Origin of the sequence: Streptomyces sp. NPDC057137 (assembly GCF_042670825.1) — a bacterium.
GTDB lineage: Bacteria > Actinomycetota > Actinomycetes > Streptomycetales > Streptomycetaceae > Streptomyces.
This window is the reverse complement of sequence record NZ_JBHUUW010000003.1, coordinates 167,997-224,593: the sequence shown is the minus strand read 5'-3', so window position 1 is coordinate 224,593 and position 56,597 is coordinate 167,997. Positions and strand designations below refer to the sequence as shown.

The window sequence follows — 56,597 nt, the reverse complement described above, 5'->3', positions numbered from 1 at the left end:
GCCCCACGTCCTCGGGCTGCAGCGCCTCGCGACGGGTGCGGAGGAAGTCGGCGAGCTGGCCGCGGTCCATGCTCAGCGCGCCGCGGGGACCGCTGGGAAGCCGACGTCGGCCAGCCGCTCGGCCTCGGCCCAGATCCGGCTCGCCGAGTCACGGTCCTCGGCGGTGCGGTAGAGCTTCTGCTCGGCGGGCCCGCCGGTGAGGTGGGCGAAGCCGTCGGGACCGTAGAAGACGCCGCCCCGCGCGTCGGGGCTGGTCGCCGCGTACAGCGTCGGCAGCACCCCGGTCTCGGGCCACTGCACGAGGAACGGGAGGATCTTCGGTGCCTGCCGGAAGGTCTTCGTACGCATGCTGATCTTGTCGCTGCCCAGGTTCCACCCCGAGGTCTGCAGGTTGGTCACCGTCAGGCCCGGGTGCGCCGTGTTGGACACGATGCCCCAGCCTGCCGCGCGGCTGCGCCGGTCCAGTTCGAGCGCGAACAGCATCTGGGCCAGCTTGGACTGGCCGTACGCCTTCATGGCCTCGTACTTGCCCCGGTACTGCAGGTCGTCCCACCGGAAGGACCCCGAGCGGGCGGCGAGGGCGGACAGCGACGTCACCCGCGCGGATGCCTCGCGCAGCAGCGGGAAGATACGGGCGGTCAGCGCGAAGTGGCCCAGGAAGTTGGTGCCGAATTGCAGCTCGAACCCGTCCTGGGTCTCGTGGCGGGTCGGCGGAGTCATCACCGCGGCGTTGTTGATCAGGATGTCGACCGGTCGGCCGTCCGCGAGGAGTCTGTCGCCCAGCGCGCGGACCGACTCCAGCGACGCGAGGTCGAGATCCGTCGTGGTGACCCTGGCTCGCGGCGCGGCGGCGCGGATGCGCTCGACCGCGGCCGCGCCCTTGCGCGGGTTACGGACCGGCAGCACCAGCTCGGCCCCCGCCGAGGCGAGCCGGACGGCGATCTGCAGCCCCAGCCCGTCGCTCGCACCGGTGACGACGGCCAGCTTCCCGGCCTGGTCGGGGATCTCGTACGTGGTCCTGGTCATCTCTGTCGGCTCCTTCGCGCAGCCTGCTGCGGTAATTCCTGGGCTGCTTCCAGCGTGCCGGATCGCCGCGGCCGGATTCAGGGACGGTTTGTCCGTGGATACCGGGGACCAGTCTTCTCCGGGCCGGGCGACCGCGCACCCCGCCGTCATTGCGAGAGCGCTCTCAAGCGGGTCACAATCGCGGCATGGCCTTCATACGTTCGTATCGTCCCGGCGACCGCCCCGCGGTGTTCGACATCTGTGTGCGGACCGCTGACGCCGGCGGGGACTCGCGGCATCTGTACCCGGACAGTGAGCTGGTGCCCAGCATCTTCGCCGCGCCGTATGTGGAGTTGGAGCCGGAGTTGGCCTTCGTGCTGGACGACGGGGAGGGGCGGGCCGTCGGGTATGTGCTGGGGGTCGAGGACACTCCGCGGTTCGTGAAGGCCTTCCGGCGGGACTGGCTGCCCGTCGTGGGGGAGCGTTTTCCGGCGCCGGGTCAGGACGTGGGGACGCCTACTCCGAGCGACGTCATGGCGGGCCTGCTGCACGATCCCGAGCGGATGGTGCTGCCCGAACTCGTCGATCATCCGGCGCACCTGCACATCGACCTGCTGCCGGAGTGGCAGGGGCAGGGGCACGGCAGGGCGCTGATTCTCGCGCTCCTCGACGCGCTGCGTGGCAAGGGTGTGGGCGCCGTGCATCTGTCGATGCTGACCGCGAACACCGGGGCGCGGGCCTTCTACGACCGGGTGGGGTTCTACGAGATCGACGTGCCGGGGGCGGACGCGGGCGAGGTGACGTATCTGGGACGCAGTACTGAGGCGTAGTACTGAGGCGTAGTACTGGGGCGTAGTGCGACGCCCTGAGGACTTATCCGGCGGCTGCCTCCCACGCGCGGGCGGGGAACGCGCACGTCGCCTTGGCGTGGTCGGCGGGCAGCAGTCGGACCTGGGCCGCGGGGACCTTGAAGGCCGCTTCGGTGTCCTGGTGCCACAGGGCCGCCTCCCCGTCGGTGACGCCGAACGACAGGAGGGGGCGGGCCGGGTCGAGTTCGCCGTCCTGGACGTTCAACTCGGCCTTGGGGACGGTCGGTTCGACGCACATCCAGGTCGGCTCGACACCGAAGTAGGCCGGCGGCCGGGTCCGGTGTTCCGCCGCCGACCTCACCGTGTCGACGGCGGCGCCGGCGGAGTCCAGCGCCAGCAGGAGGACCTGGGCGACCACCAGGATCTGCGCGACCACGTACAGCGGGGCGTTGAGCTGCTCGCCGGGGCGCAGGTAGGTGACGTGGAGGTGCTTGGCCATGCCCCAGAGGGCGGGCACGACCAGCGCCACGCTCAGGAAGCTCAGCACCTTCAGCGCGGAGATGGCCTGCCAGATGCCCGGTACGTCCAAGTCCCCTGGTGACAGGCCCAGTTCGGTCGCGTAGATCGCGTGCAGCACCGATCCCGACGCCACGACGAACGACGCGAGCACGGTGAACGCCACGGGCGCCGCCCATGCCAGCCACTCGCCCCAGGTCCACTGCCGCACGAGCAGCCAGATGCCGGTGACGGTGGTCAGCGCCGCCGCGAGCGTCAGCACCTGCGAGGGGGGCCACCCGCCCTCCGGCGCCCCGGGGCCGATCGCGAGGAAGAGAAGGAAGCCCGACACCACGGATGTGACGAAGACGCTGAGCGCACGGCCGCCGGAGAGAAACATCCGGCTGCCGACGCGCAGGGCCGCGGCGAAGCACGCCGCGGCGAACAGCGACCACAGCCAGACTCGGAAGCCGGACTGCTGTCTGGCGACCACCGCGCAGAACGACATCGCCGCGAGCCAGGCGAAGAGCCGGTACATCCACCGCTGGCGGTCCTCCTCACGGCGGGCGACGATATGGGCGCGTTCCTTCCCGTACAGCGGGCGGACGTCGGTGCCGGTGCCGGCCGGGGCGCCGCCGCCCGGCAGGGTCATCCGGGACAGGCGTCTGGCCTCCGACGCCGTGCCGGTGACGAGCATCCCCGTGTCGTGACGTCCCCGCCGTTCCGTGTACCGGGCGCGTTCCAGGGCCAGTTGGCGGCGCAGTCGTCCGGCGACGGTGAGCGGGCGGGGCGGGGGGCCGCCCGCGGGCCGGTGGGCCGGGCGACGGGCGGGGCGGTGGGCGACTGTGTGGACCAGCCACTCCGTCAGCAACTCGCGGTCCCGCTCGACCAGTTCGCAGCGGCGTACGTGCATCTCCAGCCGTGCGGCCTTCGCCAGCCGCTCCACCCGCCAGACCGCCGCGCGCTCGGTCCTGCGGTTGCGCGCGCCGAACAGGCGGACCTCCACGACGTAGAGCCGCGAGGCCGGGTCCGGGCGCAGTACGCCGGCGGATATCCCCTCACCGCGTACGGAACCGTCGACGAGCGGCCAGCCGCGTTGCTCGAACTCCCGCTCCGCCTGCTCCCAGTCGCGTTCCCGTCCCCTGACCTCGACCAGAGCCAGCACCCTCTGGTCGTACCGCACACCCTGCACACGAGCCCCCTTCTCCGTCCTGTGGCCGCGCTGGCACCGTAGGGCATGACAGGTACCGGGCGGCGATGAGTTTTGGTGATCGAGCGGGTCTACCGTGCATGGACACCCATACGGATACGCAACTTCCCGACCACGGACCCGCCTGTCGCAGCCTGGCCGGGCTGCTCGACGCCATCGACGACAAGCAGCTCGGGGCGCCCACGCCGTGCCCGGACTACACCGTGCGGGAGCTGCTCGCGCATCTTGTCGGGCTGACCGTCGCCTTTCGGGACGCCGGGAAGAAGGCCCTGGGGCCGACGACCGACACGCCGCCGACCGAAGGTCTGCCGCAGTTGGAGGACGGATGGCGGGCGGCGCTGCCGGCGCAGCTGGACGGGCTGGTCGAGGTCTGGCGTTCGCCCGACGCCTGGCAGGGCTTCACCCGGGCCGGTGGCGTGGATCTGCCGGCCCAGGTGGCGGGGATCGTCGCGCTGAACGAGTTGGTCGTGCACGGCTGGGACCTGGCGCGCAGCACCGGGCAGGCGTACGAGGTCGACCGGGCGAGCCTGGAGGCGACGCTGGCGTTCCTCGAACCTGCGGCGGCGAGCGCGGAGGCGGGCGACGCACCGGAGGGGCTGTTCGGCCCGCCCGTCCACGTACCGGCCGACGCGCCGCTGCTCGACCGGGTCATCGGGCTGAGCGGGCGCCGGCCGGACTGGCGGCCCGGGGAGTAACGCGTCCTACGCCCCGTTCTCCACCGTACGCAGCAGTGCTCGCGCCTCTTCGCGGAAGCGGGCGTCCGCGCGGACCGCGTCGTTGGAGAAGCCGGGTATGAAGACGTGCGCGTCGCGCTCCGCCAAGTCGGTCAGTCGGCGGAGCTGATCCGCCGTCAAGTTCCTTGCCCCGAAGGCCCGTAGGAAGTCCAGGGCCGATTGCGGGTCCGCGTTGGTCTCGGCGGATGTCAGGGCCGCGTCCGCCAGGCGGGCGCGGTCCTGGCCCGTCGGGTCGACGGTGAGGAGGGCGAGCGCCGCTGCCGCCGCGTGGTCGGGGTGGGCCAGTTTGCGCTCCAGGAGCGGGGCGAGGGGGCGGCCCGGCTCTCCGAGCGCGCCCGCCGCACCGGCCGCGCGGACGTTCTGCCAGCGTGTCCAGTCCCCGTCGGCCTCCTCCAGCACTCCGGCGATGATCGCCACGGCTTCGTCCGTGCTGCCCGTGAGCCGCCACAGCGCGCGGGCGATCTCCGTGTCGCCGTCGAGGCGGGGGTTCGTGCGCCCCTCCTCCGAGGAGGCACCCTGCTTGCGAGCGGTGTCGCTCAGCGCGGCACGCAGGTACGGCAGCAGCGCCGACGCCTCCGAACCGTCCAGCTCTCCCGCGAGTTTCGCCGCGTCGGCCACGTCCCGGTCGCCGGAGACCAGCGCGTCGGTGACGGCCCGTACCAGCGGTCCGGTCTCCCCCGTGAGCCGGTGCAGCGCCGATCCCACGTCGAGCGGGCTCTGCTCGGTGAGGTCCGCCGCGTGCAGCGCCGCCGCCACGCGGTCGCGTTCCTCCGGCGGACAGACGGCGGGCAGGGCGCGCAGTACGACGAAGGGGTACCGGTCCAGCGCCGCCAGCAGGTCCGGCACGGCCGGTGCCGCGCGTTGCCCCCAGCCGGCCAGGACCAGGCCGAGGTGGATCGACTCGTTCCACGCGATGTCGCTGTCCGCCAGCCGGGCCCGGACGGCGTCCAGCAGTTCCGGCACATACGGGAACGGGTCCGGGCCCCCTTCGCGGGCGGCCCCGTCCCATCCCCCGGGACGCGTCTTCGCCGCCGCGTCGAGCGCCTTCGGCCGGCGCGGCAGGTCGGCGGCCAGCAGCGGGGCCGCCGTCTCCGGGGCCACCCCGACCAGCGCCGCCAACGCGCGGTCGGCCAGCTCTCCACCCTCGGTGGCGAGGGCCGTGAGCGCGGGGACGGCGGGTGCCGCGTACTCACCGAGTTGCGTGACGACCGAGAGGGCGGGGCCCGCCGACGACGGATCGACCAGCAGCGCGGCCAACGGCCCGGCGAGGCGGGCCGGTGCGGCGCGGGAGACGTCGCAGGCGTGCTCGGCCGCCGCGATCGCCTCGCCGCGCGCGTCGGCGTCCGGATGCCGCAGCCCGGCCTCGGTCAGCGAGAACGCGGCCTCCCGCGCCTCGTCGGTGTCCCGGTCCAGCAGTCCCTCAACCACGTACCGCAGCGGCTCGTTCTGCTCCATGTCGAACCGGCCCGCGACCAGCGGCTCAAGCGGCAGCAGGGAGATGAGCGTGTCGTGATGGACCGCCGTCCACGGCAGCTCCGCGTCCACACAGGCCAGCAGCGCGGCCAGTCGCACCGGCGCGGCCTCCGCACCGCCTCCGTCACCGCCGCCTCCGTCACCGCCGTCCCCGTCGCCGTCCGCGTCACCCCGCGAGGCCCCGAGCACGGCCGTCTCGAACTCCCCCGCACCCGCCGGGTCGAGCCACACCGTCCCCGCGAGCACCTCCGCCCGCACCAGCGGATCCAGCTCGCCCTCCCAGCACCGTCGCAGCACCGGGAGCACCTGCTCCGCCGCGCCCGTCCTGGCCGCCGCCCAGACCGCCGCCTGCCGGACAGAGGTGTCGGCGGACTCGATCAGCGGGAGTATCAGGGGCAGTTGGGCGGTCACCGCCTCCCGGCACGCGCCGGTCGTGTCACTCCGCTCGTCCTCGCTCTCGGCGATGCAGCCGAGCAGCAGAAGCATGTCGGCCGGTCTGACTCCTGCGGCGGCCAGCCGGGCGGGATACGGCACGGCATGGGCCGTGGCCTCGTACACCGACCCCTGGTGGACGATGTTTCCGTAGAGCTCGTACAGCGCCTCTTCCGCCTCCTCGGCGTCGTCGCTCGCCAACGCCCGCAGCTGGTCGGGGACATCGTCGGCGCTTCCATAGGCGTGCTCCCGTTCCGCCCATGGCTGTGCGTCGAGATTGGCGAAAATCTGTGCGAGATCCATGGAGAGAATCCTGGCACGAGCCTCTGACAACGCCGCCCGCCCGGCCGCCGCGGGCGGACCGCCTGTGCGTCCGTGGCAGCGGGGCTGTTGACTGGGGCCGTGACCCGGGCCGGGCCGAACCGGACCCCGGGCCGTGAGGAAAGGCCGCTCCATGCCGTACGCGCTCCGCCGTCTCCTGCTCGCACCGCTGCTGGCGCTCGCCACCCTGTGCGTGGGCACGGCGTGCACCGCCGCCGCAGGCGAGGACACGGCCACGGCACTGGACGACCCGGCGAAGAAGGAGATCGCGATGCGGCTGGTCTCCAGCGCCGAGAACTCCTCGCTCGACTGGAAGGCCCAGTACCGCTACGTCGAGGACATCGGCGACGGCCGCGGCTACACCGCCGGCATCGTCGGCTTCTGCACCGGCTGCGGCGATCTGCTCAAGGTGGTCGAGCGTTACGTGGCGGCCCGGCCGGACGGCAATGTGCTGAAGCCCTTCCTCCCGGCGCTCCGCGAAGTCAAGGGCAGCGAATCGCACGACGGGCTCGGCAGCGCGTTCGTCACCGCGTGGCGCGAGGCGGCCGACGATCCGGCGTTCAGGAAGACGCAGGACGACGAGCGCGACCGGATCTACTTCGACCCCGCCGTGGCCGCGGGGAAGGGCGACGGGCTGGGCGCGCTGGGGCAGTTCATCTACTACGACGCGTACGTGATGCACGGCTTCCGCGACGCACGCGGCTCGGTCGGCTTCCGTACGATGCGCCAACAGGCCCTGAAGAAGGCCGAGTCACCGGCGAAGGGCGGGGACGAGGCCGCGTACCTGAACGCGTTCCTCGACGCCCGCGTCGACGCGATGCGCCGCGAACCGTCGCACTCGGACACCAGCCGCGTCGAGACCGCGCAGCGCGTCTTCCTCGACGCGGGCAATCTGGACCTCGAACCGCCGCTCAAGTGGAAGGTGTACGGGGACAGTTATCGCATCGACGCGAGCTGAGCCCGGCCGGTCGAAGCAACCCGCCCCTGGCCCCTCTCACTCGATCAGCGTCCGCTTCGGACGCACCACACAGAACTCGTTGCCCTCGGGGTCGGCCAGCACCGTCCACGACTCGTCGCCCGTCTGTCCGACATCGACGCGCCGCGCGCCGAGCGCGATCAGGCGGTCGATCTCGGCGTCGCGGTCCTCCGCGACCGTCGTCAGGTCGAGGTGGAGACGGTTCTTGACGGTCTTGCGCTCCGTCGCGGGCACCGGCATGAAGCACATGCCGACCGGTGCGGACTCGTCCGGGCCGATGACCACCTCCCGTTCGCGCTCGGACAGCACGCGCCAGTCCAGCGCCGCCGCCCAGAAGCGGGCGAGGCCGGGCAGATCGTGCGCGTCGACGACGATGTGATGCAGGCTCACGGGCATGGCGGCAGTATGCGCCCGGCCCGCTCCCCCGCGCACCCTGGATTTCTTTGACGCGCCATGGGTGTACGTGACCGTCAACCTTCGGTAGGAAAGCTTCCTAACAGAAACCGAACCGATCGGTTTCGGTCATCCCCCATGGAGGTCCGGTGCCAACCCCCCACAACCGCACCCGCACATTCGGGCTCGTTCCCCGCGTCCTGCTCGGTCTCGTCCTCGTCGCGGGACCCGTCACGGCCGTCGCGCACGCGTCGCCCGGAGCGGACAGGGCCGCCGACGTCACAGCGGCGGCAGGCACGGCAGCAGCAGCCGTCGCCGCCCCCGGCCTGGACGACCCGGCGAAGAAGGAGATCGCGATGCAGCTGGTCTCCAGCGCCGAGAACTCCTCACTCGACTGGAAAGGCCAGTACGACTACATAGAGGACATCGGCGACGGCCGCGGCTACACCGCCGGCATCATCGGCTTCTGCTCCGGCACCAGCGACATGCTGGACCTGGTCGAGCTCTACACCGAGCGCGAGCCGGACAACCCCCTCGCCCGCTACCTGCCCGCGCTGCGTGCCGTCGACGGCACGGACTCGCACGAAGGGCTCGACCCCGGCTACACCGACGCCTGGAAGGAGGCGGCCCAGGACCCCGCGTTCCAGACCGCGCAGAACGACGAGCGCGACCGCGTGTACTTCAACCCGGCGGTGAACCGCGGTAAGGAGGACGGCATCGGCACGCTGGGGCAGTTCGCGTACTACGACGCCATCGTCATGCACGGCGACGGGGACTCCGACGTCAGCTTCAGCGGTATCCGCCAGCGGGCGTTGAACGAGGCCCGGCCGCCGTCGGAGGGCGGCGACGAGACCGCGTACCTGAACGCCTTCCTCGACGCCCGGGTCTGGGCGATGAAGCAGGAGGAGGCGCACGAGGACACCAGCCGGGTGGACACCGCACAGCGGGTGTTCCTCGACGCGGGCAATCTGAACCTGGACCCGCCGCTCGACTGGAAGGTGTACGAGGAGGACTTCCACATCGGCTGATCCAGCGCGCGTGGGACCGTCGGCGCCGGGGCAGCCCGGCGCCGACCGGCGCTCAGTGCTGTGCCGCGGGGGCCGGCGCCTTGCCGGCCTCGGCGGAGGCCGCGGAAGCGGCGACGGCCTCCGCCGGCTCCGAAGTCCCTTTGCCACCCCAGTGGTTGAAGGCCAGGTTCAGCACGATCGCCACCACACACCCCGTACTGATCCCGGAGTCGAGCACCACCAGCAGATCCTTCGGGAACGCGTGGTAGAACTCCGGCGCCGCGATCGGTATCAGGCCGATGCCGACGGCGGCGGCCACTATCAGCGCGTTCTCGCCCTTCTCCAGCGCGGCGGTCGCCAGCGTCTGGATGCCGCTCGCCGCGACCGAGCCGAAGAGCACGATGCCCGCGCCGCCGAGGACCGGCAGCGGGACGAGCGCGATCACCGAGGCCAGCACGGGGCACAGGCCCAGCAGAATGAGGATGCCGCCGCCCGCGGCGACGACGAAGCGGCTGCGGACCTTGGTCATGGCGACCAGTCCGATGTTCTGCGCGAAGGCGCTGCACATGAAGCCGTTGAAGAGCGGGCTGATGGCGCTGCCCAGCGTGTCGGCGCGCAGTCCGCCCTCGATGACGCGCTCGTCCGCCGGCCGGTCCACGATCTTGCCGAGCGCCAGCATGTCGGCGGTCGACTCCGTCATGCAGACGAGCATCACGATGCACATGGAGATGATCGCCGCGATCTCGAACTGCGGCGCCCCGAAGTGGAACGGCGTCGGGAAGCCGACGAGATCCGCGTCCTTGATCGCGTCGAAATTCGTCATGTTCATCGGGATCGCCACGAGGGTGCCGACGACCAGGCCGAGCAGGATGGCGATCTGCTGCAGGAAGCCGCGCAGCAGCTTCCGCAGGACCAGCACGATCAGCAGGGTGAGGCCGGCCATCCCGATGTTCTTCATGGAGCCGTAGCCGTCGGCCGTGGCATCGCCGCCCTGCGACCAGTTGAAGGCCACCGGGAGGAGGGAGACACCGATCAGGGTGATGACGGTGCCGGTGACGACGGGTGGGAAGAAGCGGACCAGTTTGGAGAAGTAGGGCGTGAGGATGAATCCCAGCACGCTGGCGACGATGATCGCGCCGAAGATGACGGTGATGCCCTCGGCGCCGCGCTCCCGCCCGATGGCGACCATCGGTGTCACACCGGCGAACGAGACGCCGTTGACGAACGGCAGACGCGCGCCGACCTTCCAGAAGCCGAGGGTCTGGAGCAGCGTGGCGATGCCGGCGGTGAAGAGGCTGGCGCCCATGAGGAACGCGGTGTCCCGGGCGTTCAGGCCCACGGCGGGCCCGACGATCATCGGCGGGGCCACCACACCCGCGTACATGGCGGCCACGTGCTGCAGGCCGCTGGTGAACATCTTGAAGGGCGGCAGCGTCTCGTCGACCGGATGCTTGCGATCCGGGTCGGGGATCTCGCCGGATATTTCGCTGGGTATCTCGTCGCGGGCGGGTACGTCTTTGCGAAGCCTGGGCTTGGCGGCCACGGGTGTTCCTCCGGTCGGTTACGCGTCGGCGGCGACGCGGGTATCAGGGAGGTGCTGGGGATGGCGAAACGTGGGGCGTGGGGACGTGCGAGGGCGTGCGAGGGCGTGCGAGGGCGTGCGGATCATGCGGGTGGCATGCAAAGTAACGAGACCGTGTTACGTACACGAGTCACCGTCCCGGGTGGTGGCGCACCGTTGTGCGGTACGCCACCACCCGGACGCGGCTGCCAGGAACCCCGCTCGGGCCCCGTGGCCGCCGGTCGAGGGCCGTCCCCCTCGACCGGACATCCGGGAAGATCAGACGGGAAGATCGGGCGGGAAGATCGGGCGGGCTCGGTCAGCCCGCCGCCGCGATCCGCGCGAGGCGCTGCGCCTCGATCCGCGTGGAGCGGGCGATGGCGTCCTCGTCCACCGTGGTCAGGTGGTTGTCCTCGACGACGGTCCGGCCGTTGACGAGGGAGAGCGTGACGGGCGCCGCGGCCCCGAAGACCAGGGCGATGACCGGGTCGGCGATGGAGGAGTGAGCCAGGGTGTCCAGCTTCCACAGCACCAGGTCGGCGAGCTTCCCGGTCTCGATCGAGCCGATCTGGTCGGCGCGGCCGAGGACTTGGGCGCCACCGTACGTGCCGAGCCGTAGTGCCTGACGAGCCGTCAGGGCGGACTCCCGGTGGGCGCCGAGGCGGTTGATGAGCAGCGCGTTGCGCAACTCGGTGTGCAGCTCGCCCGATTCGTTGGACGCGGTGCCGTCCACGCCGAGGCCGACGGGAACGCCCGCCCTCAGCATGTCGGGTACGCGCGCGATACCGGCCGCGAGACGGGCGTTGGAGGACGGGCAGTGCGCGACGCCCGTGCCGGTGCGGGCGAAGGCGGCGATGTCCGAGTCGTTCATATGGACGCAGTGGGCCATCCATACGTCGGAGCCCAGCCAGCCCGTCGACTCGAAGTAGTCGGTCGGGCCCATCCCGAACAGCTCCTTGCAGAACTGCTCCTCCTCGACCGTCTCGCTGCCGTGGGTGTGCAGCCGTACGCCCTTGCGGCGCGCCAACTCGGCTCCCTGACGCATCAGTTCGGTGGAGACGGAGAACGGCGAGCACGGCGCGACGGCGATCTGGGTCATCGCGTCGAACGAGGCGTCGTGGTACTGGTCGACGGTCGCCTCGGTGGCGGCGAGCGCGCCCTCCAGCGACTCGACGGCGAAGTCCGGCGGCAGGCCGCCGTCCGACTGGCCGCGGTCCATGGAGCCACGGGCGAGCGTGAACCGTACGCCCGTCTCCGACGCGGCCCCGATGATGGCGCCGGACAGATCGCCGGAGCCGCGCGGGTACACGTAGTGGTGGTCCATCGCGGTGGTGACGCCGCCGCGCGCCATCATCGCGAGAGAGCCCTGGGCGGCGGCGCGCGCCATGGACTCGTCGATGCGCGCCCAGGTCGGGTAGAGCGCCACCAGCCAGTTGAACAGGTTGTGGTCGGTGGCCAGACCGCGGGTGATCCACTGGTAGAAGTGGTGGTGGGTGTTGACCAGGCCGGGGGTGACGAGATGGCCGGTGCCGTCGACACGCCGTACGACGTTCTCCAGCCCGGCGGGGGCGCGGCCGGCCCCCACGGATTCGATGAGGTTGTCCGCGACGACGACGTGACCCGAGGCGTACTCGGTGTCGTTCGCGTCCACTGTCGCGATGGCACAGTTCTCGATGACGATGCGCGAAGCCGCCATGGCGGGTCCTCGTTCTTCCCATTGGGTGGGCGGATCCGGGGGTCGAGCGGGGTGACGACCGGGTCCGCGGTTCTGTCGGTGCGCAGATGCCCCCGCTCTTCCCCCATGTCGCCCCCTTCTGAAGGGACTTGACGCCGGCGCGCGCGTCGGGGGTACGGCGAGGTGGTGCTAGGGGGTGTCTTGTCGATCAGGCCGGATCAGGGAGCGGGGTCTGGTGCCGTGGATCGCAAGGCGGAGGAGGGAGGCATGGCGGAGCCATGCCGACCGACGACAACGGAGGGGGCACCTCCCGTGCCCCCTCGGGGGCTACGGGGGAGAGGCGCGGTGCCAGGGACCACGAGCCCGGCAAGATCGGCAAGACGCCCCCTAGAGGTTGGTCATGTCGAGCGGGATCCGCGGTTCGACGCCGTCGCGCAGCACGGTGGCCTCGATGAGGCCGTACGGGCGGTCGGCGGCGAAGTAGACCTCGTTGTCGTTCTTCAGTCCGAACGGTTCGAGGTCCACCAGGAAGTGGTGGTTGTTGGGGAGCGAGAACCGGATCTCGTCGATCTCGCTGCGGCTGTTGATGATCCGCGAGCCCATTTGGTAGAGCGTCTGCTGGAGCGAGAGGGAGTACGTCTCGGCGAAGGCCTGGAGCATGTGCTTGCGCGCCTGCTCGTAGGACTTCTCCCAGTTGGGCATCCGCTCCGCGTCGTCGGTCCAGTTGTAGCGCCACCTGGCGGACACGTCGGTGGCGAGTATGCGGTCGTACGCCTCGCGGAGCGTCGTGTACTTGTCCTTGACGTAGCCCCAGAACTCGGAGTTGGTCGAGTTCAGCACCGTCAGATCCTTGAGGCCGGAGATGATCTCCCACTTCTCGCCGTCGAAGGTGATCTGCGAGACGCGGGTCTCCTGGCCCTTGCGGACGAAGGAGTGTTTCACCTCGTCGGCGCCGATGAACTTGGAGTTGGCGTCGGAGGTCGCGATGCGCTCCCAGGCGTACTCCTCGATCCGGATACGTGCCCGGTGGATCGGGTCCTGGCTGGTGACGAAGTGCCGGGCGAGATGGATGCCGAACTGCTCGGCGGACTCGATGCCGTGCTCCTTGGCGAACGCGTACACCGTGTTCTTGGTGGTGTCGGTCGGCAGGACGTTGGCGTTGGAGCCGGAGTAGTGGACCTCCTCCATGTCGCCGGAGAGGGCGACGGAGACGTTCAGGTCCTTGATGTGGTGGGTGTCGCCGTCCCGGGTGATCTTGACGACGCGGTTCTCCGCTTTGCCGTACTGGTTCTGGCCGAGAATGGTCGGCATCTGCTAGCTCCCTCGGTATACGGAGTAGCCGAACGGGTTGAGCAGCAGCGGTACATGGAAGTGCTCGCCGGGAGTGACGGCGAAGGTGATCGCCACTTCCGGGAAGAACGCACCGCTGTCCCGTAGCGCGGGGGCATCCTGCTGTGCCTCGGCTTGCTTCTGGCTGTCGGTCCGGCCGTGGATCCGGCCGTGGATCCGGCCGTGGATCCGGCCGTGGAAGTACGCCTCGGTCTCGAAGTCGAGACGTACATGGGTCGTTCCTTCCGGCAGCGCCGGCAGGTCCTTGCAGCGCCCGTCCGCGTCGGTCGCCGACCGGCCCAGGACCACCCACTGCTCGCGGCCACCGCTGCGGGCGGAGAGCGATACGGCGACGGACTCGGCCGGGCGGCCGACACTGGTGTCCAGGATGTGCGTGGACACCGAGGCGGTGGTTCGCGTGCTCAAGGGGATCACTCTCCTACTTCTGCGCGTCTTCTTGTACGAGGCGGGTCAGCCGGATGCGGTTGATCTTGCCCAGCTCGGTGCGGACGACGGCCCGCTCCTGTCCGGGCGAGTTGCCGATCCGTATGCGGACCGCGTCCCGCATCTGCTCGCCGGTCCTGCCGGTGGCGCAGATCAGGAAGACGTGTCCGAACCTGTCCTGGTAGGCCAGGTTCAAGTCGAGCAGTTCCGCCTTGAGTTCGTCGGACGCCCCGGCCATGCCCCGCTGTTCGCGGGCCGAGGTCGGGTCGCCCGGCTTCGGCCGGCCGATGGGCGGGTGCCCGGCCATCGCCTCCGCCAGATCGTCGGCGGTCAGTTCGGCCGTCGCGGTGTCACTGGCGGCGAAGAGGGCGTCGGCGGTGGCGTACGGCCGGTGGGCGAGCAGTTCGCTCCCCCATGCCGTACTGGCGCACACCTCGTGCAGTGCGGCGAGCGCCGCGCTGTCGGAGGAAGTGTTGAACCGGGTGAGGCCCGGTGGCGGGTCGGTCGTCACGGGAGCCTCCGTGGCTGTGCTTGACGGGCTGCGGGATAGCTAACGCCTTCACGAACATCACGTCAACACTTTGTTGAATTCTTTCGAGCGGAGCGACTTGAGCCCGTCAGCTCGTCTCGGACCGGTTCAGATAGTTGTAGACGGTGAACCGGCTGACCCCGAGCGCGCCGGCCACGGTCTCCACACCGTGCCGTACGGAGAAGGCCCCGCGCGCCTCCAGCGAGCGGACCACCGACTGCTTGGCCTTGCGGTCGAGTTCCGACAGGGGCATGCCGTGCCGGCGCTCCAGCGCGACGAGGATGTGGTCGAGCGATTCGGAGAGCTGCGGGAGGCGTACGGCGACGACGTCCTCGCCCTCCCAGCTCAGGACGACATCGTCGGGCCGGGCCTGGTCGGGCCGTACGGTCTCCGCGCCCATCGCGTCGACGAGCGGCTTCACCGCCGCGAGCAGCGGATGGTCGGGCACACTCGACGACTCGGCCACACCCGACGGTTCGGTCACACCCGCCGACTCGGGCAGACCCGACGGCCCGGCCGCACCCGCCGACTCGGTCACTTCCCGTCCTCCGCGATCACGTTCACCTGGAGCGAGACACGGGTGGCGCCGGCCTCCAGGGAGCGGCGGAGCAGGGCGTCGACGGCCGCGATGACGGCGTCGGCGCCGCCCTCGGCGGTGTTGCCGAACGGTCCGACGTCCACGGCGTCCAGTTCGGCCGCCTGGATGACCTCGCGGGCCACCACGGCATGGCCGGGGGCCTCGTCCAGGTCGAACGGCTCGGTCGTGAATTCCACTCTCAGTCGCACGCGCACAACCTACTGCGGGAAAGGCCGGGCCTTGCCCGAAATCGGGGCCGCCCTCTTGACAGCCCTCCCGAATCCCAGGCAATCTTCCATTAAGCAGAAACTAACTTCCGCGATACGGAAGGAGCGCAGAACCCCTCATGGCCCCCTTCACGAACAAGCCCGGCTCCGAGCAGCGCTTCAATGTGAACCTGTCGATCCTCTTCACCGAACTCCCGCTCCTGGAGCGCCCCGCGGCAGCCGCCGCGGCGGGCTTCACCGCGGTCGAGCTGTGGTGGCCCTGGATCGAGACCCCCACCCCGCCGCAGACCGAGCTGGACGCACTGAAGAAGGCCCTCGACGACGCGGGCACCCAGCTCGTGGGGCTGAACTTCTACGCCGGCCAACTGCCCGGCCCCGACCGCGGCGCGCTCTCGCTGCCCGGCGAGGAGTCGGACCGCTTCCGCGCGAACATCGACGTGGCGGCCGACTTCGCCGCCTCGGTGGGCTGCAAGGCGCTCAACGCGCTGTACGGGAACCGCGTCGAGGGCGTCGACCCGCAGACGCAGGACAAGCTCGCCCTGGAGAATCTGGTCCTCGCCGCCCGCGCGGCCGACCGGGTCGGGGCGATCCTGCTGATCGAGGCCCTCAACAGGCCGGAGTCCCCGCACTACCCGCTGGTGAGCGCCGAGGCCGCGATCGATGTCGTGGACCGGGTCAACGCCGCCACGGGGCTCGGCAACGCCGCGTTCCTCCTCGACATCTACCACCTGTCGATGAACGGCCTGGACGCCGAGGCGCTGGCCGAGGTCATCGACACGTACGCCGACAGGACCGGTCACGTACAGATCGCCGACAACCCCGGCCGCGGCGCGCCCGGCACCGGCACGCTCCCGCTGCGGGACCTGCTCGACCGGCTCCGCAAGGCCGGTTACGAGGGCTGGGTCGGCCTTGAGTACAAGCCCGGCGACCGCCCGAGCGCCGAGTCCTTCGCGTGGCTGCCGGACGACGCGCGCGCCGCACGCTGAACCCGGACACCCGGTGTCCGGGCGCCCCGACCTGAACAGGACGCACACACGTATGCGAGAGAGGCACCCCCGATGAGCACACTTCCCAAGGTGGCATGGATCGGCCTCGGCATCATGGGGTCCCCCATGGCCGAGAATCTGATCAAGGCCGGATACTCCGTGACCGGCTTCACGCTGGAGCGGGAGAAGCTGGACCGGCTGGCGGCCAACGGCGGCTCGGTGGCGCCCTCGATCGGCGAGGCCGTCGAGGGGGCGGATGTCATCATCACGATGGTGCCCGCCTCTCCCCAGGTCGAGGCCATCGCCTACGGCGAGGACGGCATCCTGGCGAACGCCAAGGAGGGCGCCCTGCTGATCGACATGTCGTCGATCACCCCGCAGACGTCGATCGACCTGGCCGAGGCCGGCCGGGCGAAGGGCGTCCGCGTCCTCGACGCGCCGGTGTCCGGCGGTGAGGCGGGGGCCGTCGAGGCGGTTCTGTCGATCATGGTCGGCGGCGAGCAGGCCGACTTCGACCAGGCCAAGCCGGTCTTCGACGTACTGGGCAGGACCATCGTCCTGTGCGGTCCGCACGGCGCCGGTCAGACGGTGAAGGCGGCCAACCAGCTGATCGTCGCCGTCAACATCCAGGCGTGCGCCGAGGCCGTGGTCTTCCTGGAGAAGTCCGGCGTGGACCTGAACGCCGCGCTGGATGTCCTGGGTGGTGGTCTGGCCAGCTCGACCGTCCTGACCCGTAAGAAGGACAACTTCATCAACCGCGACTTCGCGCCCGGCTTCCGGATCGACCTGCACCACAAGGACATGGGCATCGTCACCGACGCCGCCCGCAACGTCGGCGCCGCGCTGCCGGTCGGCGCGGTCGTCGCGCAACTGGTCGCCTCGCTGCGCGCGCAGGGTGACGGCGGTCTCGACCACTCGGCGCTGCTGCGTGCCGTCGAGCGGCTGTCCGGCAACCAGGTCTGACCTGACCTGACCCGGCCCACAGACTCCGGGTTGCGGCGGCGCTGACACCTGTCCTGTCGCGCCCAGGTGCCGCCGCAGCCCGGGAACCACTCCCCGCTCCCGCACCACTTTCAGCGAACAGCTCTCCCGTACGGAAGGTCCCACCCGCCACCATGACGCAGCGTGTGCTTACGACCGAGTCAGGCGCCCCGGTCGCCGACAACCAGAACTCCGCCACCGCCGGTGCCGGCGGCCCCCTTCTCCTCCAGGACCAGCACCTGCTGGAGAAGCTCGCCCGGTTCAACCGGGAGCGCATCCCGGAGCGTGTCGTGCACGCCCGAGGCTCCGGCGCGTACGGGTACTTCGAGGTGACCGACGATGTCACCGGCTTCACCAGCGCCGACTTCCTGGCCCAGGTGGGCCGGCGCACCGAGACGTTCCTGCGCTTCTCGACCGTCGCCGACTCGCTCGGCGGCGCGGACGCAGTCCGTGACCCGCGCGGCTTCGCGGTGAAGTTCTATACGGCGGACGGCAATTACGACCTCGTCGGCAACAACACGCCGGTCTTCTTCATCAAGGACCCGCTGAAGTTCCCCGACTTCATCCACTCGCAGAAGCGCGACCCGTTCACGGGCCGGCAGGAGCCGGACAACGTCTGGGACTTCTGGGCGCACTCCCCCGAGGCGACGCACCAGGTGACGTGGCTGATGGGCGACCGCGGCATCCCCGCCTCGTACCGGCACATGAACGGCTACGGCTCGCACACCTACCAGTGGACGAACGCCGAGGGCGCGGCCTTCTTCGTCAAGTACCACTTCAAGACCAACCAGGGTGTGCGCTGCCTGAGCAGCGATCAGGCGGCCGAACTCGCGGGCAGGGACGCGGGCTCGCACCAGACGGATCTGCTCCAGGCCATCGAGCGCGGTGTGAACCCGTCCTGGACGCTGCACGTCCAGGTGATGCCGGCGGCCGACGCCGCCGAGTACCGCTTCAACCCGTTCGACCTCACGAAGGTGTGGCCGCACAGCGACTACCCGCTGCGCCGGGTGGGCCGGCTGGTCCTCGACCGGAACCCGGACAACGTCTTCGCGGAGGTCGAGCAGGCGGCGTTCTCGCCGAACAACTTCGTTCCCGGTATCGGCCCTTCGCCGGACAAGATGCTCCAGGGCCGGCTCTTCGCGTACGCCGACGCGCACCGCTACCGGCTGGGCGTCAACCACACCCTGCTGCCGGTGAACGCGCCCAGGGCGACCGCTGCCGTGAACTACGGCCGGGACGGGCTCATGGCCACCCGCAACGGCTCGCGCCACGACAAGAACTACGAGCCCAACTCGTACGACGGCCCGGCGCAGAGCGGCGCCGCGCACTCCGCGCCGCTCGCGATCCACGGCTGGACCGGCACCCACGAGGCGCCGGCCCACACCAAGGACGACGACTTCTTCCAGGCCGGTGAGCTGTACCGGCTGATGTCGGAGGAGGAGAGGTCCCGGCTCGTCACGAACATCGCGGGTGGTCTCTCCCAGGTGACGCGCGACGACGTGATCGAGAAGAACATCGCCCACTTCCACGCCGCCGACACCGAGTACGGCACCCGCGTCCAGGCGGCGGTCCGCGCGCTGCGCGAGGACTGAGCGACGACACCGAGCAACAGGGACCGGGCGACGACAGCCGCGTGCAGCGGCCAACAGCCGTCCCTCCCGTCGGCCCTCGTGAGGGGTGGCCGGCGGGAGGGACATCCCCGGGACCGCGGCGGCGCGCGAGCCAGTGCGGTGGTGAGGGGAGCGTGGGTCACCTTCCTGACCTGAAGGAAGGTGGGCCCGCACTCCCCATCGCCGTCGCCGCGGTCCCACAGCCTCTCCTGAGGCTCCGTCACACGCCGTCCGGCGGTGCGAATGTCCCGTCGCGCCGGCCTCGCACCGTCGGACGGTCTTCAACGCCGCATGCCCGAGACAAGAGCCCGGCCGATTCCCCGGCCGGGCTCTTGTGCGACCTCACCAGGTCTGCACACTGAGGGGATGCGTCTTCTCGCGTTCCTCGCCCTGACCGCCGCGGCGATCGCCCTCGCGATCGTCCAGAAGGACTACTCCTGGCTGCTCGCGCCGGGCTCCGTGTTCCTGTTCCTGGGGCTCTCTCCGTTCGCGACGAGCAAGGCCCCGAAGGCGGCGGTACGGCGGCCGGTCACCGGCGCCGCGGCGGGAACCGCCGTCGGTGCCACCGGGGCTGTCACGGCCGCCAGTTGGTGGGCCGACGGGCACGCGCCCGGCGGCGACAAGGCGGACGCCCGCGGTGCGGAGGAGGACACCGGGTGCGGGGGCTGTGGAGGCTGCGAGGCCTGACGTGCGCGCATGGCGGCGCCCCCGTCCGGAGTTCCGGACGGGGGCATCCTGCCCCGACGGCCCTGACGGCCGGTCAGCTGCCGTCAGACGAGCGGCCTGACCTCCGTCGGCGCGTGACCTGGCTCGGTGGCGAGCTCCTCCCACTCGTTCACCTTGTCGATCTGCACGCCCATCGAGATGTTGGTGACCCGCTCCAGGATGGCCTCGACCACCACCGGCACCCGGTACTCCGCCGCGAGCTTCTTCGCCTGCTCGAAGGCCGGCAGCAGCTGGTCGGGCTCGGTGACCCGGATCGCCTTGCAGCCCAGGCCCTCGACGACCTTGACATGGTCGACCCCGTAGACGCCCAGCTCCGGTGAGTTGAGGTTCTCGAACTCCAGGTTGACCTGGAAGTTGATGTCGAGATTGCGCTGCGCCTGCCGGATGAGCCCCAAGTAGGCGTTGTTCACGAGCACATGCACGTACGGAATCTTGTGCTGCGCGCCGACGGCCAGCTCTTCGAGCATGAACTGGAAGTCGTAGTCGCCGGAGAGCGCGACCACCGTCGTGTCCGGGTCGGCCTTCGCGACACCGAGCGCGGCCGGGATCGTCCAGCCGAGCGGTCCCGCCTGGCCGCAGTTGATCCAGTGGCGCGGCTTGTAGACGTGCAGCATCTGCGCGCCGGCGATCTGCGAGAGACCGATGGTGGTGACGTACCGGGTGTCGGGACCGAAGGCGCGGTTCATCTCCTCGTACACGCGCTGCGGCTTCAGCGGCACGTTGTCGAAGTGCGTCTTGCGGTGCAGGGTGCCCTTGCGCTCCAGCACCGACTCGATCCACTCGGTGCGGTCGGGCAGCCGGCCCGCCGCCTTCAGCTCCTTCGCCACCTCCACGAAGAGCTTCAGCGCGTCCTTGGCGTCCGAGGCGATCCCGTAGTCCGGCGCGAAGATCTTGCCGATCTGGGTGGGCTCGATGTCGACGTGGACGAATGTGCGGCCCGCCGTGTAGACGTCGAGCGCGCCGGTGTGCCGGTTGGCCCAGCGGTTGCCGATGCCGAGGACGAAGTCCGAGGCCAGGAACGTCTCGTTGCCGTAGCGGTGCGAGGTCTGGATGCCGACCATGCCCGCGTTGAGGTCGTGGTCGTCGGCGATGGTGCCCCAGCCCATCAGGGTCGGGACGACCGGCGTTCCGGTCAACTCGGCGAATTCCACGAGCAGTTCGGACGCGTCGGCGTTGATGACACCGCCGCCGGCGACGATCAGCGGGCGCTCGGAGGCGGTCAGCATGGTGAGCGCCTTGGCGATCTGCGCGCGGGTCGCGGACGGCTTGTAGACCGGCAGCGGCTCGTACGTCTCGATGTCGAACTCGATCTCGGTCAGCTGCACGTCGATCGGCAGGTCGATGAGGACCGGGCCGGGACGGCCGGAGCGCATCAGATGGAAGGCCTGCTGGAAGACACCGGGGACCTGTGCGGCCTCCAGGACGGTGGTGGCCGCCTTCGTGACGGGCTTGGCGATGGACGCGATGTCGACGGCCTGGAAGTCCTCCTTGTGGATCACCGCGACCGGGGCCTGGCCGGTGATGCACAGGATCGGGATGGAGTCACCGATCGCGGAGTACAGGCCGGTGATCATGTCGGTGCCGGCCGGACCCGACGTGCCGATGCAGACACCGATGTTGCCCGCGTTCGTACGGGTGTAGCCCTCGGCCATGTGGGAGGCGCCCTCCACATGGCGGGCGAGCGTGTGGTCGATGCCGCCGGCCTGTTCGAGGGCCTTGTAGAAGGGATTGATCGCCGCGCCCGGCACACCGAACGCGTCGGTGACGCCTTCGCGCTTGAGGATCTCAACTGCCGCTCGGGCAGCGGTCATACGAGGCATGGGGTGCTCCTGCTTCAGCCTGGTGGACTCGGGCTCTGTCGCGCCACCTGAGAGCGTCGATTCCGTCGATTCCTTCATTTCCACGATGCGGAATTCATGTTCTGCTATGTGGAATCAATCTAAAGTGCCTTCCTGACGGCGTCAAGGGATGGCCCAAGACCCTCCCCAACGCGGGTCCGGTGTTGGACGATGGGCAGCAAAGGGGGGGTGCCGAAGGTGGGAAAGAGCGTCACTGTCCGCTGTCCCGACTGCGGACACGGCCATCAGTTCACGGCGCCGGCCTATCCCTGCCCCTGCGGCTCGGCCGTCTCGGCGCCCCTGGTCATAGGCGCGCCGGCCACCCGTGTGGTGCGCCGGTCCTGGGACGACGAGTGGGTGACCGTCGGCTGCTCCGAGTGCGGACGGCGCGACCAGTGGCCCCAGCCGGAGCTGGGCTGCCAGTGCGGGGCCCTGCTGCGGGTGCCGGTCAGGCCCGTGACGGTCGGCACGAAGCACGACGCCGTGCACGCCGCCGCGCTCTATCTGCGCGGGCTCGGCTTCCGGGACGTCGTCCGGTGCGAGGGGGAGCCGGAGGCCGGTGTCGATCTGCGCGGCCCCGGACTCGTCGCCCAGGTGGAGCCGGGCGCGCGCCCCGCCGATCTGCGCGCCGTGGAGTGCCTGTGGCTCAACGCGCTGAGCGAGTCGGCGGTGAGCGTCTTCTTCTCCCTGGCCGGTTACGCGGACGAGGCGCGCGACCGCGCCGACGACCTCGGGGTGCCGCTCTTCGTCCTGGACCCGACGGGCGCCCCGCAACCGGTCAACGGCCCGGCGGACGAACTGGATCGCTCACACGCCTGACGGATTCCCGGACCGCGCGCGGACCCGCGCGGGCATACTTTCTCCATGCGAATCCGCCCCGCGGTCCCCGCCGACCTCCCCCTTCTCCAGAACATCGAGAGGGCCGCCGGTGAACCCTTCCGCGCCGTCGGCATGGCCGCGATCGCCGACGACGAACCCCCGGGCATCGATCTCCTCGACCGCTATCTGCGCGCGGGCCACGCCTGGGTGACCGACGACGACACGGGCCACCCGGTCGCGTATCTGATCTACGACGAGATCGACGGCGCCGCCCATATCGAGCAGGTCTCCGTCCACCCCACGGCCTCGGGGCGCGGGGTGGGCCGTGCCCTCATCGAGCATCTGGCAGGACGCGCGGCGAGCGCGGGGCTGGCGGGACTGACCCTGACCACCTTCGCGGACGTGCCGTGGAACGCGCCGTACTACACCCGGCTCGGCTTCCGCACCCTCGCGGAGGACGAACTCACCGACGGCCTACGGGAGATCAGACGCGCCGAGGCCGCACACGGTCTCGACCACTGGCCCCGGGTCTGTATGCGCCGCGCCACGACGGCGAGTTGAGGTCCGGGCGGGCCGGACGGCGCTCAACTCAGGTCGCCTTCCTCGTACTCCGCCGCCGAGCCCTCGGCCGTGCGCTCGCGCAGTTCGATGCGGCGGATCTTGCCGGAGACCGTCTTGGGCAGTTCGGCGAACTCGATACGGCGCACCCGCTTGTACGGGGAGAGCACCGCGCGCGAGTGGGCGAAGAGCAGCTTCGCCGTGTCCGGGCCCGGCTCCCAGCCGGCCGCCAGGACGACGTAGGCCTTCGGCACGTTGAGCCTCAGCGGGTCCGGCGCCGGGACGACGGCGGCCTCGGCCACCGCCGCGTGTTCCAGCAGCGCGCTCTCCAGTTCGAACGGCGAGATCTTGTAGTCGGACGCCTTGAAGACCTCGTCCCGCCTGCCGCTGAAGGTGACGTAGCCGTCGGCGTCGCGCGAGCCGATGTCGCCGGTGCGGTAGTAGCCGTCAGCCATGGACTCGGCCGTACGCTCCGGGTCGCCGTGGTAGCCGGTCATCAGCCCGACGGGGGCGTTGGCGAGGTCCAGCGCGATCTCGCCCTCGGTGGCGCCCGGCGCTCCGGTGACCGGGTCGAGCAGCTCCACGACATAGCCGGGGGTCGGCCGGCCCATCGAGCCCGCCTTGAGCAGTTGTCCAGGCGAGTTGGCGACCTGGACGGCCGTCTCGGTCTGGCCGAAGCCGTCCCTGATCGTCACGCCCCACTCCCTGCGTACGGTCTCGATGACCTCGGGGTTGAGCGGCTCGCCCGCGGCGACGACCTCGCGCGGGCGGTTGCGCAGCTGGGTGAGGTCGGCCTGGATGAGCATCCGCCACACGGTGGGCGGCGCGCAGAAGCTGGTCACCCTGGCGCGGTCCATCTCGGCCATGAGTCTGGCGGCGTCGAAGCGGGTGTAGTTGTGGATGAAGACGGTCGCCTCGGCGTTCCAGGGGGCGAAGAGGTTGGACCAGGCGTGCTTGGCCCAGCCTGGTGAGGAGATGTTCAGATGCACGTCGCCGGGCTTGAGCCCGATCCAGTACATCGTCGCGAGATGGCCGATCGGGTACGAGACATGGGTGTGTTCGACGAGCTTGGGGTGGGCGGTGGTGCCGGAGGTGAAGTAGAGCATCAGGGTGTCGTCGGCGCGGGTGACCCCGTCCGGCTCGAAGTCCGTGGACGACCGGTGGGACGCCTCGTACGCCCGCCAGCCGTCCTCGTCAACATCGGCGCCTTCGCCACCGACCACGATCCGGGTGTACTCCCCCGGCGCCTCGGCGAACTTCGCGGTGTCACCGGCCCGGACGACGATGTGCCGCACCTGACCGCGCTCGATCCGGTCGCGCAGGTCCGCCGGCCCGAGCAGCGGTGTCGCCGGGATGACGACGGCCCGGAGTTTCATGGCGGCGAGCGCCGTCTCCCACAGCTCCGTCTGGTTGCCGAGCATGACGAGAACGCGGTCCCCGGCCTCGACTCCCTGGGCCCGCAGCCAGTTGGCCACCTGGTCGGAGCGGGTCGCCATCGCCGCGAAGGAGGTGACGCTCTCGGTGCCGTCCTCCTCGACGATGTGCAGCGCGGGCCGGTCGTTTCCTTCGGCGATGACGTCGAACCAGTCGAGCGCCCAGTTGAACAGCGCGGGCCGGGGCCAGACGAAGCCTTCGTACGCCGCGGTGTAGTCCTCACGGTGCCGCAGCAGGAAATCCCTGGCGGCGCGGAACTGCTCGGTCGCGTCGACTGCTCTCATGTGCCCTCCTCATCACTCGCCCGTTCACTAGCATCGTGTAACCGGTGACGTACGTCTCACCACCCCCTGACGGGGGTAAATCGACGACGTCCCGCCGGCGGAGAGACCCGAGAGAAGGAAGTCGCTGTGATTGAGGCGATCGAGGCGGTCGAGATGCGCACGGCGCTGCTGACGCTGCGCCGAGCCACCGGGCTGCCGGTCGCGTTCGGCGGGATGCTGCACGACACGCGCCAGGTGCGCATCGCGGAGCTGAACGGCACGGCGACGAACGCGCTGCGGGGCCTCGCGATCTGCGTCGGGAACGGGCTGGGCGGCAAGTCGATCGCCCTCCAGCGGCCGTGCGCGGTCACCGACTACCGGCAGGCGCGGCACATCAGCCACGAGTACGACGCGGCGGTCGCCGCCGAGGGGCTGCGCTCCGTGGTCGCCGTTCCCGTGATCGTGCGGCGCAGGGTCCGGGGCGTGCTGTACGGCGCGCTGCGCGATCCGCTGCCGATGGGCGAACGTGCGTTCGATGCCGCCGTCGCCGCGGCCCGCGACGTGGAGCAGGCGCTGGTCGTCCGGGACGAGGTGCAGCGGCTGCTCGCCGTGACCCGTGAGCCGGTGTACGGGCGGCCCGAGGCGTGGGAGGAGGTCCGCGAGGCGCACAGCGAACTGCGGGCGCTCGCGCCGCGCATCGTCGACGCCGGGCTGCGCGGCGAACTGCACGCCGTCTGCGGCCGGTTGGAGGGCGCGGGCGGTGCCGGGCACGGCCGGCGCGACCACCGTGAGCGGCGCGCCGTGACGCTGACGCCGCGCGAGGTGGACGTGCTGGCGTGTGTGGCGGCGGGCTCGACGAACGCGGCGGCGGCGGAGCGGCTGGGGCTGCGGCCGGAGACGGTGAAGGGGTACTTGCGGGCCGCGATGCGGAAGCTGGGCGCCCACACCCGCCTGGAGGCGGTGGTGGCGGCGCGCCGGGCCGGGCTGCTGCCGTAGGCACGGGGGGCACGGGAGCCGGTCCACGGGCGGCGCCGTAAGGGAGCCGTCAAATAACCGGGCCTGCTGATCAACGCCGCGTCATGACGTGCCCGAACGGGCGCCGGCCGGGCATAGCTTCCTGGTGTCAGACAGCGACGACTCCTCTGTGGAGGACACCATGGTGAGCACCACTCTCGAAGACGCGGACCCCGAAGAACGCAAGCCGGCGGGGCCGCTGTACGTACCCGTACGGCTCGGCTCCGCCGGGGGGCAGCAACTGCGCTTCATGCGCACACCGCTCGGCGCGCGGACCGCCGTCGGCTTCACCAGCGCCCGGCGGCTGACCGCCGCGTTCGGCGCGCGGCAGCCGTACATCAGACTCGCCGAGACCTGTCTGCGGGCGCTCTCGGAACCGCTCGGCGTCGTCCTCGTGACGGTCGACCCGCAGCTCGCGGCCCCGCCGGTCGTCCACGGGACACCCGCGCCCACGCCCACGCACACTCCCGCGCTCACCCACGCGCCCACCCGCACGACGGTCAGGCCGTGTCTGCGCCACACGGGCGAGCCGGCGGTGAGCGCGTGACCACCGAACCGCTGCTCGTCGTCAACGAGTTGAGCACCCCGTCGGTCTGGCCCGCGTCGGCCGTCTCCGCGCCCGGCGGCGACCTCTCCGTCGCGGGCGTCTCCCTCTTGGAGCTGGCCGAGCGCTACGGCACTCCCACCTACGTACTCGACGAGGGCGAGGTACGGTCCCGCGCCCGGGCCTGGCTGCACGCGCTGCCCGAGGCGGAGATCGTCTACGCGGCGAAGGCGTTCCTGTGCCGCGCGGTCGTGGACTGGATGGAGGAGGAGGGCCTGGGCCTCGACGTCTGTTCGGCGGGCGAGCTGGAGCTGGCGGCCACGCGGGGCTTCCCGACCGAGCGCATCGTGCTGCACGGCAACGCCAAGTCGCCGCAGGATCTGGGGACGGCGCTGCGGCTCGGCGTCGGCAGGATCGTCATCGACTCGGGGTGCGAGATAGCGCGGCTCGCCGCGCAGGTGCCGGCGCACGACGCGCAGCAGGTGATGGTCCGCGTCCTGCCGGGGATCGAGGCGGGCGCCCATCCGAAGATCCGGACCGGGGCCGAGGGCCAGAAGTTCGGGCTGTCGATCGCGAACGGGGACGCGGAGGACGCCGTGGCCCGGATCCTGGGCCAGCCGCAGCTCGAACTGGCCGGTCTGCACTGCCACTTGGGCTCGCAGATCACCTCGCCGGAGCCGTACGAGAGGGCCGTACGCGAGCTGGTCTCCTTCTTCGTACGGATCCGCGACCGGTTCGGTGTCGTCCTGCCCGAACTGGACCTGGGCGGCGGCTTCGCCGCGGCGTATCTGCCGGGCGACGCGGCCCCGGCGCCCGCGGTGTACGGACGGCGGATCAGGCAGGCGCTGATCGGCGCCTGCGCCGATGCGGGCCTGCCGGTCCCGCGGCTGACCGTGGAGCCCGGCCGCTCGATCATGGCGCCCGCCGGGATCGCGCTGTACCGCGTGCTCGCGGTGAAGCGCTCGGGCGGCCGGGTCTTCGTCGCCGTGGACGGCGGCATGAGCGACAACCCGCGCCCCGCGCTGTACGGCGCCCGCTACACGGTCCGCCGGGTCGGGCGCGCCTCGACGGCGCCGATGCGGGCGGCCACGGTCGTCGGCCGGCACTGCGAGGCGGGCGACGTGCTCGCCGACGGGGTGGAGCTGCCGGAGGACGTACGCCCCGGCGACGTACTCGCGGTGCCCGCGTCGGGGGCGTACCAGGTGTCGATGGCGTCGGGCTACAACATGACCGGCCGCCCGCCGGTGGTGGCGGTCGCCGACGGCCGGTCGCGCCTGCTGGTACGACGCGAGACGTTCGACGACCAACGGCGGCGCGACGTCGGGCTCTGAGTGCGGGGTCGGGGCGGCGGCCCACCAACCGGGCGACCCGGCCACCGCGCTCGCTCCCGAACAGGGCCTACGTGTCCGCGAATCGGGCGAAGTCCGCGAAGCGCACGGCGTACGTGGGGGCGGTGGCCGAGGACAGGGAAGCGAGCATCCGCTCGCCCTCCTCGGCCACCGCGTCGCGCTGTGCGCGCGTGAGCGTGTCGAAGGTCTGCACCGTCAGCGTCCCGTGCTCGTCGCCCTCCGTGCCGTCCTCCAACCGCCAGATTCCGGCGAGGAATCCGTCGACGAGGAGCGTGCGGTGCCCCTGGTTGCCGTTCCAGGCGCGCTTGCGGTACGCGAGGGGGACGACGCGGGTGCGGTCGGCGTGCGAGAGCAGCAGGTTGTCGAACTCGGGGAGGAAACGGGGCGGGGCCGGGGTGTCCGCGTCCGGCCTCGGCGCGTCGGGGAGGTCGAACAGCTCGACGCCGTTCTCGTCCTGGAACGCGACGAGTCGGTCGCGCAGCCGCTCGAAGACCGGGGCGAGCCGGGTCAGTCGGCACCATGTCTGCATGTCCTGGACGGAGGCGGGTCCGAAGGCCGCGAGGTAACGCAGGACGGCGTCGTCCGGTGCGATGCCCGCCGCCCCCTCGGCGGCGCCGACGACCCCGAACCACTTCCGCGCCGTCGTGAGCGTGACCTGACCGCTGCGGCCCCACAGCCCGCGCGGTGTGACCTGTACGAGCGGCAGCAGGCACCGCGCGGCGGCGGAGAGGGCGAGCGGGTCGGCGGCCGGCCACCGCTCGGCCAGGGCCGCCTTCAACTCCTTGAGCGGGAGGGGCCGTTCCTCGACCAGTTCCTTGGTGTGGGCGGCGAGCCGGTCCAGGTCCACCCCGACGAGACCGTCGCGGAAGTTGCGCAGTTCGCGCTCGATCGGGGCCTGGGCGAACGGGCGCAGCGCGAGGCAGTCCTCGGCGGTGTGGGTGTGGATGGTGGAGCGGAGCGTGACCATCCGGCCGACCTCGCGGGAGGCCATCAGCCCGGACAGCGCCTCGGGGCCGAACCCGTCGAGCCTGGCGGCGAGTTGGACGTACGGCGGCTTCACGTTCTGCGCCTGGAGCCCGACCAGATGTGTCACGGCGTCCTTGGCGGACATGGCCGCGCGCCGCAGCAGGAGCTGCCGCGCCAGGGTGGCACGGTTGAGCGCGCGGGTGGTGAGCACGGGGTGGTGCCGGACACGGTCCGCCGTCTTCGAGGCCATGCTCCGCACCGTACTCGGGCTTGCGGACATCCTCTGTCCGCAAGCCCGAGCCCTGCTACGTCATGTCACGTCGCGGCGGTGACCGTGAACAGCGCCCCGTCCGGGTCCCGCAGCGTCGCCTCGTCCACCTCGGCCGACGCGTCCGACCGCAGGACGAGTGAGCCGCCGGCGGCCAGCGCCGTCCCGACCGCCGCCGCCACGTCCTTCACGTTGAAGTGCACGTGCCAGCGCGGCCGGATCTGCGGGTCGGGCGCCGCCTGTACGGCGCCGCCCTTGATCCGTGCCAGCGGCTCGTCGCCGTCGAGGAGCACCGACTGGTCCGCCTCGTGCGCCAGGCGCAGCTTCCCCTCGCCCTCCGGCTCCCAGCCGAGCGTGAGCGAGTAGAAGCGCCCGGCCGTGGCCGCTTCCCTGGTCCGCAGCTCCAGCGAGGCCGAGCCTGCGCCGCGCCCCATCGACCAGTCGGAGCGCACGGCGCCTTCCCAGATGCCGAAGACCGCGCCGTCCGGGTCGACGGCGAGCGCGGCGCGGCCGGTGTGGAAGGCGATCGGGCCGACACCGACCGTGCCACCGCGCTCCCTGATCCGGGCCGCCGCCTCGTCCACGTCCGTGACGTTGAAGTACGGGGTCCAGGAGACGGCGACCTGGAGCGAGGAGGCGAGTGCTCCGATGCCGGCGACGGGCAGACCGTCGATGAGCGCCACGGAGAAGTCGTCACCGAGTCCCGCGCGCCGGTAGGTCCAGCCGAGGACCTTGGCGTAGAAGTCCTGGGCGCCCGGCAGTTCGCGTGCCAGCAAGCTCACCCAGCATGGCGCTCCGGCGACTCCCTGTGCTTTCGGCATCCCGCTCCGTTCCATTGAGAATCACTGCCTTCCCGTACGACCGCACCGGAAGGCTAGTGCCCTTACGTACACGACAGACACCTTTGAATGTATTTGAAGGTAATGCAGCACGGCGGCCCGAGGCTGTCCGCGATATGATCAACCACTTATTGTGGGAGCGCTCCCAGTGGTTGGATGACGGTCCCCCCGACGGAGCCCCGATGGAGGTCGCACGATGGTGGCAAGGGGACGTACGAGCCGGCCCAGCCAGCCCACGCTCGAAGAAGTGGCCGCTCACGCGGGCGTGGGGCGGGGCACCGTCTCCCGCGTCATCAACAACTCGCCCCGGGTACGTGACTCCACCAGACAGCTCGTCCAGCAGGCCATCACCGAGCTGGGCTACATACCCAACCGGGCGGCCCGCGCCCTGGCCGGGAGCCGTACCGACGCGGTGGCGCTGGTGATCCCGGAGACCGAGAAGCGGTTCTTCGCGGAGCCGTACTTCTCGGACGTGCTCCACGGTGTCGGCACGGGACTTGCCGACACCGAGATGCAGTTGCTGCTCACGCTCGTACGGACCGAGAAGGAGCGCGCGCGCTTCCTCCAGTACGCGCGGGCCGGCCGGGTCGACGGCGTGCTGCTGGTGTCCGTGCACGGCAGCGACCCGCTGCCGGATCTGCTCGCCGAGATGGGCCTGCCGACCGTACTGAGCGGCCGCCGCTCGGCCGACGAGTCCGTGAGCTACGTCGACTCCGACAACGTCGGCGGCGCGCGCTCCGCCGTGCGGCACCTCGCGGAGACCGGGCGGCGGCGGATCGCCACCGTCACCGGACCGCTGGACATGTACGTGGCGCAGTGCCGGCTCCGCGGGTATCAGGAGGCCGTGGCGGGCGCCGGGGGTGACGCGGATCTGTCGTGGACGGCGCACGGGGACTTCACCGAGGAGAGCGGGCGGCGGGCGATGACGGAGTTGCTGGCGCGCCACCCGGATCTGGACGCGGTGTTCGCCGCGTCCGACGTGATGGCGGCGGGCGCGCTGCACTCGCTGCGGGCGGCGGGGCGGCGGGTACCCGAGGACGTGGCCGTCGTCGGCTTCGACGACTCCCCCATCGCGGTGCACACCGATCCCGGTCTCACCTCGGTGCGGCAGCCGGTGGAGGAGATGGGGCGGGCGATGGCGCGGGTGCTGCTGGAGGGGATCAACGACCCCGGGGCGCCGCACCAACACGTCGTGCTGCCGACGGAGTTGGTGCGTCGCGCGTCGTCCTGAGCGCGCGCGTGTCGTCCTGAGCGCGCGTGTCGCCGTTCGGCGTCAGCGTGAAGTCAGGTCCGGGGCGGTCGACTTGAGGTAGGTCGCGACCCAGACCAGCGGCGCGTTCCAGTTGATGGTGTTCTCCTTCGAGCCCCAGGCGCTCGGTGCCGTACCGGGCCCGGCGTAGGACTTGGCGGCGGGGCGGCCGGTGGGGGTGACCGGGTCGTTGATGTCGGCGCTGTTCGGTCCGCCGGAGAGCCAGCCCTTGGGGTACGGGGTCTTGGGGTACTGGCCCCAGGCGAGCCGGTCGTGCAGGTCGGTCTCCCGGTGCGGGCCGTAGCCGGTCACGTACGAGATCCGCATGGCGTTGGTGCCGAGCAGATAGTCCATGGCCCGGTGCATCGCCTTCAGATGGCGGCGGTCGTGACCGATGTCGTACGCGGTGCCGAGCAGCATCATCCGGTTGACGATGGCGGAGTTGGAGCCCCACGGGTAGGCCTCGGCGCCGGAGAGCAGGGCCGGATACCCCTCCCGCTTCTGGGTGTTGACCAGTCTGTCGGCGGCGGTGCGCAGGCTCGCGCGCATCCGGGCGAGGTCGGCGGCGGGCAGTTTGTTGGGCACGGCGAGGAGGGAGAGGCTGCCGGCGGCGGCGACCCGGCCCCAGTCGACGGGGCCGATCTCGCCGTAGTGCGCGGAGCCGGTCACGGCGTTCCGGTAGCCCTTGGCGGCGCGGTCGGCGCGCTGCTCGGCGGTGAGGTACAGCTCGGCGGCGGCCGCGTAACGGTCGTCGCTGTTCTGGGTGTCGGGGTAGTCGCCGCCACCCTCGGCGTCGGTGCCGTCGTTGGCCTCGGGGTAGTCGACGTCGGGGCGCGCCTCGGCGCGCTTGAAGGCTTCCTGCGCGGACGCCCAGAGCGCGGTGGCCCTCTTGGCGTCGAACTTCCGCAGTACGCGGGCGAGTTGGGCGTTCGTACGGGCCACCGCGTATGTGGCGTTGGTGGACGGCGGCATCGCGGAGCGCGGCATGGCGTTCTCGGCGGCGATGTCCTTGACCGGGAACGCGCTCCAGGTGTGGTTGTGCACCTTGTGCGACGCCAGGCCGGTCCTGGGCAGCATGCCGGACATGAAGCGTGAGCCGTGGGCGACCTCGTCGAGGATGTCGGGCACGCCGTTGGCGCGCTCCGGTACCGCCAGGCTGCCGTCCGCGTACGCCGTGTGCTCGCGCTCGTAGAGGTTCAGCAGCGTCCAGGCGGAGATGGCGTGGTTGACGGGGTAGATGCCGAAGTCGCCGGCGTCGGCCCAGGAGCCGGCGACATTCAGCCGCTGCGCCTTGCCCCCGCTCTTGCCGCACCAATTCTTGTAGCAGGGAACGGACTTGTCGCCGGGGTGCAGGGCGGCGTGCGCGTGGGCGGCGTGCTGGAGGTACTCGGCCTTGACCGGGGTGCCCATGCGGTGGAAGTAGAAGTACTGCATGGCCTCGCGTCCGAGGTCCGGGTAGAGCGGCTTACGGGTGACGGTGAACGGCACGCTGGTACCGACGCCCGCGACCGTGAGCCGGCGGACCCCCTGGCCGGTGGCCCGCGAGAAGTCGGCCTGGTGGACATGGTCGCCGGACGCCTTGTCGGCGCCGACGACACGGGTGGTGCCGGAGGCGACGTTGCGGCCCTTGTCGTCCTTGAGCTGCCACTTGAGGGGCTTGGTGGCCGCCGCGACGACGGTCGCGATCTTGTCGGCGCCGGTGGCGTAGCCGATCTGGTTGACGAGGACGGGGCCGGGATCGGCGGGACGGGGGCCGGGCTCGGCGGGCACCACGGCGGCGACCAGGGCGAGCGACAGCGGGAAGAACAGGGACGTACGCATGGATCGGCTCCTCCGCGCGGCACACCTGGGATCGGGTCGCGCATACCATAACGGAGGATTCTTGGCATATCGGACAACACTCCGACGATGTGCGGCTTTCCCGCCGACGGACCGGGGCCCCGCCTACGCCGGGCCGGTCAGCCGCGCAGATACGCCAGCACGGCGAGCACCCGGCGGTGGCCCTCGCCGTCCACGTGGAGGTCCAGTTTCTGGAGGATGGCGCTGACGTGCTTGTTGACCGCCGCCTCCGTCACGTACAACTGGCGCGCGATAGCCGCGTTCGCGCGCCCCTCCGCCATGAGGGAGAGCACTTCGCGCTCCCGGGGGGTGAGCCGCTGGAGCGGATCCTGCTGCCGGTGCAGGAGTTGGCGTACGACCTCCGGGTCGACCACCGTCTCTCCGGCGGCGACGCGGGTGACCGCGTCGACGAATTCCGTGACCGCGCTGACCCGGTCCTTGAGGAGATAGCCGACACCGCCGTTGCTGCCGAGGTCGAGCAGCCGGGCTGCGTAGGACTGTTCGACGTACTGGCTGAGCACCAGGACGGGCAGCGCGGGATGTTCGCGGCGCAGGGCGACCGCGGCGCGCAGGCCGTCGTCCGAGTGGTCCGGCGGCATGCGGATGTCGGTGACGACGATGTCGGGGCGGCGCGCACGGACCGCCGTGACCAGGCTGTTCGCGTCACCGACCTCGGCGGCGAGCCGGTGGCCGAACCGGGTCAGGACGCCGACCAGGCCGTCCCGCATCAGCGGGGAGTCCTCGGCGAGCACGATGGTCAGCGACATGGGATCTCCACGTGGAGCAGGGTCGGTCCGCCCGCCGGGCTGGAGATCCGGAGTCGGCCGTCGGCCGCCGCGATCCGGTCGGCGAGGCCGACCAGCCCGGTCCCGGCCGCCGGATCGGCGCCGCCCACGCCGTTGTCGGTGATGCTGAGCGTCAGTACGTCGGCGTGCAGCCGGGCGTGCACCTCGGCGCGGGTGGCCGCGCTGTGCTTGGTCGCGTTGGCGAGGGATTCGGCGACGACGAAGTACGCGGCCGTCTCCACGGCGGCGGGCGGGCGGTGCGGCAGCCGGATGTCGACGGTGACCGGCAGGGCCGAGCGGGCGGTGAGATTGCCGACGGCCTCGGGCAGCCCGTGGTCGGTCAGCGCCTTGGGGTGCACGCCCCGGCTCAGCTCGCGCAACTCGTTCACCGCCAGGGCGACTTGCTCCTGCGCGGCGTCGAGCTGCCGGGCGACGGACGAACCCGGCTCCGCGTCCAGCCGGGCCATGCCGAGCCGGACGTTGAGCGAGACGAGCCGCTGCTGGGCGCCGTCGTGCAGATCCCGCTCGATCCGGCGGCGCTCCGCGTCGAAGGAGCCGACGAGCCGGGCCCGGGAGGCCCGTACCTCGGTCAGCTGCCGGCCGAGTTCACCGTCGCGCGGTGCGAGGATCGCCCGGGTCATGGCGGCCCGCGCCGTGGCCCAGACGGTGATGGTGTACGGCGCGACCGGCACCAGGAGCACCGCGACGACCACCAGCGGCCAGGCCCCCGGATCGTCGACGGGTGAGGTGGCGAGCAGCACCGGGACGGCGAGCGAGAGCCCCAGTACCAGCGCGTCCATCCACCACATCGCGGCCAACGACGCGGCGGTGAAGCCCAGTTCACGCCAGGTGGCGGGCTCCCGCAGCCGCGTGGCTAGCCAGCCGCGCAGTCCGGGTTCGGCCGGCGGGCGGTGCGGATCGGGGAGCGGGTCGGGGTCCATCAGCCGCACGCGCCGGCGCTCGACCCGGCTGACGACGATGCCGGAGAGGCTCACCCCGAGCAGGATGACGGCTCCGACACCCACGACCAGGGAGACGACACCGGCAAGGGTCATCGCCAGCAGGACCACCAGGACGAGCGCGCCGAAGAGACCGCCGGTGAGGAGGTAGAGGAACGACCGCCAGGGCCAGGCCGAGGTGAGGAACTTCCACGGGCTCCGGGAGACGGCCCGCCAGGCTGTTGTGTGCTGCACACACCGACCGTAGCCGGGGGCCGTGGTCCGGACAGTAGGACCAGCACTACCTTCGTACTCCCGCGCACGCCAATGTGCCGGACCCCCGGTCGGCGGTGGGATGACCGGCATGTGGATCAGAACGAAGAAACAGGCCCTGGTGCTGTCCCTCGGCCTCGCCGTCGCGGCGCTGGCGGGCCTCTCGCCCGCCGCCCTCGCCGAACCGGCCCCCGCGACACCCGCCGCCCTCACGCCCGCCGCGATAGACCGCTTCCTGAACGACTATCTGGAGGAGACCGGGCTGCCCGGCGCCGTGGTGGCCGTGACCCGGGGCGACGACGTCGTCCACACCGCCGGATACGGGCACACCGCCGGTGGGCTGACGATGACCGGGCGGACCCCGGTCCCCGTGGCCTCGCTCTCCAAGTCCATGACCGCGCTCGCCGTCATGCAGCTCGTCGAGGCGGGGAAGGTCGACCTCGACCGGCCGGTCCGCGCCTACCTGCCGGAATTCACCATGGCCGACGGGCGCGCGGCGCGGATCACCGTCCGGCAGTTGCTCAACCAGACGTCCGGCATGGCCGATTCGGCCTTTCCCGATCTGACACTGCCGCAGGCGCACACGTTGAAGGGAGCGGTCGCCCGGATGCGCGGGGCGCGTCTCGCCGCCGAGCCGGGGACCCGGTGGAGCTACCACAACCCGAACTACTTCGTCGCGGCCCGGCTGGTGGAGGTCGTCACCGGGGAGCCGTTCGCCGACCGCCTCCGTACGCACCTGTTCGCGCCCCTGCGGATGGCGGACTCGCGCTCCGTCGACTCCACGACCGACATGCCCGAGGACGCGCGGGGGTACGTACGGGCCTACGGCCGCGTGATCGAGCGCGGGCATCCGCGCTGGTTCACGGCGGGCGGGCACGGGGTGGTCACCACCGCCGACGACCTCGCGCGCTGGCTGATCGCGCAGAACAACGGCGGTGTCGGCGCGGACGGGCGACGCGTCGTCTCGGCCCGGAGCGTGGCCACCATGCACACGCCGCCGAAGGGCGAGGAGTACGCGATGGGCTGGTCGCTCGGCGAGGCAGGGGAAGGCGGCGGGCCGCGGGAGATCCGGCACACCGGTGAGCTGCTGACCCAGAACGCCATCCAGATCCTGCTGCCGGAGCGGAGGATCGGTATCGCCGTCGTCAGCAACACCGGCATGATCTCCGGCGACGACAGTGCGGGCATCGCGGACGGCCTGCGGGACCTGGCCGAAGGCCGCTCGCCGGAGATCGTGAAGCCGTTCACGATGACCGCCGACCACGTCCTGGCCGCGCTCACCCTGCTCGCTCTGGGGCTGGGCACGCTCGGCACCGTACGGGCGGCGGGCTGGGCGCGGCGTGCGGCCGGGCGCCCGCTGTGGCGTGCGGGTTCCCGGGCTCTGCCGTACGCGGCGTTGGTCGCCCTCTTCCCGTTGCTCCCGGAGCTGGTGGGGCTGCTGATGCGGCGCGAGGGCACGCTCGACCAGGTGCTGTACGTGTGGCCCGCGCTGTACGTGTGTGTCGCGGCGGCGGCCCTGGCATCGGCCGTGGTGATCGCGGTACGGGGTGTGCACACGGTCCGGGCGGTCCGGCGGGAGCGGGCGACCGCCCCGTAACCCTCAGGCGACCGAGCCGATACGGCGAGCGGACGCCCGGTTGCCGTCGTGGTGGATCGGGGTGTGCGCGCCGGTCAGGGAGACCCCGGTGCCGCCGCGCCGGTTCGCCACGATCTCCGCCGCGATCGACAGCGCGGTCTCCTCCGGCGTACGCGCGCCCAGGTCCAGGCCGATGGGGCTGCGGAGCCTCGCCAGTTCCAGTTCGGTGACGCCGACGCCGCGCAGCCGCTCGTTGCGGTCCAGGTGCGTGCGCCGGGAGCCCATGGCGCCGACGTAGGCGACGGGCAGTTTGAGGGCGAGTTCCAGCAGGGGGACGTCGAACTTGGCGTCGTGGGTCAGGACGCAGAGCACCGTACGCCCGTCGGTCTCCGTGGACCCCAGGTAGCGGTGCGGCCAGTCCACGACGATCTCGTCGGCGTCCGGGAAGCGGACGCGGGTGGCGAACACGGGGCGGGCGTCACACACCGTGACGTGGTAGCCGAGGAACTTCCCCACCCTGACCAGGGCGGACGCGAAATCGATCGCACCGAAGACGATCATGCGCGGGGCGGGCACGCTGGACTCGACGAGCAGCGTCAGCGGCTGCCCGCAGCGCGAGCCGTCCTCGCCGATCGTGACGGTGCCGGTACGGCCCGCGTCCAGCAGGGCGCGGGCCTCGTCCGCCGCCGTCTCGTCCAGCGCCGGGTGGCCGCCCAGCGTGCCCTCGTACGCTCCCCCGGGCCGTACGAGGAGGGCTCGGCCCCGTAGTTCCGCCGGCCCGTCGGTGAGCCGGGCGACCGCCGCCGCCTCCCCTCCGGCGGCGGCGGACAGCGCGGCGCGGAACACCTCCCGGCCGGGAGAGTCCGCGAGTACCGGGGTGACGAGGATGTCGATGACTCCGCCGCAGGTCAGGCCCACGGCGAAGGCGTCCTCGTCGCTGTAGCCGAAGGTCTGGAGGACGGTCCGGCCGTCGTCCAGGGACTCCCGGCACAGGTCGTAGACCGCGCCCTCCACACAGCCGCCGGAGACCGAGCCGATCGCCGTGCCCTCGCTGTCCACGGCGAGGGCGGCGCCCGGCTGCCGGGGCGCGCTGCCGCCGACGGCCACGACGGTGGCCACGGCGAAGTCACGTCCCTGCTCGACCCACCGGTTCAGTTCTTCGGCGATGTCCAGCATGTCGGCCTCCTCTGGTCTCTCAGTATCGGATGTGCGGAGGGTCGCGGCGCGTCGGCGCCGACGGGGGCGGGCGGGGTCAGCTCACGCCGAGCCAGCCCTCGATCGGGTGGAGCGCGAAGAAGACGAGGAAGATCACGGTCAGTCCCCACATGAACGCCCCGATCTCCCGGGCCCTGCCCTGGGCGATCTTGATGGCGACGTAGGAGATGACGCCGGCGGCGACCCCGGCGGTGATCTGGTAGGTGAACGGCATGATCACGACGGTCAGGAAGACCGGTACGGCGACGGCCCGGTCGTTCCAGTCCACATGCTTGGCGTTCTGCATCATCATCGCGCCGATGACCACCAGGGCGGCCGCCGCGACCTCGCCGGGGACGATCTGGGTGATCGGGCTGAAGAACAGGCACGCGGCGAAGAAGAGGCCGGTGACGACGGAGGCGAAGCCCGTACGCGCCCCCTCGCCGACACCGGTCGCGGACTCCACGAACACGGTCTGGCCGGAGCCGCCCGCGACACCGCCGACGACCCCGCCCGCGCCGTCGATGAACAGCGCTTTCGACAGTCCCGGCATCCGGCCCTTGTCGTCGGCGAGCTTGGCCTCCGTACCGACGCCGATGATGGTGGCCATGGCGTCGAAGAAGCCGGCGAGCACGAGCGTGAAGACGATCATGCCGACGGTCATCGCGCCGACCTCGCCCCAGCCGCCGAACTCGACGTCCCCGAAGAGCGAGAAGTCCGGCATGGAGACGGCGCTGCCGGTCAGTTCGGGCGGTCCGCTCGCCCATGCCTTGGCGCCGATGACACCGGTGGCGTTCAGTACGGCGGCGACGACCGTGCCGACGACGATGCCGATCAGGATCGCGCCGGGCACGTCGCGCGCCTGGAGCATGAAGATCAGCAGCAGGGTGACGGCGAAGATCAGGACGGGCCAGCCGGCCAGTTCGCCGGCCGGGCCCAGGGTGACGGGTCCGCCGCCCTGCGAGGCGTGTACGAAGCCGGCCTTGACCAGGCCGATCAGCGCGACGAACGTACCGATACCCATCGTGATCGCGTGCTTGAGCGCGAGGGGGATGGCGTTCATGATCATCTCGCGCAGGCCGGTGACGACCAGCAGCATGATCACGACGCCGTACATCACGCACATGCCCATGGCCTGCGGCCACGTCATGTTGGGCGCGACCTGCGTGGAGATCACGCCGGAGACGGAGAGCCCTGCGGCGAGGGCCAGCGGCACCTTGCCGACGAAGCCCATGAGCAGCGTGGTGACGGCCGCGGCGACGACGGTGGCGGTGATCAGCGCGGGCTGGCTGAGCACATTGCCCGCGACGTCCTTGCCGCCCAGGATGAGCGGGTTGAGCAGCAGGATGTACGCCATGGCCATGAAGGTCGTGACGCCGCCGCGCACTTCACGCGCGACGGTGGATCCCCGCTGGGATATGTGGAAATACCGGTCGAGCCAGGACCTTCCGGCCGGGGGACGCGAGCCTGAGCCGGCGTCCTCGGCGGTTGTCCTGGGCTCCACGGACTGCTGGGTCATGGTGCCTACTCCCAAGGTTCACAGGGGCACCCGCGTGGTGATTTCAGATGCGGGATTTGGGATGGTGCGTGGGCTGCACGACCCGGGGGACGGCCCGAGGCGAACTGGGTTTTCCTACAAGGGTGTTGCGTTGATGTGGTGCCGTACTGCCGCGAGCGGTGCGGCGGTTGGGGACCGGACAGGGCTCACTGCCCGGAGCGTCCGATCACGTGCCGGTGAGGTGCTCCGGCCGTACCGGTGTCCTGTTCAGCTCCAGACCCGTCGCGTTCCGGATCGCCGCGAGCACGGCGGGAGTCGACGACAGGGTCGGGGCCTCGCCGATGCCACGCAGCCCGTACGGCGCGTGCTCGTCGGCCAGTTCGAGCACGTCGACGGGGATCGTCGGCGTGTCGAGGATGGTGGGGATCAGATAGTCCGTGAAGGACGGGTTGCGCACCTTCGCGGTCTTCGGGTCGACGATGATCTCCTCCATGACCGCCACGCCCAGGCCCTGGGTGGTGCCACCCTGGATCTGGCCGATGACCGACAGCGGGTTGAGCGCCTTGCCGACGTCCTGCGCGACGGCCAGCTCGATCACCTTGACCAGGCCCAGCTCCGTGTCGACCTCGACCACCGCGCGGTGCGCGGCGAACGAGTACTGGACGTGGCCGTCGCCCTGCCCCGTTCGCAGGTCGAACGCCTGGGTGGGCCGGTGGCGCCACTCTCGTTCGAGGTCGACCGACTCGCCCTCCAGGACGTCCACCAGATCGGCCAGGACCTCGCCGCCGTCGGTGACGACCTTGCCGTTCTCCAGCAGCAGTTCGGCCGTGGCCCAAGCGGGGTGGTACGTACCGAACTTGGCGCGGCCGATCTCCAGGACCCGCTCGCGGACGTGCTCGCAGGTGTTCTTGACCGCGCCGCCCGTGACATACGTCTGACGGGACGCGGAGGTCGAACCGGCCGACCCCACACGGGTGTCGGCGGGCTGGATCGTCACCTGCGCGACGCCCAGTTCGGTGCGGGCGATCTGCGCGTGGACGGTGACGCCGCCCTGGCCGACCTCCGCCATCGCGGTGTGCACGGTGGCGACCGGCTCGCCGTTGATGACCTCCATCCGCACGCGGGCGGTGGAGTAGTCGTCGAAGCCCTCGGAGAAACCGACGTTCTTGATGCCGACCGCGTAGCCCACACCCCGTACGACGCCTTCGCCGTGCGTGGTGTTGGAGAGCCCGCCGGGCAGCGCCCGTACGTCGGCGGCCTCGCCCGCCGTGAGCCACTGCTGCTCAGGCGGCAGCGGTCGCGCCTTGACGCGGCGCAGCAACTCGGCGACGGGTGCGGGCGAGTCGACGCGCTGGCCGGTCGGCAGGAGGGTGCCCTGCTCCATGGCGTTGAGGCGGCGGAACTCCACCGGGTCCATGTCGAGCTTGGCCGCGAGCTTGTCCATCTGCGCCTCGTAGGCGAAGCACGCCTGTACGGCTCCGAAGCCGCGCATCGCGCCGCACGGCGGGTTGTTGGTGTAGAGCGCCAAGGCCTCGATGTCGACGTCCTCGACGACGTAGGGGCCGACGGAGAGCGACGAGGCGTTGCCGACGACGGCCGGGGACGCGGAGGCGTACGCGCCGCCGTCCAGCACGATCCGGCACTTCAGATGCGTGAGCTTGCCGTCCTTGGTGGCCCCGTGCTCGTACCAGAGCTTCGCGGGGTGGCGGTGGACGTGCCCGAAGAAGGACTCGAAGCGGTTGTAGACGATCTTGACGGGCTTGCCGGTACGAAGCGCGAGGAGGCAGGCGTGGATCTGCATCGACAGGTCCTCACGGCCGCCGAAGGCGCCGCCGACGCCGGAGAGCGTCATACGGACCTTGTCCTCGGGCAGGCCGAGGACGGGCGCGATCTGGCGGAGGTCGGAGTGCAGCCACTGCGTGGCGACGTACAGGTCGACGCCGCCGTCCTCGCCCGGCACGGCGAGGCCGGACTCCGGGCCGAGGAACGCCTGGTCCTGCATGCCGAAGACGTACTCGCCGGAGACGATCACGTCGGCGCGCTTCGCGGCCCCGTCGGCGTCGCCGCGCACGATGGGCTGGCGGTGCACGATGTTCGGGTGGGACACATGGCCGGCGTGGTGGTCGTCGCGGTTCTCGTGGATCAGCGGCGCGTCCTCGGCCGTGGCGGACGCCTCGTCCGTGACGACCGGCAGGTCGGCGTAGTCGATACGGATCTTGGCGGCGGCGCGGCGCGCGGTCTCGGGATGGTCGGCGGCGACGATCGCGACGGGCTCGCCGTGGTGGCGGACCTTGCCGTGCGCGAGGACGGGGGTGTCCTGGAACTCCAGGCCGTACCGCTTCACCTCGGTCGGCAGGTCGTCGTAGGTGAGGACCGCGTAGACGCCGGGGGTGGCCAGTGCCTCCGCCGTGTCGATCGACCGGATCTCGGCGTGCGCGACGGTGCTGCGCAGGGTGTGGCCCCAGAGCATGTCCTCGTGCCACATGTCCGAGGAGTACGCGAACTCGCCGGTGACCTTGAGGGTGCCGTCGGGGCGGAGCGTGGACTCGCCGATGCCGCCCTTGGTCGTGGAGCCCTGGGTGATGTTGGTGGGTGTACCGGTGGTTGCCATGGTCAGACCGCCTCGGACTGCCGGGCGGCCGCGAGGCGGACCGCGTCGAGGATCTTCTCGTAGCCGGTGCAGCGGCAGAGGTTGCCGGAGAGTGCCTCGCGGATGTCCGCGTCGGACGGCGAGGGGTTGCGCTCCAGCATCTCGTCGGCGGTGACCAGGAGTCCGGGGGTGCAGAAGCCGCACTGGACGGCGCCCGCGTCGATGAACGCCTCCTGGATGGCGGAGAGTTGACCGCCTTCGCCGGTCTGGGAGTCGGTGCCCGTGGCGCCCTTGGCCTGCCACTGCTGGGCCTGCTGGATGCTCGTACCGCAGCCGTCCGCGGGGGCGCAGCCGGCGCCGGGGTGGGCGTCGGCGCGGTGCTTCGAGTAGTCGGCCAGGCCCTCGACGGTGACCACGTCGCGGCCCTCGACCTGGCCGGCCGCGACGAGACACGCGCAGACGGGCACGCCGTCGAGGCGGACCGTGCAGGAGCCGCATTCGCCCTGCTCGCAGGCGTTCTTCGAGCCGGGCAGGCCCATGCGCTCACGCAGGACGTAGAGGAGGGACTCGCCCTCCCAGACGTCGTCGGCCTCCTGCGGACGGCCGTTGACCGTGAAGTTCACGCGCATCGTTATGCAGCTCCTTCAAGCGTGTTGCGGGTGCCCCGGTACTGCTCCCAGGTCCAGCCGAGCGTGCGGCGGGCCATGATGCCCACCGCGTGGCGGCGGTACTTGGCGGTGCCGCGCACGTCGTCGATCGGGTTGCAGGCGCCGGACGCGAGGTCGGCGAACTGCTTGGCGATCGAGGGGGTGATGACCTTGCCGTTGTCCCAGAAGCCGCCCTCCTCCAGCGCCGCGTTGAGGAAGTCCTCGGCGGCGCGGGCCCGCAGCGGGGTGGGCGCGGCGGAGCCGATGCCGGTCTTCACGGTGCGGGAGTCGGGGTGCAGGGCGATGCCGAACGCGCAGACCGCGATGACCATCGCGTTGCGCGTGCCGACCTTGGAGAACTGCTGCGGTCCGGACGCCTTCTTGATGAGGACGGACTTGATCAGCTCGTCCGGGGCGAGCGCGTTGCGCTTCACGCCCGTGTAGAACTCCTCGACGGGGATGTGGCGGATGCCGCGTACCGACTCGACCTCCACCTCGGCGCCGGCGGACAGGAGCGCCGGGTGGGAGTCCCCGGCGGGCGAGGCCGCGCCGAGGTTGCCGCCGACGGAGCCGCGATTGCGGATCTGGGGCGAGCCGACGGTGTGCGAGGCGAGCGCCAGTCCGGGCAGCTCGGTCCGCAGGTGTTCCGTGATCTCGGTGTACGGGACGGAGGCGCCCAGCCGGACGTGCTCCTCGCCGACCGCCCATTCGCGCAGTTCGCCGATGCGGTTCAGGTCCATGAGGTACTCGGGCCGCCGGTGGTCGAAGTTGATCTCGACCATGACATCGGTGCCACCCGCGATGGGGACGGCGGTGGGGTGCTCGGCCTTGGCGGCGAGCGCCTCCTCCCAGCCTGCGGGGCGAAGGAAGTCCATGAGTGGCTCTCTTCATTCGTGATCGGTCGTTCACTGGAGCCCGGGGACGGCCGGAGTCTCGGCTTCTGGTCTTTTTCTCACGCGCATGTTCACTAGCTGTTAACGCTGCGTGGCCCAAGTACACCGGGCCGTGCTCCGTCCGGTGCAGTCACCGAAACCATGAAGGAGTTGGCTGGGCGGCTTCCGGGTCTTGTAGATTCGAACAAATGGCGCCGCGGCGAACGCTCGCGGAACGCCGCACACCCACCTTGCTCACCCGGACGACGATCGGGACACGGGCCGGGGACGACGAGACAGATCGGCGGCGACGAGATGCGGCTGCGCGCACTGCTGGAGACCGACGCGCTGGGCCTGCGGCTGCTCGGCGGCCAGGACGAGCTGGACCGGACCGTACGCGGCGTGATGACCACCGACCTGCGGGACCCGAGCCGCTATCTGTCGGGCGGTGAGCTGGTCCTGACCGGTCTGGCCTGGCGGCGTACGCCCGAGGACTCCGAGCCCTTCGTACGGCTCCTCGCGGGCGCCGGGGTCGCGGGGCTCGCGGCCGGTGAGGCGGAGCTGGGCGCGATCCCGGACGACCTGGTCCGGGCGTGCGCACGGCACCGGCTGCCGCTCTTCGCGGTGAACGAGACCGTCGCGTTCGCCTCGATCACCGAGTACGTGGTGCGGCAGGTGTCCGGCGAGCGGGCCGGGGATCTGGCCGCCGTCGTCGACCGGCACCGCAGGCTGATGACGTCGGGTCCGACCGGCGGCGGTCCTGAGGTCGTCCTGGACCTGCTCGGTACGGACCTCGACATGCGGGCCTGGGTGCTCTCGCCCACCGGGCGGCGGATCGCCGGCGCGGGTGAGCCCATGTCCGCCGCGGCGGGCGCGGCGCTGGCGGCGGAGCATCTGACGGCGACGCGCGGCGGGCGGCGGGCGCCGCACCGGGTGGCTTTGGGCGGTACGACGTACTCGCTGTTTCCGGTACGCGGTCCGGGCCGTGCCGCGGCGCCCGGCGGCCTGGCCGGGGACGTACGGGAGAGCGTCCTGTCCGACTGGCTGCTGGCCGTGGAGGCGGACGCCGGTGAGTGGGGCGCGCCCCGGCTGGATCTGCTCCAGGGCGTCACCCAGCTGATCGCGGTCGAGCGGGACCGGCGGGACGCGGCGCGTACGGTACGGCGCCGGCTCGCCCAGGAGATCCTGGAACTCGTCCAGACGGGCGCCCCGCCCGCCGAGATCGCGGCGCGGCTGCGGGTCGCGGCACCGGTGCTGCTGCCCGGCCAGGGGGCGGCCCCGCACTGGCAGATCGTGGTGGCGCGGGTCGACTGGGAGGGCGAGGGCGGCGCGGTCGAGGCGGGGGCGGTCGCCCAGTCGCTGCTGGAGGAGATCCTGGTCGATCCGGCGGCGGCGGGCATGGAGTCGGGCGACCGGATCGCGGTGGCGCACACGGGCGGCGAGGCGATCGCGCTGGTACCGATGCCGGCGCCGACGCCTTCGGACGCCGAGGGCGAGGACGAGGACGGTACGGATCCGAAGGCGGCGGACACGGGCCTCCAGGCGGACGTGCTGCTGGCGGCCGTACGCGAACCGCTGGCCGCCGGACTCGCCGACGACGGCCGGCTGACCCTGGGCGTCAGCGCGGCGGTGCAGTCGGCGGAGGGTCTGCGGGGCGCGCTGGAGGAGGCGCGCCACGCCCGCCGGGTGGCCGCGGCCCGCCCCGGCCGGGTGTGCGCGGCCGGGCACCACGAGCTGGCCTCCCACGTACTGCTGCTGCCGTTCGTCCCGGACGACGTACGACGCGCGTTCACCGCGCGGCTGCTCGACCCGCTGCGGGACTACGACCGCCGCCACCGCGCCGAGTTGGTCCCGACACTGGAGGCCTTCCTCGACTGCGACGGCTCCTGGACCCGCTGCGCGGGCCGTCTGCATCTGCACGTGAACACGCTGCGGTACCGGGTGGGCCGTATCGAGCAGCTGACGGGCCGCGATCTGTCCCGCCTGGAGGACAAGCTGGACTTCTTCCTGGCGCTCAGGATGAGCTGACGGCGCGGGCGGCGCGGGTCCCGTCACCCGGTGCCAGGTTGACCGCCGTCACTCGTGGCGGTCACGACGAGATCCAACTGTTCGACGTGGACCGGCCCGTGGCCGTCCTCGCCGTGAACTCCCCACCGCCCGGCGACGGATGGATCTCGCTGGTCAGCCCGGGTGCGGGCGGTCCCGACCGGCCGCTCGGAGGGGGCTTCCGGAGGCCCTGACGGAGCATCGAACGGCCCGTTGTCGACCCCTTGTTGACCAAGGCATTGTGAATTTTTTCACCTGAGCTATTGGCCCGGCGTGCCGATCCGTGCTGAGATGCGGGAGAACTCAACAGCACAATGGCGCGCTCGGGGAGGGCAATGTGGCGGATACCGCCATGTCTGGTTCCGGATCCACTGCCGGGGACGACCCACTCCAGACCGCGGTATGGCGGTTGCGCTCGCGCGGCTGTTGGACCGACGCTGCCGCCCTGCTCGCACCCCATCCGGGAGCCGCGCCCTCCCTCCAGCGAGCGTCACTGCTGGTGGAGCGCTGCCTGTTCACCGGGGACGGCTGGCCCGAGGCCGAGGACGCGCTCCGGGTCGCGGAGGCCACCGCGCGGGAGGACGACGAACGCGGCGGCGCCGCCAGCGAGCGCGGTCATCTCGCGTACGCGGCCACGATCCTCGGCGTGCGTGACCGCGCCGACGAGGCGCGTGCCGCACTCGGCAGGGCCGCCGCGCTGCTCACGCCGACGGCGCTCGGCCGGCCGCTGCTCGACTTCCGCCGCGGCCTGATCGCCGAACACCTCTCGGACTCCCCGCAGTCGGCCCTCGCCGCCTACCGCCGCGCCCACGCGGGCGCCACCGCGCACGGCCAGACCCTGCTGCTCTCCTTCACCTGGCGCCATCTGGCCGGACTCGCCCTGCGCGAGGGCGAGTTGGCGGAGGCCCGGCACGGCTTCGGCGAGTCGCTGCGGATCCGCGAGGAGCTGGGCTATCTGGTCGGTACGGCTCCGGCACTCGCGGCACTGGCCGACGCGGAACCGGAGCCGGAGGCGACCCGGCTGCGTGCGGAGGCGGGACGGCTGTTCCGCCTGCTGGACGGCGTCCCGACCTGGCTGGCCGCGCAACTCGCACCGAGCACGGCGGCCTGAGCCACGACGGCTCAGGGCCCGCTGATCGAACCGGACGTCGCCGGGTTGGGGTCACCCACCCCCGGCGCCGCCGGTCGGCTCGCCTGCGGGCCCGCCTTGCGCAGCAGTCGCTCCAGCGGATGCTCGACCCACTGGTACGCCATCCCCGCGAGGGCCAGGCTGATCACGATCGCCACCAGCCAGAACCCGGCGGTGCCGGCCAGGGACTCCGGGCGGTCGAAGCGGGCCAGCAGCGCGCGGATGACGATCTCGTGCACCAGGTACCAGGCGAACGACCAGTGCCCCAGCCGTACCGCCCACGCCCCGCCGAGCCCCGTACGGCTCCCTCGCAGGTCCGCCTGCGCCGCCGCGCACACCAGCAGGGCGAAGATCGGCGCGGAGAGCAGTTGGGAGGCGCTGTACGGGCTGTACCAGAGGCTGTCGGGGACGGCGTCGCGCCACGGGACGAGCGCCAGATGCCAGAGCACGACCAGGCCGATCGCGGTCGGCAGCCCGACGGGTGAGCGCCAGCCGCGCTTGATGGCGAGGCCGGCGGCCACCCCGATCACGAACTGGAGCATGCGCGTCGGCGGGAAGTAGTCGAGCAGCCATACGCGGGTGGAACCGGTCTCGATCAGCGCACTGGCGAACCACACACCGACGAGCGCGACGGTCATCACCGCCGCGACCCAGAAGCGGCCCCGGCCGGACTTCAACAGCGGCAGCAGCATCAGGAGCGGGAAGATCAGATAGAACCAGGCCTCGTCGCTGAGCGACCAGGCCGCCGGGTTCGCGCCCCTCTGGATGAGCGGGTCGGGCACCCAGGCGTGCACCATCAGCAGCGTCGCGAGTACGGCCTTCGTCGACACCGCCTTGCCCATGGCGATCCAGACGGCGACGGAGGCCGCCGACGTGACGACGAGCAGGGGCCAGATACGGGCGAAGCGCCGCCACAGGAAGACCTTGGCGGGCACCCGCTGCCCGTCGTAGGTCCAGGCGAGTACGAAGCCGGACAGGACGAAGAAGAAGGTGACGCCGCTGCGCCCGTACCAGGTCGCCTCGCTGAGGCCCGGGATCTCACCGACCTGCCGTGACAGGTGGTAGAGGACCACGATCAGCGCTGCCCAGAACCGCAGACCCGTCAGGGACGGCAGCCTGTCCCGGCCGGCGAGACCTGACCGATCGGCAGTGGCGGTTGGCTGCGGAGCACTGCTGGCGCGCATGACGTCCCGTGGTGTGGGTGACCGGAAGATGAAGAGTGAGTGACGCTACCCGTACACGCGCGCGATACCAAAGCCGGGGACACGTGCCGCGCGCCAGGGCTGAGCGGTCAGCCCGCGCCGCCCGTGAAGTGCTCCCGTGCGAGCGTGCGCACGACCGGCAGATCCCCCGCGATCAGCGCGTCCAGCAGGGCGGAGTGCTCGGCGGCGTCCGCCACGAGCGCGGCCCTGATCGTCCTCGGGGCGCCGGTGAGGGGCCACTGCGCGCGGCGGTGCAGGTCGGCGGCGACCATGACCAGCTGCCGGTTGCCGGAGAGGCCGAGGAGGGCGCCGTGGAAGGCGCGGTCGTGGTCGGCGTAGGCGGCGAGATCGCCGCCCGCCGCCGCCGTGACGGTCGCCTCGGCCAGCGGGCGCAGTTCCGCCCAGCGCTCGGCGGCGACGGTACGGGCCAGCCCGAGCATCACCGGGACCTCGATCAGCGCGCGTACCTCGGCCAGCTCGGCAAGGTCGCGGGCGGTGCGCTCGGTGACCCGGAAGCCGCGGTTGGGCACGACCTCGACGGCGCCTTCGAGTACGAGCTGCTGCATGGCCTCGCGCACGGGCGTGGCGGACACCCCGAAGCGCTCGCCGAGTACGGGGCCGGAGTAGACCTCGCCGGGCACCAGCTCGCCGCTGACGAGGGCGGTACGGAGCGCGTCGAGGATCTGGCGGCGCACAGAGTGACGACGCACCGTACGGCGTACGCCCGGCTCGGAGGGGGTGGCGGAGCCGGCGGGCGCGGGGCGGGGCGCGTCGTGGGTGTGCTCCCCGCGTGCCTGCTCGGGGACCCGTGGGGTGCCGCCGACCTGCGTCCGAACGGGTGAGGGCGCCGGATCCGGGATGCCGGAGGGCGCGGAAGCGTCGTCGTGTGCACTGCCGTGCTCCACCGCGCCTCCTTCCTCCGATTGCCGTGTTCGGCCAGCTCATTCCACCTCGGCTCGCGCGAGCCGAGCCTCCGGAGCACCATAGGCGGACAGGGTGACAGTTCAAACATCTGTCGTGTCGGGTAAGGTAAGCCTCACCTTCAAACGATCGCGATTCGGTGGTCCCCACGAATGTCTGCGCACGCTCTGCTGCCCGGCCGGTTCACCTCACCGGTCGCCGATGCCTACCGGCGACTGACCGAGGTGTTCCCCTCGCTGGGCATCGACGAGCTGACGGACAGTGAACGGCCGACGACGGACGACGGCTGGGTCGGCGCCACCGACCTCGCGGCGGGCGGCCCCGCCGTCGACACCTATCTCGCCTGGGACGAGGCGCAGGTGATCCGCGACTACGGACAGCGGGCCCGCCCGGATGTCGTCGCGACCTTCGGACTGCACCGCTACGCCTGGCCCGCCTGCCTGCTGATCACCGTGCCGTGGTTCGTGAGCCGCCGGGTGCCGCGCGTGCCCGTCGAACACGTCTCCTTCCAGCGGGCGCGAGGCCGGATGGCCGTGCGCGTCGACGAGTTCGCCTGTCTGCCCGACGACCCGGCCGCCGCGCTGCCGGGCGCCAAGGTCGTCCCGGACGAGGAGGCGCTGCGCGCGGAGGTGCGGTCGGCGGTGGCCGAGCATCTCGGCCCGGTGCTGGCCGGCTTCGGTCCGCGCATGCGCCGCCGCAACCACGCCCTGTGGGGCATGGCGACGGACGAGATCGTCGAAGGTCTCTGGTACGTCGCGCATCTGCTCGGTGAGGAGCGGCGCGCGATGGCCGAGCTCGAACTGCTGCTGCCGGGCACGACGAAGCCGTACGTCGGTACGGCGGGCTTCCGCGAACTGCGCGGCCCCGGCGGCGAATCGCTGCCCACCAGGGACCGGGCGAGCTGCTGCCTCTTCTACACACTGCGGCCCGAGGACACGTGCGTGACCTGCCCGCGCACATGCGACTCCGACCGGGTCCGCCGGCTGACCGCAAACAGCAACTGACGCTCCTGCGGGGTTCGTCGAACCATGCCACCCGTCCAGGTGGCATGAGGGTGGTCAGAAATCGAACGCAACCCGCCCTCCCCATGCGCCCGTTCGAGCAGATCGCACCTATTCGCGTGTCCTTGCGCCTCGTTGGCGTTCTCTTGTCCCGAAACCCTCTGAGCACGGTCGCGGTTCGGCCAATATGGCGCCCGAAACGCCCCACTGCGATGCAAGGGACACCGCATGCGACTGACCGACATAACGCTCAACTGGCTGCTTCCGGGCGGCGTGATGCTCGTCGGGGTCCTGGCGGCGGTGGCAATGATCGCGCGCGGCAAGCGCGCCGGCGTCAAGACCGCGGCCGAGGACTCCTGGGAACGCAGCGAGGAACGCCGCAGACGGAAGGAAGCGGTCTACGGGACCGCCTCCTACGTACTGCTGTTCTGCTGCGCCGCGGTGGCCGCCGCGCTCTCCTTCCACGGGCTCGTCGGCTTCGGCCGGCAAAACCTCAACCTCACGGGCGGCTGGGAGTATCTCGTCCCGTTCGGCCTCGACGGGGCGGCGATGTTCTGCTCCGTACTGGCCGTGCGCGAGGCCAGCCACGGCGACGCGGCTCTCGGCTCGCGGCTGCTGGTGTGGACGTTCGCCGGGGCCGCCGCCTGGTTCAACTGGGTGCACGCGCCGCGCGGACTGGAACACGCGGGAGCACCGCAGTTCTTCGCCGGCATGTCACTCTCCGCCGCCGTGCTCTTCGACCGGGCACTGAAGCAGACCCGGCGTGCCGCGCTGCGCGAACAGGGCCTGGTGCCACGTCCGTTGCCGCAGATCCGGATCGTCCGCTGGCTGCGCGCGCCCCGTGAGACGTTCGGCGCCTGGTCGCTGATGCTTCTCGAAGGCGTACGTACGCTGGACGAGGCGGTCGACGAGGTACGTGACGACCGCAGGCAGAAGGCGCAGAACAAGCACCAGCGGCGCGAGCAGGAGAAGTTGGGCCGCGCGAGGATCAAGGCGCTCAACCGGCAGCACCGGGCCTGGGGGCGCGGCCGTGGCCGCCAGATCGAAATGGCGGGGGCGGCGGCCGTACCGGCCGTGGGCGGCGGGAGCGGTTCACCGCCGGCGGTGGGCCCGGCGGCGCCGGAGCCTGTCATACCCGAACTCCGAGAACCGGACGAGTTGCCCGTACGACCCCGGCCCTCCCTTCAGGCAGTGAAGGGTTCCGAGGGCCGCACCGTTGACCTGACCGCCGAGGACGACACGCAGGCGCTGCCACGGCTCGACTCCCTGGAGCGCAAGCTCAAGGACCTTGAGCAGCAGTTCGGCTGAGTGCCGAGGTGAAGGTGAACACGAGACCGGCGTGACGGGAGACCGTCGCGCCGGTTCGTCGTCCCAGGAACGTACGTCAACGGCGTCAGTCAAAGGCGCAGGTCAACGGCGCAGGTCAAGGGCGCAGGTCAACGGCGCAGGTCAACGGCGCAGGTCAACGGCGTGAGAATCTCTCAGGCCGTCTCGCCGTTCAGCTCGAACCAGACCATCTTGCCCAGCCCCTGTGCCCGTACTCCCCACGCGTCGGCCAGGCCCTGCACCAGCACCAGCCCTCGCCCGTGCGTCCCGTCGTCCTCGGTCGGCTCGTTCGGCGTCGGCGGCGCTTCGACGAAGTCCCGCACTTCCACCCGTAGTTGGGAGTCCGCGACGGTGGCCTTGACCACGGCTCCGTGCTCGGTGTGCACCAGCGCGTTGGTCACCAGCTCGCTCGTGAGAAGCTCCGCCACCTCCGCCGATTCACGTGCTCGCCAGTGGCTCAGCAGCTCACGCAGCGCGTGCCTCACCTCCGGCACCGCCGTGAGATCGGCGCTCTCCACTCTGCGGAGCAACTGCTTGCGCAGCAGTCGCGCCTGCTCCCCCGTGCCTTTCATGTCTCCTGTCCCCCCATGCCGCTACTGCTTGAACGAGCTTCCTCTCTTGAACGCTCTACCCGAGATGCATTCCCCACTCACCACCGGCCACTCATGACGATCCGGGATGGTGACAGTGAGTGCCCGACGCGCGTCATGGGAAGTGAGGGGTTGCGAGATCGGCCGGACACCTGGAGTCTGCCGTTCCGGAAGGCTGAGCCGTAGACCTGAGGAGCCTTGATGCACGACGATCGCACCCTGGTGGAGGGCCGACTGGAGCGCGCCCTGCGCCAGTTCATCCGTCCCGCGCAGTACGCGGCGAGGACGCCGCTCGCCCTCTCGGTCTGGGAGGTGCCGGGCGAGCCGGTGCCCGTGGGGCAGGCTCTGCAGGGCACGTACGCGCCGTTCGAGACCGGTACGCCCTGGGGTCCGCCCTGGTCCACGAGCTGGTTCCGGCTGGAGGGCATCGTCCCCGACGAGTACGCCGGGCGTCGTGTGGAGGTCGTGATCGACCCGGGCTTCACCGGCGAGGGACCCGGCTTCCAGGCCGAGGGGATGGTGTACGACGCGGCCGGTGTGCCCATCAAGGGGGTGCACCCGCGTAACCGGCACGTCCCTGTCGGGGCGCCCGCCGCCGGCGGCGAGGCGGTCCATCTGCTCCTCGAAGCGGCGGCCAACCCGTCAATGCCTGGCGACTTCACGCCGTCGGCTCTCGGAGACGTGACGACCGCCGGTGACAGCCCGCTGTACTCGTTCGCCGCCGCCGACATCGCCGTGCTGGACGAGAACGTGTGGCATCTGGTGCTCGACATCGAGGTGCTGTCCGAACTGATGGCGGAGCTGCCCCTCGACCGGTCGCGGCGGCACGAGATCCTGCGCGCCCTGGAGAACATGCTGGACGCGCTGGACCTGCACGACGTGGCGGGTACGGCGGTGGCGGCCCGTGCCGAGCTGGCGGAGGTCCTGGCGAGTCCGGCCGCGCCCAGCGCCCACCGCGTCTCGGCCGCCGGGCACGCGCACATCGACTCGGCGTGGCTGTGGCCGCTGCGCGAGACCGTGCGGAAGGCGTCGCGGACGTTCGCCAACGTCACCGCGCTCGCCGAGGAGTATCCGGAGCTGGTCTTCGCCTGTTCGCAGGCCCAGCAGTACGCGTGGGTCAAGGAGCACCAGCCGCACATCTGGGAGCGGATCAAGAAGGCCGTGGCGGACGGCAATTGGTCGCCGGTGGGCTCGATGTGGGTGGAGTCGGACGCCAACATGCCGGGCGGCGAGGCGCTGGCCCGGCAGCTGGTGCACGGGATGCGCTTCTTCCGGGAGGAGTTGGGGGTCGAGACGGAGGAGATCTGGCTGCCGGACTCCTTCGGCTACACGGCCGCGTTCCCCCAACTGGCCAAGCTGGCGGGCGTGAAGTGGTTCCTGACGCAGAAGCTGTCGTGGAACCAGTCCAACAAGATGCCGCACCACACCTTCTGGTGGGAGGGCATCGACGGCACGCGTGTCTTCACGCACTTCCCGCCGGTCGACACCTACAACGCGCAGTTCCACGCGTCCGAACTGGCCCACGCCGAGCGGAACTTCGCCGACAAGGGCCGGGCGTCGCGCTCGCTGGTCCCGTTCGGCTGGGGCGACGGCGGTGGCGGTCCCACCCGCGAGATGCTGGAGAAGGCGCGCCGGCTGAAGTCCCTGGAGGGCTCGCCGCGCGTGGAGATCGAGAAGCCCGCCGCGTTCTTCGCGGCCGCCGAGGAGGAGTACGGGGAGAAGGCCCCGGTCTGGTCGGGCGAGCTGTATCTGGAGCTGCACCGGGCGACGTACACGACGCAGGCGAAGACCAAGCAGGGCAACCGGCGCAGTGAACACCTGCTGCGGGAGGCCGAGTTGTGGGCGACGGTCGCCGCGCTGCGGACGCCGTCGTACGCGTATCCGTACGAGGAGCTGGACCGGCTGTGGAAGACGGTGCTGCTGCACCAGTTCCACGACATCCTGCCGGGCTCGTCCATCGCCTGGGTGCACCGGGAGGCGCGGGACACCTACGCGGCGGTGCGGGAGGAGCTGACGGAGATCACCGCGGCGGCCGTCGCGGCGCTCGGCGGCAGCGGTGCGGCGGTGCTCAACTCCTCGCCGTACGAGCGGACCGAGATCGTCGAGACCGACACGGCGGACATCGCGGAGGGCGCGGCGACGCAGGCGCTGAACAGCCACGGGCGGTCGGCGGCGCTGGTGCGGGTGCCCGCGCTGGGCGCGACGGGGCTGGCCGCAGCCGAACCGGTGGGCGGGACCCCGGACGTCACGACACGCGCCGAGGGCTCGGACGTCATCACCCTCGACAACGGGCTGCTGCGGGTCACCGTCGACCGCGACGGCCTGCTCAGCTCCGTCCGCGATCTGACGGCGGACCGTGAGGTCCTGGCGCCGGGCAGCCGGGGCAATCTGCTCCAGCTGCACCCGGACCACCCGAACCACTGGGACGCGTGGGACATCGACCGGCACTACCGGAACCGGCACACCGACCTCACGAAGGCGGAGTCCGTTCAGCTGGTCGAGCAGGGGCCGCTGCGGGCGACGGTCCGGGTGGTCCGTACGTTCGGCTCGTCGTGGATCGTGCAGGAGATCCGGCTCGCGGCCGGCAGCCGGCGCCTGGACGTCGTCACGGAGGTCGACTGGCAGGAGTCGGAGAAGGTCCTGAAGGCGGCGTTCCCGCTGGACGTGCACGCCGAACGGTCCACCGCCGAGATCCAGTTCGGGCATGTGCACCGCGCCACTCACACCAACACCAGTTGGGACGCGGCCCGGTTCGAGATCTGCGCGCACCGCTGGCTGCGGGTCGCCGAGCCCGGGTACGGCGTGGCGGTGGTCAACGACTCGACGTACGGCCACGATGTGACGCGCAGCGCGCACGACGAGGGGCTGGGGACGACGGTACGGCTGACGCTGCTCCGGGCCCCGCACAGCCCGGACCCGGAGACGGACCTGGGCACCCACAGGTTCAGCTACGCGCTGGTACCCGGCGCCGAGGTGACCGACGCGGTCCGTGAGGGCCTGGCGCTCAATCTGCCGCTGCGGGTCGCCGCCGCTCCCCCGTCGGCGCCGCTGGTCGCCGTCGACCATCCGGCGATCACGGTGGAGTCGGTGAAGCTGGCCGAGGACCGCAGCGGCGATGTGGTGGTACGGCTCTACGAGTCGGCCGGCAACCGCGCGTCGGGCCTGCTGCGGACCGGCTTCCCGGTCGTATCGGCCCAGGTCACCGATCTGTTGGAGCGTCCGCTGCACGAGGCGGGGACGGGGGCGGACGGTCTGCGGGTGGCGCTGCGGCCGTTCCAGATCCTGACGCTGCGGTTCACGCCGGCGTAGTGAGGTCTGGAAGGAGGGGTCAGGGGCGCGGCACGTTGCGGAGGTTGGAGCGTGCCATCTGGACCATGCGGCCCACCCCTCCGTCCAGCACGATCTTCCCGGCGGAGAGCGCGAAGCCCTGGACCATGTCGGCGCTGATCTTCGGCGGCATGGACAGTGCGTTGGGGTCGGTGACCACGTCGACCAGCGCGGGGCCCTTGTGCTTGAAGGCGTCCTTGAGCGCGCCCGCGAGCTGCTTGGGCTTCTCGACCCGGACGCCGAACGCCCCGGCGGCGCGGGCGATGGCGGCGAAGTCGGGGTTGTGGTTCGTGGTGCCGTACGCCGGCAGACCGGCCACCATCATCTCCAACTCGACCATGCCGAGGGAGGAGTTGTTGAACAGCACGATCTTCACCGGCAGTTCGTACTGGACGAGGGTGAGGAAGTCGCCCATCAGCATGCTGAATCCGCCGTCGCCCGACATCGAGACGACCTGGCGCTCATGGTCGACGAACTGCGCGCCGATGGCCTGCGGCATGGCGTTGGCCATCGAGCCGTGGCTGAACGAACCGATCACGCGGCGGCGGCCGTTGGGTGACAGATAGCGGGCGGCCCAGACGTTGCACATGCCCGTGTCGACAGTGAAGACCGCGTCGTCGTCGGCCACTTCGTCCAGCACGGACGCGACGTACTCGGGGTGGATCGGGACGTGCTTGTCGACCTTGCGGGTGTACGCCTTGACGACGCCTTCGAGCGCGTCGGCGTGCTTCTTGAGCATCTTGTCCAGGAAGCGGCGGTCGTTCTTCATCCGTACGCGCGGCGTCAGACAGCGCAGCGTCTCGCGTACGTCGCCCCAGACCGCGAGGTCCAACTGCGAGCGGCGGCCGAGCCGTTCGGGCCGGACGTCGACCTGGACGATCTTGACGTCGGTGCCGTCGGGGAGGAAGGCGTTGTACGGGAAGTCGGTGCCGAGCAGGATCAGCAGATCGCACTCGTGGGTGGCCTCGTACGCGGCGCCGTAACCGAGCAGTCCGCTCATGCCGACGTCGAACTTGTTGTCGTACTGGATCCACTCCTTGCCGCGCAGGGCGTGGCCGATCGGGGACTTGATCCGCTCGGCGAACTCCATGACCTCGGCGTGCGCCCCGGCCGTGCCGCTGCCGCAGAAGAGCGTGACCCGGTCCGCCTCGTCGATCATGGAGACCAGCTTGTCGATCTCCAGGTCGCCGGGCCGCACCGTCGGCCGGGAGGTGACCAGGGCGTGCTCGATCGCCCTCGTGGGGGCCGGCTGGGAGGCGATGTCGCCGGGGAGGGTCACGACGCTGACGCCGCCCCGGCCGACCGCGTGCTGGATGGCCGTCTGGACGAGCCGGGGCATCTGCTGCGGGCTGGAGATCATCTCGTTGTAGTGGCTGCACTCCTCGAACAGCCGCTCCGGGTGCGTCTCCTGGAAGTAGCCGAGGCCGATCTCGGCCGTCGGGATGTGCGAGGCGAGCGCGAGGACCGGGGCCATGGAGCGGTGCGCGTCGTACAGGCCGTTGATCAGATGCAGATTGCCGGGGCCGCAGGAGCCGGCGCAGGCGGCGAGCTTGCCGGTGATCTGCGCCTCGGCGCCCGCCGCGAAGGCCGCCGCCTCCTCGTGCCTGACCTGGACCCAGTCGATGGCCGCGTTGCGCCGGATGGCGTCCACGACGGGGTTGAGGCTGTCGCCGACGACCCCGTACAGCCGCTGGACACCCGCGCGGGCGAGGATGTCGACGAACTGCTCCGCCACGTTCTGCTTGGCCATGGAAGCGCGCCCTTCTGCTGTCCGGGGAGCCCGGCGGGCCGTCCTCGGCCCGGGGTCCCGTCCGGTACCCGCTGTCCATCAACCCATGCCCCGCGCGGTTACGCCTCCCAGACCCCCACGGCCGTCCGGTCGTCGGCGTACCCCTTCGCCCGCAGCCCGACGTCCGCCAGATACGCGGCGAGCCCCGGCGGCTCGCCGGAGGCCCAGCGCGCGGCCAGTTCGTCGCCCAGGGCAGGTACGCCGCGCAGCGGCTCGGCGAGCCCGACGCTGGTCAGCAGGAGCGTGTCGCCCGGCCGGGCGACCGAGGCGCGGAAGCGGAACGGCTCGGGCGGCGGCGGTACGGGATCCTCCACGATCGGCCCCGGCGGTTTGGTGATCTCCAGGTCCATCGTGAGGCGGTCGCCCTCGGAGGTCTGTTCGGCGGCGGCCTCGGCGAGAGCCCCGGCGGGCGC

At 71.3% G+C, this 56,597-nt stretch carries 50 protein-coding genes (2 of these 50 cut by a window edge); 21 read left to right on the top strand and 29 right to left on the bottom strand.

The window, feature by feature from the left end:
- Positions 1-70: the 5' end (the start) of a helix-turn-helix transcriptional regulator gene (locus ACFT9I_RS04925; protein ID WP_382560788.1), read on the bottom strand. It extends 776 nt beyond the left edge of the window; 70 of the gene's 846 nt are visible here — the first part of the coding sequence; its start codon is at positions 68-70; its stop codon lies beyond the left edge, outside the window.
- Between the two features lie 2 nt (positions 71-72).
- Positions 73-1,026, bottom strand: coding sequence for an SDR family oxidoreductase (locus ACFT9I_RS04920; RefSeq protein WP_382560785.1), 954 nt, complete (start codon positions 1,024-1,026; stop codon positions 73-75).
- Positions 1,027-1,211: 185 nt separating this feature from the next.
- On the opposite strand from ACFT9I_RS04920, the gene ACFT9I_RS04915 reads away from it, so the two are divergent.
- Entirely contained in the window at positions 1,212-1,835 is a 624-nt protein-coding gene (locus tag ACFT9I_RS04915) for a GNAT family N-acetyltransferase (protein ID WP_382560782.1), read from the top strand.
- 43 nt (positions 1,836-1,878) lie between these two features.
- Here ACFT9I_RS04915 and ACFT9I_RS04910 read toward each other — a convergent pair whose 3' ends face one another.
- Positions 1,879-3,501 carry an NnrS multi-domain protein gene (locus tag ACFT9I_RS04910; RefSeq protein ID WP_382560779.1) on the bottom strand — a complete coding sequence of 541 codons (1,623 nt, stop codon included), beginning with the start codon at positions 3,499-3,501 and terminating at the stop codon, positions 1,879-1,881.
- Between the two features lie 98 nt (positions 3,502-3,599).
- Between ACFT9I_RS04910 and ACFT9I_RS04905 the strand changes: the two genes are divergently transcribed.
- A complete protein-coding gene (locus ACFT9I_RS04905; protein ID WP_382560776.1) occupies positions 3,600-4,214 on the top strand; it encodes a TIGR03086 family metal-binding protein in 615 nt (204 codons plus the stop codon).
- A 6-nt stretch (positions 4,215-4,220) separates the two neighbouring features.
- Here ACFT9I_RS04905 and ACFT9I_RS04900 read toward each other — a convergent pair whose 3' ends face one another.
- Positions 4,221-6,461: a hypothetical protein gene (locus ACFT9I_RS04900; protein WP_382560773.1), complete on the bottom strand. Its 2,241-nt coding sequence runs from the start codon at positions 6,459-6,461 to the stop codon at positions 4,221-4,223.
- A gap of 151 nt (positions 6,462-6,612) precedes the next feature.
- On the opposite strand from ACFT9I_RS04900, the gene ACFT9I_RS04895 reads away from it, so the two are divergent.
- A complete protein-coding gene (locus ACFT9I_RS04895; protein WP_382560770.1) occupies positions 6,613-7,437 on the top strand; it encodes a chitosanase in 825 nt (274 codons plus the stop codon).
- A 36-nt stretch (positions 7,438-7,473) separates the two neighbouring features.
- On the opposite strand, the gene ACFT9I_RS04890 is transcribed toward ACFT9I_RS04895, so the two are convergent.
- Positions 7,474-7,851, bottom strand: coding sequence for a VOC family protein (locus ACFT9I_RS04890; RefSeq protein ID WP_382560767.1), 378 nt, complete (start codon positions 7,849-7,851; stop codon positions 7,474-7,476).
- A gap of 146 nt (positions 7,852-7,997) precedes the next feature.
- On the opposite strand from ACFT9I_RS04890, the gene ACFT9I_RS04885 reads away from it, so the two are divergent.
- Complete coding sequence (locus ACFT9I_RS04885; RefSeq protein WP_382560765.1) at positions 7,998-8,876, top strand: chitosanase; 879 nt, start codon at positions 7,998-8,000, stop codon at positions 8,874-8,876.
- A gap of 52 nt (positions 8,877-8,928) precedes the next feature.
- On the opposite strand, the gene ACFT9I_RS04880 is transcribed toward ACFT9I_RS04885, so the two are convergent.
- The 7 genes from ACFT9I_RS04880 to ACFT9I_RS04850 all read right to left on the bottom strand — a co-directional run bounded on the left by ACFT9I_RS04880 (position 8,929) and on the right by ACFT9I_RS04850 (position 15,179).
- On the bottom strand, positions 8,929-10,350 hold the full coding sequence (locus ACFT9I_RS04880) for a nucleobase:cation symporter-2 family protein (RefSeq protein WP_382560835.1): 1,422 nt from the start codon (positions 10,348-10,350) through the stop codon (positions 8,929-8,931).
- Between the two features lie 385 nt (positions 10,351-10,735).
- Positions 10,736-12,112 (bottom strand): 8-oxoguanine deaminase, encoded by a 1,377-nt coding sequence (locus tag ACFT9I_RS04875; RefSeq protein ID WP_382560762.1) that lies wholly within the window; start codon positions 12,110-12,112, stop codon positions 10,736-10,738.
- A 366-nt stretch (positions 12,113-12,478) separates the two neighbouring features.
- Positions 12,479-13,402, bottom strand: a complete 924-nt coding sequence (gene pucL, locus ACFT9I_RS04870; RefSeq protein WP_382560759.1) for a factor-independent urate hydroxylase — start codon at positions 13,400-13,402, stop codon at positions 12,479-12,481.
- Between the two features lie 3 nt (positions 13,403-13,405).
- A complete protein-coding gene (uraH, locus tag ACFT9I_RS04865; RefSeq protein WP_382560755.1) occupies positions 13,406-13,846 on the bottom strand; it encodes a hydroxyisourate hydrolase in 441 nt (146 codons plus the stop codon).
- 13 nt (positions 13,847-13,859) lie between these two features.
- On the bottom strand, positions 13,860-14,375 hold the full coding sequence (uraD, locus tag ACFT9I_RS04860) for a 2-oxo-4-hydroxy-4-carboxy-5-ureidoimidazoline decarboxylase (RefSeq protein ID WP_382560753.1): 516 nt from the start codon (positions 14,373-14,375) through the stop codon (positions 13,860-13,862).
- A 106-nt stretch (positions 14,376-14,481) separates the two neighbouring features.
- Positions 14,482-14,793 (bottom strand): helix-turn-helix domain-containing protein, encoded by a 312-nt coding sequence (locus tag ACFT9I_RS04855; protein ID WP_354604352.1) that lies wholly within the window; start codon positions 14,791-14,793, stop codon positions 14,482-14,484.
- Between the two features lie 134 nt (positions 14,794-14,927).
- Positions 14,928-15,179: a hypothetical protein gene (locus ACFT9I_RS04850; protein ID WP_382560750.1), complete on the bottom strand. Its 252-nt coding sequence runs from the start codon at positions 15,177-15,179 to the stop codon at positions 14,928-14,930.
- Positions 15,180-15,316: 137 nt separating this feature from the next.
- Between ACFT9I_RS04850 and ACFT9I_RS04845 the strand changes: the two genes are divergently transcribed.
- The 4 genes from ACFT9I_RS04845 (at position 15,317) to ACFT9I_RS04830 (ending at position 19,461) form a co-directional block, all read left to right on the top strand.
- Complete coding sequence (locus ACFT9I_RS04845; protein ID WP_382560747.1) at positions 15,317-16,183, top strand: TIM barrel protein; 867 nt, start codon at positions 15,317-15,319, stop codon at positions 16,181-16,183.
- Between the two features lie 72 nt (positions 16,184-16,255).
- Positions 16,256-17,146 carry a 2-hydroxy-3-oxopropionate reductase gene (locus ACFT9I_RS04840; protein ID WP_382560746.1) on the top strand — a complete coding sequence of 297 codons (891 nt, stop codon included), beginning with the start codon at positions 16,256-16,258 and terminating at the stop codon, positions 17,144-17,146.
- Positions 17,147-17,298: 152 nt separating this feature from the next.
- Entirely contained in the window at positions 17,299-18,756 is a 1,458-nt protein-coding gene (locus tag ACFT9I_RS04835; RefSeq protein WP_382560743.1) for a catalase, read from the top strand.
- Between the two features lie 384 nt (positions 18,757-19,140).
- Positions 19,141-19,461: a hypothetical protein gene (locus tag ACFT9I_RS04830; protein WP_382560741.1), complete on the top strand. Its 321-nt coding sequence runs from the start codon at positions 19,141-19,143 to the stop codon at positions 19,459-19,461.
- 83 nt (positions 19,462-19,544) lie between these two features.
- On the opposite strand, the gene gcl is transcribed toward ACFT9I_RS04830, so the two are convergent.
- Positions 19,545-21,320 (bottom strand): glyoxylate carboligase, encoded by a 1,776-nt coding sequence (gcl, locus tag ACFT9I_RS04825; RefSeq protein WP_382560739.1) that lies wholly within the window; start codon positions 21,318-21,320, stop codon positions 19,545-19,547.
- 189 nt (positions 21,321-21,509) lie between these two features.
- Here gcl and ACFT9I_RS04820 point away from each other — a divergent pair, with 189 nt between their 5' ends.
- Together ACFT9I_RS04820 and ACFT9I_RS04815 are read left to right on the top strand one after the other, a co-directional pair.
- Positions 21,510-22,157 carry a hypothetical protein gene (locus tag ACFT9I_RS04820; protein WP_382560737.1) on the top strand — a complete coding sequence of 216 codons (648 nt, stop codon included), beginning with the start codon at positions 21,510-21,512 and terminating at the stop codon, positions 22,155-22,157.
- A gap of 45 nt (positions 22,158-22,202) precedes the next feature.
- A complete protein-coding gene (locus tag ACFT9I_RS04815) occupies positions 22,203-22,718 on the top strand; it encodes a GNAT family N-acetyltransferase (protein ID WP_382560734.1) in 516 nt (171 codons plus the stop codon).
- A 23-nt stretch (positions 22,719-22,741) separates the two neighbouring features.
- Here ACFT9I_RS04815 and ACFT9I_RS04810 read toward each other — a convergent pair whose 3' ends face one another.
- A complete protein-coding gene (locus tag ACFT9I_RS04810; RefSeq protein WP_382560731.1) occupies positions 22,742-24,433 on the bottom strand; it encodes an AMP-binding protein in 1,692 nt (563 codons plus the stop codon).
- 153 nt (positions 24,434-24,586) lie between these two features.
- On the opposite strand from ACFT9I_RS04810, the gene ACFT9I_RS04805 reads away from it, so the two are divergent.
- The 3 genes from ACFT9I_RS04805 (at position 24,587) to lysA (ending at position 27,301) form a co-directional block, all read left to right on the top strand.
- Entirely contained in the window at positions 24,587-25,408 is an 822-nt protein-coding gene (locus ACFT9I_RS04805; protein WP_382560832.1) for a response regulator transcription factor, read from the top strand.
- A 160-nt stretch (positions 25,409-25,568) separates the two neighbouring features.
- Positions 25,569-25,973 carry an SAV_915 family protein gene (locus ACFT9I_RS04800; RefSeq protein WP_382560729.1) on the top strand — a complete coding sequence of 135 codons (405 nt, stop codon included), beginning with the start codon at positions 25,569-25,571 and terminating at the stop codon, positions 25,971-25,973.
- Positions 25,970-27,301: a diaminopimelate decarboxylase gene (lysA, locus tag ACFT9I_RS04795; protein WP_382560726.1), complete on the top strand. Its 1,332-nt coding sequence runs from the start codon at positions 25,970-25,972 to the stop codon at positions 27,299-27,301. Before ACFT9I_RS04800 ends, lysA begins: the two co-directional genes overlap by 4 nt.
- A gap of 67 nt (positions 27,302-27,368) precedes the next feature.
- Here the strand turns inward: lysA and ACFT9I_RS04790 are convergent, their stop codons facing one another.
- Both ACFT9I_RS04790 and ACFT9I_RS04785 read right to left on the bottom strand, forming a co-directional pair.
- Positions 27,369-28,535 carry a winged helix DNA-binding domain-containing protein gene (locus tag ACFT9I_RS04790; protein WP_382560724.1) on the bottom strand — a complete coding sequence of 389 codons (1,167 nt, stop codon included), beginning with the start codon at positions 28,533-28,535 and terminating at the stop codon, positions 27,369-27,371.
- A 65-nt stretch (positions 28,536-28,600) separates the two neighbouring features.
- Entirely contained in the window at positions 28,601-29,335 is a 735-nt protein-coding gene (locus ACFT9I_RS04785) for a VOC family protein (RefSeq protein ID WP_382560721.1), read from the bottom strand.
- 253 nt (positions 29,336-29,588) lie between these two features.
- Here ACFT9I_RS04785 and ACFT9I_RS04780 point away from each other — a divergent pair, with 253 nt between their 5' ends.
- Entirely contained in the window at positions 29,589-30,623 is a 1,035-nt protein-coding gene (locus ACFT9I_RS04780; RefSeq protein WP_382560718.1) for a LacI family DNA-binding transcriptional regulator, read from the top strand.
- Positions 30,624-30,665: 42 nt separating this feature from the next.
- Here the strand turns inward: ACFT9I_RS04780 and ACFT9I_RS04775 are convergent, their stop codons facing one another.
- The 3 genes from ACFT9I_RS04775 to ACFT9I_RS04765 all read right to left on the bottom strand — a co-directional run bounded on the left by ACFT9I_RS04775 (position 30,666) and on the right by ACFT9I_RS04765 (position 34,458).
- Positions 30,666-32,462 (bottom strand): glycoside hydrolase family 9 protein, encoded by a 1,797-nt coding sequence (locus ACFT9I_RS04775; protein ID WP_382560715.1) that lies wholly within the window; start codon positions 32,460-32,462, stop codon positions 30,666-30,668.
- A 137-nt stretch (positions 32,463-32,599) separates the two neighbouring features.
- The gene (locus ACFT9I_RS04770) at positions 32,600-33,247 is read right to left on the bottom strand and encodes a response regulator (protein ID WP_382560712.1); all 648 of its coding nucleotides are present in this window, start codon (positions 33,245-33,247) and stop codon (positions 32,600-32,602) included.
- Positions 33,238-34,458 carry a sensor domain-containing protein gene (locus ACFT9I_RS04765; protein WP_382560709.1) on the bottom strand — a complete coding sequence of 407 codons (1,221 nt, stop codon included), beginning with the start codon at positions 34,456-34,458 and terminating at the stop codon, positions 33,238-33,240. Before ACFT9I_RS04765 ends, ACFT9I_RS04770 begins: the two co-directional genes overlap by 10 nt.
- 100 nt (positions 34,459-34,558) lie before the next feature.
- Here ACFT9I_RS04765 and ACFT9I_RS04760 point away from each other — a divergent pair, with 100 nt between their 5' ends.
- Entirely contained in the window at positions 34,559-36,073 is a 1,515-nt protein-coding gene (locus ACFT9I_RS04760; RefSeq protein WP_382560707.1) for a serine hydrolase domain-containing protein, read from the top strand.
- Between the two features lie 3 nt (positions 36,074-36,076).
- On the opposite strand, the gene ACFT9I_RS04755 is transcribed toward ACFT9I_RS04760, so the two are convergent.
- The 5 genes from ACFT9I_RS04755 to ACFT9I_RS04735 form a co-directional block, all read right to left on the bottom strand.
- A complete protein-coding gene (locus ACFT9I_RS04755) occupies positions 36,077-37,228 on the bottom strand; it encodes an XdhC family protein (RefSeq protein ID WP_382560705.1) in 1,152 nt (383 codons plus the stop codon).
- 76 nt (positions 37,229-37,304) lie between these two features.
- Positions 37,305-38,765, bottom strand: coding sequence for an NCS2 family permease (locus ACFT9I_RS04750; RefSeq protein ID WP_382560702.1), 1,461 nt, complete (start codon positions 38,763-38,765; stop codon positions 37,305-37,307).
- A gap of 205 nt (positions 38,766-38,970) precedes the next feature.
- Positions 38,971-41,355 carry a xanthine dehydrogenase family protein molybdopterin-binding subunit gene (locus tag ACFT9I_RS04745; RefSeq protein WP_382560700.1) on the bottom strand — a complete coding sequence of 795 codons (2,385 nt, stop codon included), beginning with the start codon at positions 41,353-41,355 and terminating at the stop codon, positions 38,971-38,973.
- Positions 41,356-41,357: 2 nt separating this feature from the next.
- Entirely contained in the window at positions 41,358-41,963 is a 606-nt protein-coding gene (locus ACFT9I_RS04740) for a (2Fe-2S)-binding protein (protein ID WP_382560697.1), read from the bottom strand.
- Between the two features lie 2 nt (positions 41,964-41,965).
- Complete coding sequence (locus ACFT9I_RS04735) at positions 41,966-42,856, bottom strand: FAD binding domain-containing protein (protein WP_382560694.1); 891 nt, start codon at positions 42,854-42,856, stop codon at positions 41,966-41,968.
- Positions 42,857-43,168: 312 nt separating this feature from the next.
- On the opposite strand from ACFT9I_RS04735, the gene ACFT9I_RS04730 reads away from it, so the two are divergent.
- The 3 genes from ACFT9I_RS04730 to ACFT9I_RS04720 all read left to right on the top strand — a co-directional run bounded on the left by ACFT9I_RS04730 (position 43,169) and on the right by ACFT9I_RS04720 (position 46,010).
- On the top strand, positions 43,169-44,881 hold the full coding sequence (locus ACFT9I_RS04730) for a PucR family transcriptional regulator (protein WP_382560691.1): 1,713 nt from the start codon (positions 43,169-43,171) through the stop codon (positions 44,879-44,881).
- A 38-nt stretch (positions 44,882-44,919) separates the two neighbouring features.
- A complete protein-coding gene (locus ACFT9I_RS04725; protein ID WP_382560689.1) occupies positions 44,920-45,093 on the top strand; it encodes a hypothetical protein in 174 nt (57 codons plus the stop codon).
- A gap of 158 nt (positions 45,094-45,251) precedes the next feature.
- A complete protein-coding gene (locus ACFT9I_RS04720; protein ID WP_382560686.1) occupies positions 45,252-46,010 on the top strand; it encodes a hypothetical protein in 759 nt (252 codons plus the stop codon).
- Between the two features lie 11 nt (positions 46,011-46,021).
- Here the strand turns inward: ACFT9I_RS04720 and ACFT9I_RS04715 are convergent, their stop codons facing one another.
- Both ACFT9I_RS04715 and ACFT9I_RS04710 read right to left on the bottom strand, forming a co-directional pair.
- A complete protein-coding gene (locus ACFT9I_RS04715) occupies positions 46,022-47,212 on the bottom strand; it encodes an acyltransferase family protein (RefSeq protein WP_382560683.1) in 1,191 nt (396 codons plus the stop codon).
- 107 nt (positions 47,213-47,319) lie between these two features.
- On the bottom strand, positions 47,320-48,135 hold the full coding sequence (locus ACFT9I_RS04710) for a GntR family transcriptional regulator (RefSeq protein ID WP_382560680.1): 816 nt from the start codon (positions 48,133-48,135) through the stop codon (positions 47,320-47,322).
- A gap of 168 nt (positions 48,136-48,303) precedes the next feature.
- Between ACFT9I_RS04710 and ACFT9I_RS04705 the strand changes: the two genes are divergently transcribed.
- Together ACFT9I_RS04705 and ACFT9I_RS04700 are read left to right on the top strand one after the other, a co-directional pair.
- A complete protein-coding gene (locus tag ACFT9I_RS04705) occupies positions 48,304-49,155 on the top strand; it encodes a (2Fe-2S)-binding protein (RefSeq protein ID WP_382560678.1) in 852 nt (283 codons plus the stop codon).
- 225 nt (positions 49,156-49,380) lie between these two features.
- A complete protein-coding gene (locus ACFT9I_RS04700; protein ID WP_382560675.1) occupies positions 49,381-50,460 on the top strand; it encodes a DUF2637 domain-containing protein in 1,080 nt (359 codons plus the stop codon).
- 173 nt (positions 50,461-50,633) lie between these two features.
- On the opposite strand, the gene ACFT9I_RS04695 is transcribed toward ACFT9I_RS04700, so the two are convergent.
- Entirely contained in the window at positions 50,634-51,050 is a 417-nt protein-coding gene (locus ACFT9I_RS04695) for an ATP-binding protein (RefSeq protein WP_382560672.1), read from the bottom strand.
- Between the two features lie 219 nt (positions 51,051-51,269).
- Here ACFT9I_RS04695 and ACFT9I_RS04690 point away from each other — a divergent pair, with 219 nt between their 5' ends.
- Complete coding sequence (locus tag ACFT9I_RS04690; protein WP_382560669.1) at positions 51,270-54,377, top strand: alpha-mannosidase; 3,108 nt, start codon at positions 51,270-51,272, stop codon at positions 54,375-54,377.
- A gap of 19 nt (positions 54,378-54,396) precedes the next feature.
- On the opposite strand, the gene ACFT9I_RS04685 is transcribed toward ACFT9I_RS04690, so the two are convergent.
- Both ACFT9I_RS04685 and ACFT9I_RS04680 read right to left on the bottom strand, forming a co-directional pair.
- Positions 54,397-56,145, bottom strand: a complete 1,749-nt coding sequence (locus ACFT9I_RS04685) for a pyruvate dehydrogenase (protein ID WP_382560666.1) — start codon at positions 56,143-56,145, stop codon at positions 54,397-54,399.
- Positions 56,146-56,243: 98 nt separating this feature from the next.
- Positions 56,244-56,597: the 3' end of a protein phosphatase 2C domain-containing protein gene (locus ACFT9I_RS04680; protein WP_382560663.1), read on the bottom strand. The gene runs 1,245 nt beyond the window's last position; 354 of the gene's 1,599 nt are visible here — the last part of the coding sequence; its start codon lies beyond the right edge, outside the window; the stop codon is at positions 56,244-56,246.

Bases quoted from the DNA above. Each gene is read 5' to 3' on its own strand.
- ACFT9I_RS04805 (WP_382560832.1), top strand. From the start codon at position 24,587: ATGCGCACGGCGCTGCTGACGCTGCGCCGAGCCACCGGGCTGCCGGTC.
- ACFT9I_RS04855 (WP_354604352.1), bottom strand. From the start codon at position 14,793: ATGGGCGCGGAGACCGTACGGCCCGACCAGGCCCGGCCCGACGATGTC.
- ACFT9I_RS04755 (WP_382560705.1), bottom strand. From the start codon at position 37,228: ATGCTGGACATCGCCGAAGAACTGAACCGGTGGGTCGAGCAGGGACGT.
- ACFT9I_RS04835 (WP_382560743.1), top strand. From the start codon at position 17,299: ATGACGCAGCGTGTGCTTACGACCGAGTCAGGCGCCCCGGTCGCCGAC.
- ACFT9I_RS04685 (WP_382560666.1), bottom strand. From the start codon at position 56,145: ATGGCCAAGCAGAACGTGGCGGAGCAGTTCGTCGACATCCTCGCCCGC.
- ACFT9I_RS04895 (WP_382560770.1), top strand. From the start codon at position 6,613: ATGCCGTACGCGCTCCGCCGTCTCCTGCTCGCACCGCTGCTGGCGCTC.
- ACFT9I_RS04720 (WP_382560686.1), top strand. From the start codon at position 45,252: ATGTCTGGTTCCGGATCCACTGCCGGGGACGACCCACTCCAGACCGCG.
- ACFT9I_RS04780 (WP_382560718.1), top strand. From the start codon at position 29,589: ATGGTGGCAAGGGGACGTACGAGCCGGCCCAGCCAGCCCACGCTCGAA.
- ACFT9I_RS04695 (WP_382560672.1), bottom strand. From the start codon at position 51,050: ATGAAAGGCACGGGGGAGCAGGCGCGACTGCTGCGCAAGCAGTTGCTC.
- ACFT9I_RS04790 (WP_382560724.1), bottom strand. From the start codon at position 28,535: ATGGCCTCGAAGACGGCGGACCGTGTCCGGCACCACCCCGTGCTCACC.
- ACFT9I_RS04830 (WP_382560741.1), top strand. From the start codon at position 19,141: ATGCGTCTTCTCGCGTTCCTCGCCCTGACCGCCGCGGCGATCGCCCTC.
- gcl (WP_382560739.1), bottom strand. From the start codon at position 21,320: ATGCCTCGTATGACCGCTGCCCGAGCGGCAGTTGAGATCCTCAAGCGC.
- ACFT9I_RS04900 (WP_382560773.1), bottom strand. From the start codon at position 6,461: ATGGATCTCGCACAGATTTTCGCCAATCTCGACGCACAGCCATGGGCG.
- ACFT9I_RS04915 (WP_382560782.1), top strand. From the start codon at position 1,212: ATGGCCTTCATACGTTCGTATCGTCCCGGCGACCGCCCCGCGGTGTTC.
- ACFT9I_RS04810 (WP_382560731.1), bottom strand. From the start codon at position 24,433: ATGAGAGCAGTCGACGCGACCGAGCAGTTCCGCGCCGCCAGGGATTTC.
- ACFT9I_RS04740 (WP_382560697.1), bottom strand. From the start codon at position 41,963: ATGCGCGTGAACTTCACGGTCAACGGCCGTCCGCAGGAGGCCGACGAC.
- ACFT9I_RS04690 (WP_382560669.1), top strand. From the start codon at position 51,270: ATGCACGACGATCGCACCCTGGTGGAGGGCCGACTGGAGCGCGCCCTG.
- ACFT9I_RS04905 (WP_382560776.1), top strand. From the start codon at position 3,600: ATGGACACCCATACGGATACGCAACTTCCCGACCACGGACCCGCCTGT.
- ACFT9I_RS04845 (WP_382560747.1), top strand. From the start codon at position 15,317: ATGGCCCCCTTCACGAACAAGCCCGGCTCCGAGCAGCGCTTCAATGTG.
- ACFT9I_RS04730 (WP_382560691.1), top strand. From the start codon at position 43,169: ATGCGGCTGCGCGCACTGCTGGAGACCGACGCGCTGGGCCTGCGGCTG.
- ACFT9I_RS04715 (WP_382560683.1), bottom strand. From the start codon at position 47,212: ATGCGCGCCAGCAGTGCTCCGCAGCCAACCGCCACTGCCGATCGGTCA.
- ACFT9I_RS04770 (WP_382560712.1), bottom strand. From the start codon at position 33,247: ATGTCGCTGACCATCGTGCTCGCCGAGGACTCCCCGCTGATGCGGGAC.
- ACFT9I_RS04745 (WP_382560700.1), bottom strand. From the start codon at position 41,355: ATGGCAACCACCGGTACACCCACCAACATCACCCAGGGCTCCACGACC.
- ACFT9I_RS04820 (WP_382560737.1), top strand. From the start codon at position 21,510: ATGGGCAGCAAAGGGGGGGTGCCGAAGGTGGGAAAGAGCGTCACTGTC.
- ACFT9I_RS04700 (WP_382560675.1), top strand. From the start codon at position 49,381: ATGCGACTGACCGACATAACGCTCAACTGGCTGCTTCCGGGCGGCGTG.
- ACFT9I_RS04735 (WP_382560694.1), bottom strand. From the start codon at position 42,856: ATGGACTTCCTTCGCCCCGCAGGCTGGGAGGAGGCGCTCGCCGCCAAG.
- ACFT9I_RS04705 (WP_382560678.1), top strand. From the start codon at position 48,304: ATGTCTGCGCACGCTCTGCTGCCCGGCCGGTTCACCTCACCGGTCGCC.
- ACFT9I_RS04760 (WP_382560707.1), top strand. From the start codon at position 34,559: ATGACCGGCATGTGGATCAGAACGAAGAAACAGGCCCTGGTGCTGTCC.
- ACFT9I_RS04775 (WP_382560715.1), bottom strand. From the start codon at position 32,462: ATGCGTACGTCCCTGTTCTTCCCGCTGTCGCTCGCCCTGGTCGCCGCC.
- ACFT9I_RS04890 (WP_382560767.1), bottom strand. From the start codon at position 7,851: ATGCCCGTGAGCCTGCATCACATCGTCGTCGACGCGCACGATCTGCCC.
- ACFT9I_RS04875 (WP_382560762.1), bottom strand. From the start codon at position 12,112: ATGGCGGCTTCGCGCATCGTCATCGAGAACTGTGCCATCGCGACAGTG.
- ACFT9I_RS04840 (WP_382560746.1), top strand. From the start codon at position 16,256: ATGAGCACACTTCCCAAGGTGGCATGGATCGGCCTCGGCATCATGGGG.
- ACFT9I_RS04815 (WP_382560734.1), top strand. From the start codon at position 22,203: ATGCGAATCCGCCCCGCGGTCCCCGCCGACCTCCCCCTTCTCCAGAAC.
- ACFT9I_RS04920 (WP_382560785.1), bottom strand. From the start codon at position 1,026: ATGACCAGGACCACGTACGAGATCCCCGACCAGGCCGGGAAGCTGGCC.
- pucL (WP_382560759.1), bottom strand. From the start codon at position 13,402: ATGCCGACCATTCTCGGCCAGAACCAGTACGGCAAAGCGGAGAACCGC.
- ACFT9I_RS04750 (WP_382560702.1), bottom strand. From the start codon at position 38,765: ATGACCCAGCAGTCCGTGGAGCCCAGGACAACCGCCGAGGACGCCGGC.
- ACFT9I_RS04800 (WP_382560729.1), top strand. From the start codon at position 25,569: ATGGTGAGCACCACTCTCGAAGACGCGGACCCCGAAGAACGCAAGCCG.